Here is a 56,020-nt window from a genome sequence, read left to right as displayed (position 1 = left end):
GGTTGATGAGCCTTCGAGCCGTTCTACCCTCCTGGATGGGGGCGATGATTGGGAAGGTGACTCTTATTGCCTGATTATTTCTTCTCGCTGTCCTCAGCTGACCAGAGGGAAGTCATTCTCCAGGCAGCCTCCGACCTTGGCCGCCCTGCGTACCTGTTGGAAAAAGACCTGTGGGTGGTGTGGACCTTGGGAAAAATCTTCTCAGATCCCGTGGGCGATCATCTGACGTTCAAGGGTGGCACCTCACTTTCCAAGGTGTACCGCCTGATTGATCGGTTTTCGGAAGACATTGATCTGACCTACGACATTCGCCAGCTTTTGCCCGAGGCGCAAAGCGAGATTCCCCCCAGTGGTAGTCAAGCCAGAAAGTGGAGCAGCAAGGCCCGCGATCTTCTCCCAGGCTGGATAGAACAGTCGGTTTTTCCGACTCTGGCCGATGCGCTGGCGGCGGAGGCGCCGGGGGCAGAACTTGTTCAGGATGGGGACAAACTGTACTTGCACTACCCTGCGAAAACACCGGTCCATGATTACGTGACGCCCAGGGTCATGCTGGAGTTCGGCGCCCGATCGACAGGGGAGCCGCACCGCCGCAATCATGTTGTGTGCGACATGGTTCACGCACATCTGGAAGGCATCATCTTTCCTGAGGCAAACCCCATTGTGATGGATGTAGCGCGTACGTTCTGGGAGAAAGCGACAGCGGCGCATGTGTACTGCGTCCAGGAGCGCCTGAAGAGCGAGCGATTTGCCAGGCATTGGCATGACCTGAACGCCATCGTGCAAAACCACGAGTTCAAGCAAGTTATTTCACGGCGAGACATTGCCGCACGCGTCGCAGAGCATAAGTCCTGCTTCTTTGTAGAGAAGGCTGCAGATGGCACCACCATCGACTACCGGCATGCAGTGGGCGGCAATCTTCGCCTGGTGCCAGTTGGAAAAGCTCGCGATAACCTGGCGAAGGACTACGACAAGATGCTCGAAGGTGGAATGTTCGACAGTCCGCCTCCGGCGTTCGATAACCTGATGACTGCATGTGAAGAACTCGAGACTCTCCTGAACGCAGCGGCTACCTGACACACCTGCGTAATTTTCCTCCACCCGAACCACTCAGACCACGTTCCAAACGTCGGTATGACGGGGGATGCAAGTCAAGAATCCGGCCCTAATGGCCGGTTTTTTTGTACCCGGGATTTGCCTCAAACACTTCTGTTTAAGCACGCCCTCCAGACACCTCGTGAAAGCTACAACACCTTGCGTCGTTGCCTACGGTTACGTGAGAATCCGCCGGCTTGTGCGTTTTTGGGGTGGGATTTATCGTTTTTCCGTCACTGACAAAACCAGTGATCGGGGTTTGGTAGACCCTCCGCATCGACGCATAGCGTCACCTGTTTCGGCCCTCCTCTGGGTCGTATTTTATGGTGGCCATGCGAAGGGCTCTTTCGGGGGCGCCGGCTCCGATGCCCGGTCTACCAACCTTCGTATGGCCACCACCCTCCGTTTGGTAGCGAGATGGTGATGGTCCCTTTCGAATAGCATCGGAGTTCCATCTATGCCCAAGCCAACACCCAATTCCAAAGAAATCAATTCCACCGCGCCCTCCCAAATCGCAGCTCAATCCTTGAGCAGCTTTTCGAACGGAGGTGACGTATGAGCGACGACCCCAGACTAACGACCATCGGCCTCACCCCCTTCCACTACTGCAACAACGAACCACTGTTCCGAGTGAACCGCGGCGTGCCCATCGTCGATGCCCTGGAGCAAGTATCGGATCTGCTCCACCTGGCCAGGCTGCTGACCGTCGACGCCGCGTACTCGCGGGACAGCGACCGCCACGCTTGGGCCGCGCATCATTTAACGTCGATGAGCAAGGCGGTTGTCGATGATGTGCAGAAAGTGCTGAGCCGATGGCCGCCAATGAAGACCGACGGTCAGCAGTGAAACGGCGACACCCAAGGTCTTTTGGGTAGCCAAAGAAAAAGGGCAGCTTTGAAGCTGCCCTTTTGAATTTGAATCCTGATATTTGCATCCTCAGGAAATGGGATGAAGAGGTCTCACCTTACACCGATGTTGCAGCATCGCTGAGGTACCTACGTCTGCTATCGCCCTGCAAGGCAACAGATTTCGCGCTCTTGCGGTGATCTTTGAACAGGGGTGTCGCCGATGTCAAATCCATAGTCGCTTCAAAAAGCTGCGTGTCCCCCCCCGTATAACTTGCGTATAGATCCCCACACCCCCGTAAAGACTCCGTAACCCCACATCAATCCCGCCCAAATCTCCCCTACCCTGCCCGCTCACCCTCCACACCGAGATCAGCATGGATAACTCAGAGTTGGGGCTCATGATCGTTTCGATGATCGGGCTGTTCGGCTTTGCTTCATTTCTTTTCGAGTACCTGAGCGCCCGCCGGAAGGATCGATGAGCTTTCAGCGGGTCGCGACGATGAACAAGCGCGGGAACGGCAGCAGCACCGAGCCATCGTCCAGGGTTGGATAGACCTGCTCGATGGCGGCGAGGTAGCGCTCCAGGTACTGCGCTCGCTCGGCCTCGCTCAACGGTTGCAGGTACGGGCGCAAGCCACTGCCCTTGAACCACTCGACGATACCTGACGCGCCGCCCGCCAGCGGGTGGTGATAGGTGGTGTGCCAGACGTCGACGCGGCTGCAATGCGGTTTGAGCATGGCGTAGTAGTCACTTGCCGCCGCCACTTGGGTGCGTTGTGCGCTGGCGTCGCTCAGTTTGCTGGCCCATGGGCCGTCAGCGGCGATTTCGCGCATCAGGCGGTGGGATGGCTGGTTGAGGGTGTCGGGCATCTGGATGGCCAGGCTGCCGCCTGGGGTCAGGCGTGCGGCCAGTGACGGCAGCAAGGTTGCGTGGTCGGGCAACCATTGCAGCACGGCGTTGGCGAAGATGACGTCGAAAGCGGTGCTGTCGTTCCAGTTGGCGATGTCGACGGTGTCGAACGGGATGTGCGGCAGCCGTTTGCGGGCGGCCTCGATCATGTCGGGTGAGCTGTCGACGCCGCGCACCGTGGCACCGGCGAAGCGCTCGACCAGAAGCTCGGTGGAATTGCCCGGGCCGCAACCGATGTCGATGGCGCTGCGCACCTCCCGGGGCGGGATGGCCGCGAGCAGGTCGCGAGCCGGGCGGGTGCGTTCATCTTCGAAAGCGACGTACTGTTTGGCGGACCAGGTCATGGCGTTCTCCTGTCGATGCGAAAAAGCGGTCCGCTACCATACCGCGTCGAATGCGAACTGCCCTACTCAACCCGACTCAAGTGTAAGCAGAATTTTCATAGCCCCCGCGCTGTCACACCTTCAGGCGCATCCCAATAAGGAACACGGCAATGAAATTCGCAAAGATCTCGCAGAAGCTCGCCTTGTGGGCCGGTAGCCCCAGGACGTTCATGGGGGCTTTGATTCTGATTGGGTTGTGGGGGTTGAGTGGGCCGATTTTCGATTACAACGACACCTGGCAGCTGATCATCAATACCTCGACGACGATCATCACGTTTCTGATGGTGTTTTTGATCCAGAACACGCAGAACCGCGATACGGACATCCTGCATCTGAAGATCGATGAACTGCTGCGGGTGAACAAGGAAGCGCAGAACGCCATGCTGGGGCTGGAGTTGCTCGACCTCGAGCAGTTGGAGGCGCTGCGCAAGCACTATCGCAGCATGGGTGAGGGCGAGGTGCAGGCGTTGGTGAGTTTGGCGGTGAGCAGCAAGAAGAAGATTGATTTGAATGATTGTTGACCGCGTCGCCTTCATCGCGACGGTGCGACGATTCGACAAGCCCGCTACCACAGGGGCCTGAGGCGTTCAAAACATCTGTGGGAGCGAGCCTGCTCGCGAGGGTGGTTCAGGCGACGCGGACTTTCAGGTAGCCTGCGTCATCGTTGACCACCATCGCGAGCAGGCTCGCTCCCACAGGGTTGGTGAAGTCCTTAACGGCTCGCCTGCAGTGCCCTGGCCATCTGCAGGTGGTTTTGCAGTTTGGGCAGGGTTTCTTCGGCGTAGGCCTTGATCTCGGGGATGTCGGTGGTCTGCGCCTGCTGTTGCAGCTGCTCGATGGCTTGCTCGGTGGTCTGCACCTGGCTCGCGGCGTAGGCCTGGTCGAAGGTATCGCCTTCTTTCACTTCTGGCATCAGCGCCTTGGCCTTGTCGACCACTTCTTCGCGCGGTGCCACGGGCAGGTCCAGTTGCTTGGCAATTTTCGCCAGGTGCTGGTTGGCGGTGGTGCGGTCGTTGATGACGACGATGGTGTAGTCCTTGACCTCCCGCGACTCCGACTTCTGGTGCGCCATGCGGCTGGTTTCGATGTCGGCCATGCCCTGGGCCGAGGCGTCGTTGATGAATTCGGTGGGGGTCTGGGCAAAGGCACTGTTGGCACACAGGCCCAGCAATGTGGCAAAACCGGCGTTGCGTACTCGGGTGGCCATCCGGCTCATGGTCGCGCCCTCCTCTCTTGAACATTCAAACGGGAGCTTTCGCTCCCGCCTCTCAATCAAAACGACTGTCACCACTATTTGGATTTCTGGCCGCCTTTGCGGTCTGTCTCCGTTTTCGACGGTTCTTTATCGACGGTCGTGGTGGTCGTTTTCCCACCTTTGCGACCCGCTTCAGTCGCCTTCGTTCGATCGTTGGCGAAATTTCCCGAGTTCGAGTTTCTTGAGTTAGGCATGATTCTCTACCTCTTGGTGATGATCGCGGCGAGCAGGAGCCCGCCTAATGTGAGAATTTTCATCACGGCAAAGGTTTAGAAAAAATCGGCGATGATGCGACGAACGGCTTAGATCTTGTGGCTGAGGTGATGCTGCCGCTTGGCGCTGTACATGGCTTCGTCGGCATGTCGGAACAGTTGTTTTTCTTCCGTGCCGTGGTCGGGGAAACTGGCGACGCCAATGCTGGGCTGGATGTTCAGGCTGTGCCCATCCAGGCGTAACGGTTGCGCCAGCACCAAGCGGATTTTGCCGGCCACGTTGTCGGCGTCTTCTGCCGTGCGAATGCTGTGCAGCAACACCACGAACTCATCGCCGCCGATACGCGCCACGGTGTCGGTTTCACGCACGCAGCCCTTGAGCCGGTTGGCTACCGCTTGCAGCAGCATGTCGCCGACCGCATGCCCGTGGGTGTCGTTGACTTCCTTGAAGCGGTCCAGATCGACGTACAGCAACGCCATGCGCCCGCCGTCCAGTTTGGCCAGGGTCAGCGAGGCCTTGAGGCGGTCGCGCAGCAAGGCGCGATTGGGCAGTTGCGTCAGTTGATCGTACTGGGCCATGCGTTGCAGCCGCGCATGCAGTTGCTTGCGTTCGATCGCGGTGGCGACCTGGGCGCAGACGAATTGCAGCAACTCCTTGTCCTGTTCGGTGTAGCGCTCACCGCCGGCCACGCTTTTGACGATCAGCGCACCGATGGTGCCGTTCTGCGAGTTCAGTGGCACACCGAGCCAGCACGGTGACTGCTGGGCCGCGACCAGTTCTTCGAACCCTTGCGGCGCGTCCTCCTGCCCCGGCGTCAGCAGGATCGGCAGGCCCGTGCGGATCACTTCGGCACACAGCCGGCCGGTGACGGTGCCGGGTTGCTCGGGCTGATGTTCGTGGTCGTCGACGTGATAGGGAAAGTTGATCTGCGCGCAGTGTTCGTCATACAGCGCCACGGAAAAATTCAGCGCCGGCAGCCACTCGCCGATGATCAGGTGGATGCGCTTGAACAGCGCCAGCAGGTCTTCCGCGGCATGGGCCGCCTCGGAAATCGCATACAACGCTGCCTGGCGCGACTCGGCCTGCTTGCGCTCGGTGATGTCGCGGGCCACGGCGATGCGCAGTTGATCGACCTCCGACCAGCGCGCCGACCAGAGGATATGCACCACCCGGCCATCCTTGCGCACGTAGCGGTTTTCGAAGTTGAGCTTGGGGTCGCCGCCCATGATTTCCCGCGCCGCCTCCAGAGTGCGCAGGCGATCGGCGGGGTGCACCAGTTCGATCATCGGCTGGCCGACCAACTCGTCTGCGGTGTAACCGAAAATACGCTCGCAGGCCGCGCTGACAAAAACGAAGCGGCCTTGCTTGTCGACGGCGCAAACGGCGTCCAGCAGCAGATCGAAATAGCTCGCCTGCGGCGCAGGGTTTCTGCCTGGCATGCCTCAGGCCTTGTTCGGCATCAGCCCCGGCAACGCATGTGCCAGGGCGTTGATGGCAAAACCGATGAACATCACCCCGCACAACCGGGTGATCAACAGTTCATGCCGTTGATAGAGGCTGCGCACCCGCCGCGCACCGACGATGCCGACGAGAATGGCGTAGGCCAACAGGCCACCGACGAAGCTCAGTACGATCAGCCACGGCAGCATCGCCCAATTGAGCAACTCGGCGCGGCTGGACAGCAACGCGGTAAAAGTTGCCACCGCCACCGGGTAGGCCTTGGGGTTGGTCAGGCCGAACAGCACGCCGTGCCAGAACGGCTGGCGCGCCGGGCCCTGAGGCGCATCGGCGCTGCTGCGTTTGGCCCGCACGGCGCGCAGGCCGAGCCAGAACAGGTACAAGCCGCTGAGCACACCCAGCACGTCAAACGCGCTGCTGCCGATTTCCCGGGCGCCGACAATTGCAATCAGCGCCGTGCTGCACCAGACCACGTCGCCCAAAAGATGCCCGCACAGAAAACCCGCCCCGGCCCGCCGCCCGCGTGCGGCGCCAATGCCAAACACCGCGAGCACGCCTGGGCCGGGGGTGATGCCATAGATGAAACCCGAGGCGAGAACGGCCATCAACAGCGAGGGGGTCATCGAACAGATCCTTTTGAACTGATTGGTGAATGGCGGCAAGTCTATATCAGGTCTCGGGAATTCGATTCACTGCTCGTCGAAGAACTTCATCCCCGCATACGGTTCCTGCCGGCAGGCCGCCAGCCGGGAAGCCAGGTCACCCACATGGACCTCGAGCTTGTGGCCATCCGGGTCGAGGAAATAGTACGAGGCGCCCTCACTGTGGTTGTCGCGCCACTGATCGACGTTGCCGGCCTGCAGACGGGCCACGAATGACGGGAAATCCGGCTCACTGCAAGTAAAGGCGTAATGGGTGTAGTCGGCGGCGGGTTCGGCGCTGCGCAGGGGATCGTGGGAAAGGCATAACCACAGGCCGGGCAACGACAGGTAGGCACCCTTGTCCCAGGTGGCGTGGAGTTGCAGTTGCAACAGGTCGCGATAGAACGCCACGCTGCGATTGAGGTCGGTGACGGCGAGGGTCAGGTGGTTGAGGCTGGTGAGCACGCGTATGACCTCGAAGGGTTGGGGGTGGCCGCTTTTGATCTTGTGGGAGCGGGCTTGCTCGCGAAAGCGGTGGATCAGCCAATGTGTGTTTTGACTGACTTTCCGCCATCGCGAGCAAGCTCGCTCCTACAGGGGATGTGTGCGTGCCTAGATCTTATCGAGGGTACGCAACTTCTGCGGCAGGCCCCACATCAGCAGGGCGACGGCGATCAGGGCGCACAGGCCGATGACGTACAGCGCCGGGGTGGTGCTGCCGGTCAGGTCCTTGATCCGCCCGACCATGACCGGGCTGACGATGCCGCCGAACTGGCCCAGGGTGTTGATCACCGCGATGCCGCCCGCCGCGCCGGCACCTGCCCCGGCCAGCAGTTTCGGCGGCAGGGTCCAGAAGCTCGGGATGGAGGCGATGATCCCGGCGCCGAGCAGGCCCAGTGCGATGATCAGGAAGGTGGTGTGGCTGGCGAAGATCCCGGCGCTGAAGAAGCCCAGGGCGCCCACCGCGACCAGGCCGGCGACGAATTTGCGCCGTTCGCCGGTGGCGTCGGACAGTCGGCCAATCACCACCATGCTGATCGCCCCGCAGATGTACGGAATCGCCGTCAGCAGGCCGATCATCACCGGGCTCTCGGTGCCGGCGCTGCGGATCAGTTGCGGCGCCCAGAAGTTCAGGCCATAGGACGCCACCTGGATCAGGAAGTAGATCAGGCCCAGGGTCAGGAAGCCGGGGATGCGCAGCGCCGCGAGCAACGAGCCGCCGCTCTTGTGTGGCTCATGGTGGGCAATGCGGCTGGCCAGCAGGGTTTTCTCCGCCGGCGTCAGCCAGTGGGCGTCTTCGATGCGGTCCTTGAGCAGGGTCAGCACCAGCACCCCCAGGCCGATGCACGGCACGCCGCCGAGCAGGAACAGCCAGTGCCATCCGCGCATCTGCATCACGCCATCCAGATGCTGCAACACCAGGCCGGAGAACGGCGCGCCGACCAGACCGGCAAACGCGGAGGCAAGGAACAGCATGGACGTGATGCGCCCGCGATAATGCTGCGGGAACCACAGCGTCAGGTAATACAGGACGCCTGGGGCGAAACCGGCCTCCATCGCGCCGATCAGGAAGCGCAACGCGTAGAACTGCCATTCGCTGGTGACGAACACCATCAGCGCGGTGGCCAGCCCCCACGACATCATGATGCGCGCGATCCAGCGCCGCGCACCGACCTTGTACAGCATCATGTTGCTTGGCACTTCGAAGATCACGTAGCCGACCACGAACAGCCCGGCGCCCAGGCCATAGGCGGTGTCGCTGAGGCTCAGGTCAGCCTGCAACTGGAACTTGGCGAAACTGATGTTGATGCGATCGAAGAACGCGAACAGGTAGCAGACCATGATCAGCGGCATCAGGCGCCAGGCGACCTTGCTGACCAGGGCTTTTTCTTCGTCGTGATTGACGGACGGGTTCGCACCCGCCTCCATGACATTGAGGCTCATAGTGTTTCTCCAGGCGGACTTCCCGTGGGTGTCCGATTGTTTTTGTTGTCTGGTTGTGTGGCTTTCGGCGCCGTCGATCAGGACGGTATCGGGTGCAGGTCGCAGTTGCGTCCGGCCTTGGCCAGTTGCCCCGGGACCTCGTGGCCCAGCAGTGCGGGCAGGCCGCGGGACAACTTGAGCAGCAGCGGCAGGTCGATACCGGTGGGGATGCCGACTTCGTCGCACAGGTTCACCAGGTCTTCACTGCAAATGTTGCCCGAGGCACCCGGCGCAAACGGGCAGCCACCCAGGCCACCGAGGGCGGCGTCGAAGCGCCTGGCACCGGCCTCGTAGGCGGCCAGCACGTTGCACAGGCCCAGGCCGCGGGTGTTGTGGAAATGCAGGGTCAGGTCCGCGACGGCCACCCGTTGCAGCACCCGCCGCACCAAGTGATCGACCTGACGCGGGTTGGCCATGCCGGTGGTGTCGGCCAGGGTGATGCCGGTGATGCCCAGCTCCTGATAGGCGTCGACGATTTGCAGCACACGGTCTTCATCAATCCGGCCTTCGAAGGGGCAGCCGAACGTGGTGGCGATGCTGCCGTTGAGGCGCACCGGGGTGTTACCTGCGAACTGGACGATTTCGCCGAACGCCGCCAACGAGTCTTCGCAGCGCATGCGCATGTTCGCCAGGTTGTGCGTCTGGCTCGCCGACATCACCAGGTTCAGCTCGTCAGCGCCTGCCGCCAGGGCCCGTTGCGCGCCCTTGAGGTTGGGGATCAGGGCGACGTAGATCACCCCCGTTTGCCGGGCGATGCCGGTGAACACCGCTTCGCCATCACGCAGGGCCGGGATGGCCTTGGGCGAGACGAACGAACCGGCTTCGATGCGGCTGAAACCGGCCAACGACAGTTGATCAATCAGCGCGATTTTGTCGGTGGTTTCCACCCAGGTCGGTTCGATCTGCAGGCCGTCGCGGGGCGAAACCTCCTGGACGATCAGGGTTTGCGAAAAGTCTGTAATCATTGCACCACCCCATGGGTTTTCAGGCGTTCGATGTCCGCATCCGTCAGGCCCAGGCCCGCGAGAATGCCGTGGGTGTGCTGACCCAGGCTCGGCCCGGACCAGTTCACGCCACCAGGTGTTTCGGAGAGTTTGGGCACGATGCCCGGCATCTTCACCTGCACGCCTCCGGGCAGGTCGGCGTTGAGCAGCATGTCCCGCGCCTGATAGTGCGGGTCGGCGACGATGTCGGCCACCGAGTAGATGCGTCCGGCCGGCACTTCGGCCGCTTCCAGGGCCGCCAGCACTTCGTCGATCGGCAGGCTGCTGGTCCAGTGGGTGATGGCGGCGTCGAGCATGTTGCTGCGTGCGGCGCGCCCGTCGTTATGGGCGAATTCCGGCGCGTCGGCAAGGTCGCGGCGGCCGATGGTTTCCATCAGGCGCTTGTAGATCGGGTCACTGTTGCCGGCGATCACCACGTAGGCGCCGTCGGCGGTCAGGTAGGTATTGGACGGCGCGATGCCCGGCAAGGCCCCGCCGCTGCGCTCGCGCACATGGCCGAGCATGTCGTATTCCGGCACCAGGCTTTCCATGACGTTGAACACGCTTTCGGCCAGCGACACATCGACCACCTGCCCGCCGCCCTGCCCGGTCTTGACCCGCAGCAACGACATCAGCGCACCGATCACCGCGTGCAGCGACGCCAGCGAATCGCCGAGGCTGACACCCACCCGCGCCGGTGGCGAACCCGGCGTGCCGGTGGTGTAGCGAATGCCACCCATGGCCTCGCCGATGGCGCCGAATCCCGGACGGTCACGGTACGGGCCGGTCTGGCCATAACCGGAGATGCGCACCAGGGTCAGGTTGGGGTTGATGGCATGCAGGACGTCCCAGCCCAGGCCGAGTTTTTCCAGGGCGCCGGGGCGCAGGTTTTCGATCAGCACGTCGGCGCTGCTCGCCAGTTGCTTGACCAGTTCGATGCCTTCGCTGGACTTGAGGTTCAGCGCCAGGGACTTCTTGTTGCGCGATTGCAGGTACCACCACAACGAGGTGCCCTCGTGCAGCTTGCGCCATTTGCGCAGCGGGTCGCCCTGGCCCATGGCTTCGATCTTGATCACCTCGGCGCCGAACTCGGCGAGCATGCGCGCGGCGAACGGCGCGGCAATCAGGGTGCCGATTTCGATCACTTTGATTGCACTTAAGGGGGCAGTCATCGCGGGGTACCTCTTGTTCTTGGAATTGGCTCCAAGGCTAGAGGACGGCGGCGGCTGGAATCCAACCTTCAGTTGGCAAGGGGCGTTCGTGAAATGCGAACGCTCTGGGTGTGGCGGTGGGCTCAGGGCCGCTATCGCGAGCAGGCTCGCTCCCACAGGGTTCGAGGTGTCCCGGTTTTTGCGTCCGGCGCGGACCACTGTGGGAGCGGGCTTGCTCGCGATGGCGGTATGTCAGGCGCAGCAATGTTGGATGGGCGGGCCTCATCGCGAGCAAGCTCGCTCCCACAGGTTTCGGGGTGTCCCGGATTTTGTGTCCGGCGCCGGCCACTGTGGGAGCGGGCTTGCCCGCGATGGCGGTGTGTCAGGCGCCAGCGATGTTGGATTAGCGGGCCTCATCGCGAGCAAGCTCGCTCCTACAGGGTTCGGGGTGTCCCGGGATTTGTGTTCGGCGCGGGCCATTGTGGGAGCGGGCTTGCCCGCGATGGCGGTGTGTCAGGCGCCAGCGATGTTGGATTAGCGGGCCTCATCGCGAGCAAGCTCGCTCCTACAGGGTTCGGGGTGTCCCGGGATTTGTGTTCGGCGCGGGCCATTGTGGGAGCGAGCCTGCTCGCGATGGCGGTGTGTCAGGCGCAGTGATGTTGGATGGGCGGGCCCCTTCGCGGGCAAGTCGAATCGTCGCACCGCCGCTCCCACAGTTTGATTTGTGTTCGACGCATAACCCTGTGGGAGCGGCGGTGCGACGATTCGACTTGCTCGCGAAGAGGCCGGGACATCCAACCCGACAATCAGGCCTGTCCCCGCAAATGCTCAAACAACAACCGACTCACCGGCGACAACGCCGCTTCATCGCGCACCACCAGGATCAACGCCCGGTCCGACCAGTCGTCGGTCAGCGGTACCGCGTGCAGGCCCAGCGCCCGGCCGAACAGTTCGTAGGCCTTCTGCGGCAGGATGCCGATGCCCATGTTGGCCTGGACCATCCGGCACATCGCATCGAACCCCGGCACGTGAATGCGCAGGCGCAACACCTTGCCGGCCTTGCGCGCGGCGGCGTGGGTGCGCATGTTGATGGAGCTGGCCGAATGCAGGCCGACGTAGTCGCTGTCCAGGGTATCGGCGAAGGCCAGGCTGGCGCGGCCGGCCAGTGGATGGTCCGGCAGCATCAGCACCACCAGTTGGTCCTGGCGATACACCACGCTGTGCAGGCCTTTGACGTCGCTGTCGCTGGAGCAGATGCCCAGGTCCGCCACGCCGTCGAGCACGCCCTGGATCACCCCGCTGCTAGGGCGCTCCTCCAGGTCGGTCTTGACCTGCGAATGACGCTCGGAAAAGTCGCGCAGGTCTTCGGGCAGGAACTGGATGATCGCCGACAGGTTGGCGAGCATGCGCACATAACCGCGGATGCCGTGGCTGTGCTCGCCCAGTTCCAGGCCCATTTTTTCCACGTTGAACAACATCTGCCGGGCATGGTGCAAGAGCGTCTCGCCCGCCGGGGTCAGGGTCATGCCTTTGGCCTGGCGCACGAACAGGCTGATGCCCAGCGCCTCTTCCAGCTCCATCAGCCGCTTGCTCGCCGCCGACACCGCAATGGCCTCGCGCGCCGCCGCACGGGTCAGCGTGCCTTCTTCGTGGACGGCGACGAACAACTGCAGGGTGATCAGGTCGAGGCGGCGGATCAGGCTTTTTTGCAGCATCGGGGACTCGGCGGTTTCGGCTCGGGCGAGGACGCAGCATAACGCCCTTTGCGCCCGAACCGCGCGCGGGTCAAAACGCGCTGAGGAAAATCTCCTCGATCTGCCGCTGGTCCGCCGCCCGTGGGTTGGTCAGGCCGCAGGCGTCCTTGAGGGCGTTGCTGGCCAGGGTCGGGATGTCGTTGAGCCGTGCGCCAAGGGCCCGCAGGCCGGCGGGAATCTCGACGTCCTTGGCCAGGCTGCGGATCGCCGCGAGGGCAGCCTGGGCGCCTTCTTCCGGGCTGACGCCACGGATGTCGGCGCTCATGGCGTGGGCGACGTCGGTCAGGCGGTCGGCGCAGACCATCGCGTTGAAGCTCTGCACATGGGGCAGCAACACGGCGTTGCACACGCCATGGGGCAGATCATAGAAACCGCCCAACTGGTGGGCCATGGCATGCACGTAGCCCAGCGAGGCGTTGTTGAACGCCATGCCGGCGAGGAACTGCGCATAGGCCATGTTTTCCCGCGCGCCGATGTCGCTGCCGTCGCGTACGGCCAGGCGCAGGTTGTTGCTGATCAGGGTAATGGCTTTGAGCGCGCAGGCATCGGTGATAGGCGTCGCCGCCGTGGACACGTAGGCTTCGATGGCGTGGGTCAGTGCGTCCATGCCGGTGGCGGCGGTGAGGCTCTTGGGCATGGCCACCATCAAGGCCGGGTCGTTGACCGACAACAGCGGCGTGACGTTGCGGTCGACGATGGCCATTTTCACGTGACGGGTTTCGTCGGTGATGATGCAGAAACGGGTCATCTCGCTGGCGGTGCCGGCGGTGGTGTTGATGGCGATCAGCGGCAGTTGCGGCTTGCTCGACTGATCGACGCCTTCGTAATCGCGGATCTGCCCGCCGTTGGTGGCGCACAGGGCGATGCCCTTGGCGCAGTCGTGGGGCGAACCGCCGCCCAGCGACACGACGAAATCGCAACGGCTTTCCTTGAGCAGGCCCAGGCCGCTTTCGACGTTGGCGATGCTCGGGTTGGGCTTGGCCCCGTCGAAAATCACCGAGTCGACGTCACGCAGCGCCAGCTTCTCGGCGATCATTGCCGCCACCCCGGCCTTGGCCAGCCCGGCGTCGGTGACGATCAGCGCCTTGCGGTAGCCGTAATTGCGAATGGCGTCCATGGCTTCGTCCAGGCAACCGTTGCCCATGATGTTCACGGCGGGGATGAAAAAGGTGCTGCTCATGAGCGCGTCTCCAGGTCGGGGGCCGTCTGTGCGGCGGTAACCGGAAGAATCGACCCATTGGCCAATGATTGACTTGATCTGGCTCAAGGACGTGTCGTGATAAAGTCGCCACCTATCCGACCTTTGGCTTTTTGAGACAACAACCGCAATGACCGATTTCCAGGATGTCGATGCCCAACTTGAAGACTGGAACGCCTTGCGCGCCAGCGCCTCGATCAGCGGCCTGCTGCTGGGCAACGGCGCCAGCCGCGCGGTGTGGGACGATTTTGGCTACGACTCGCTGTTCGAAAACGCACGCACGGTCGAGGACAAGCCCCTGAGCCCGTCCGAGCTGAGCGTGTTCGATGCCCTGCAGACCCGCAGTTTCGAACAGGTGCTGGGCGCGCTGAAAACCACCAGCCGGGTGAACAAGGCCCTGGCCGTCAGCTCCGCGGCGCCGCGCAATCGCTACTACGCGATCAAGGAAGCGCTGATCAACGCCGTGCACGCCGTGCACATTCCCTGGCGACTGGTGGCGCCCGCGACGCTCGACACCCTCAACCAGGAGCTGTCGCGTTACCGCACGGTGTTCACCACCAATTACGACCTGCTCAACCACTGGGCGATCCAGCATCGACCGGACACCCTCGACGACCTGTTCCACGGCACCGAGCCAGGCTTCGACCTCGGCGCCACGGCCACCGACAAGACCCGCGTGCTGTACCTGCACGGCGGCCTGCACCTGGTGCGCAACCAGGACGGCACGGCGCGCCGGATGACCTCGACCGAGGGTACGTTGCTGGGCAATTTCGCGATCAACAACACCATCAAGACGCTGGACGACGTGCCGCTGTTCGTCAACGAAGGGACCAGTGCCGACAAGCTGCGGACCATTCGCAGCTCGGATTACCTGTCGTTCTGCTTCGATCAGTTGATGGGCCACCACGAGGGCCTGTGCCTGTTCGGCCACGGGCTGAACGAGCAGGACAACCATGTGATCCAGGCCCTGCGCCAGGCAAAACCTGCGTTGCTGGCGATTTCGATCTACCCGCGCAGCAAGGCGTTCATCCAGCACCAGAAGCGCCATTACGCGAAGTTGTTCGAGGGCACGGGATCGCAGCTGCGCTTCTTCGACTCCAAGAGCCATGCACTGGGCAATCCGAAGCTGGCGGTGCCGGTGGAGGTCTGAGAACACCGCACCAACATGCAAACACCCACCCCTGTAGGAGCGAGCTTGCTCGCGATTGCGGTATGTCAGCGAAATGATTTTCATCTGACACGGCGCTATCGCGAGCAGGCTCGCTCCCACAGTGGTTTTTCTCCCGGCATGATTCGGCACACGGCCTGATGGCCAAATAACGTCATTTGCCCGCAGACAAATAGTAATCATTCTCGATATCATTCACGACTTTGCACACTACGCCTCGTCAAGAAGGGTATCCATGCCTCGCCTCACGCCCGACCCACAGTCGGCCGATTTCTTCGGTCGGTTCTATGGGGACATCCTGCATTACCTGCGCAAACGCACGGATAACCCCAGCGACGCCGCCGACATGACCCAGGATGTCTTTACCCAATGGCTGGACTACGACGACCGCGCCAAGGTCGAGCAGCCGCGGGCATTCCTGTTCCAAATGGCGCGCAACCTGCTGCGCGATCACTGGCGCCGGCAGAAGGTGCGCAACATTGTGCACACGGCCGATGACGCCGAGCCGGAACCCGCCACCGACGAGCACCACGACCCACTGGCCGGAGCGCAACGCATGCAACGTCTGGAACACCTCAGGAGTGTGCTCGCCGAACTCTCGCCACGGCGCCGCGAAGCCCTTATGCTGCACCGCTTCGAAGGGTTGAGCCAGGCGCAGATCGCCGAGCGCATGGGCATTTCCCTGAGCATGGTGGAAAAGCACATCGCCTTTGCCCTGCTGCATTGCAAGCAACGCCTGGATCAAGACAACGGCATGGAGCGGCCAGCATGACCCACCCTCACGACATTGACAGCGACCCGGCGGACGACAGCATCGAGGCCCAGGCCGCGGTGTGGTTCGTGCGCAACCGGGAAGATCGCAGCAGCGCCCAGAGCCAGGCCTTCCAGCAGTGGCTAAGCGAGCCCGAGCACGCCAAGGCCTATCACGCCTTTCAGCATTTGTGGACGGACCTGGCCGAGCTGCAGCAGTTGAACAAGCCCGTGCCCCTCACGCCACGGCGCAAGACGCCAGCCTGGCGCCCGGCGCTGGCCGTCGCGGCGGCGCTGGTGTGCGCGGTTTTGGCCTTCAATCTGGGCACGTCCCACGAGGTTTATCAGCAACAGATCACCGCCCAGGCGACAGGCGCGCGCACCTTCGACCTGCCGGACGGCAGCACCCTGTCAGTGAATGCCAACACCCGCGTGCGCGTCGATTTCAGCGGCCAGCAGCGCCAGCTGTTTCTGGAAGCCGGCCAGTTGTACATCGAAGTCGCCCCCGACAAGGAGCGCCCGTTGTGGGTACGCGCCGGCGAGGCCTCGGTGCGGGTGGTCGGCACCGGTTTCGATGTGCGGCGTGGGGAAAAGCAACTGGTGGTGAGTGTCGCCCACGGCCAGGTCGCGTTTGCCCCGGACAGCCGCGACCCGGTGATGCTCGGCGCGCAGCAGCAGGCGGTCTACGACCTGGCCAGCGGCACCCTGCAACAGCAGACCCTGGCAGACGGGCAAGTCGCCGACTGGCGCAGCGGGCACCTGGCGTTTCGCGCCCGCGAGCTGGCCAGCCTGGTCGACGAGTTGAACCTCTACCGTTCCCAGCCGGTGCTGCTGGCCGACCCGCAAGTGGGGCGTTTCAAGGTCTCGGGCAACCTCGACGTCAACGACCCCGATGCCCTGCTGCACGCCCTGCCCGCATTGATCCCGGTGAAGACCGTCGCCCTGGCGGACGGCCGTTTACGCATCGAAGCACGGTGAAAAATCCTCACATGCGAATATTTTTCATTTGCATGTGAGGTTTTTTTTACCTGCCACGTCTTCCTCCGGGTCTGCGTTTTGTACGCATGCCTTTTCTGGCCTTTAAGCCAACCCGGGGGATTCAATGTTTCGCGTGCCTTCACCTAGTTCGCTCACCTGTCTTCGTCCGACCCTGCTCGCCGCCTGCCTGGTTTTTGGCCAGGCCCACGCCGAGTCCATCAGCCTGCACCTGCCGGCGCAGCCCCTGGCCACGTCGCTGAGCCAGATTGCCCAGCAGGCGAAAATCCAGTTGCTGTTCGACGAAGAGCAGATCCGCAACCTCAAGGCGCCCGCCCTCGATGGCGAGTACAGCGCAGAAACAGCGATCCGCCGGTTGCTCGACAACAGCGCCTTCGACCTGATCAAGGTCAACCAGACCTACGTGGTGCGGCCCACGGAACCGGTGACCAGCAGCGCCGACGGCATTCAACTGGACGCCCTGAGCGTGATCGGCAGCGGCACCGAGGTCGACTCCAGCACCGTCGGCCGCTCGACCCTGACCCAGGCCGATATCGACCGGCGCCAGCCCAGCAACATCCCCAGCCTGCTGGCGACCCTGCCCGGCGTGAGCATGGGCGGCTCGCCCAAACCCGGCGGCCAGACCATCAACATCTGGGGCCTGGGCGATGCCGAGGACGTGCCGTTGACCGTCAACGGTGCCACCAAGAGCGGCTTCGAGCGTTACCAGCAAGGCACGGTGTTCATCGAGCCGGAGCTGATCAAGAGCATCGAAGTGGAGAAAGGCCCTCACTCGCTGTTCACCGGCAACGGCGGCTTCGGCGGGACCGTGCACATGGAAACCAAGACCGCCCCGGACCTGCTGCAGGAAGGCCGCAACAGCGGCGCCATGGTCAAGTACGGTTATGGCAGCAACGACCATCAGCAAACCTACAGCTCGGCCCTGTTCGGCCGTACCGACGACGGTCGCCTCGATGCGCTGGTCTATATCACCAAGCGCGATGGCGACGACATGAAGCTGGCGGGCACCCCACCCGACACGCGCAACGAATACCCGATCAATCCCAAGCGCCTGCCCAACAGCGCCCTGGACCTGGACGGCCAGCTGTTCAACCTCAACCTGCACCTCAACGACGAACACAGCGTGGGCGTGACCTACTCCCACTCCGAGAGCGAGCGCTGGACGCCGTTTTCCTCGACGGCCTATCCAACTCCGCCGACGGCGGCGAACATCAAGCAATACGGCTATAAGAATGCCCTCAAGCGCTTCCTGGCCAATCGCGAAACCGAAGACACCACCTGGTCGACCAAGTACCAGTACCAGCCGCTGGACAATCGCCTGGTCAACCTCGAACTGACCTACTCGCAATCCAAGACCGAGCAGACCGACGAGCGTGATGAGACGGCGTTTTTCCAACTGGCCACCGGTGGGCGCAAGATGGACACCTCCTACGAGGATCGCGTGATCGAGTTGCGTAACATCAGCCTGTTCGAGACCGGCCCACTGGCCCACGCAGTGACCAGTGGCGTGCAGATGCGCAAGCACGACCGCGAAACCGAAATGTGGATGCCGGGCAATACCTACAACGTGCCGAGGTACAACTTCGGCCACTTCCAGCCCTCGTTCATGCCCCACGGCAAGGTCGATACCAACAGCGCCTACCTGCAGGACGCGATCACCCTGGGCGACTTCACCCTGACGCCGTCGGTGCGCTACGACCACGTACGCAACCGGGGCGAAGCCAACGACGCGCCAATCTACGCCAACCCGGACCCGGCGTTCGGCCACGACTACAGCGACCGCACCTACACCGGTTGGTCGCCACGGCTGTCGTTGTTCTGGAGGGCCACGCCCAACACCGGGTTCTTCGTCGACTACAGCAAGACCTGGCGTGCGCCGGTGATCGACGAGCAATACGAAGTGCAGAACTCCAGCACCCGCCCGGCCACCAGCGTCGACCTCGACCCCGAGCGCATCACCGGTTGGCGCGCCGGTAACATCAGCAGCTTCTCCAACGTGTTCGCCGAGCACGACAACGTGCAGATCCGTACCACGCTGGTGCGCAACAAGATCGACGACGAGATCTTCAAGGCCACCGGTATCGGCTGCGAGAACCAGTGGAACACTGGGGGCACCATCTCCAGCGATTGCAAGGGCCAGTTGCCGATGAGCAACTACCGCAACATCGGCGGCCTGACCATCAAGGGCTTCGAGGTGGAAAGCTTCTACGATTCGACGTACCTGTTCGGGGCGTTGTCCTACTCATGGTTTACCGGCAAGCACGAAGGTGCCTACACCAACCCGTGGGGCCCGGACGTCTGGGTGCGTGACATTCCACCGGCGAAATGGGTGGCGACCCTGGGCGTGAAGATCCCGAGCTGGGATGCCCAGGTGGGCTGGCAAGGCGAATTCGTGCGCCAGACCGACCGCCTGCCGAGCGACAAGTACGGCAGCAGCAAAAACACCGTGGGTGACACGTTCTACGACCAGTACGACAATGACCGCTACAACGTGCAGAGCCTGTTCGCCAACTGGAAACCGCAGCAGTCTTACCTCAAGGGCACCGAGGTCAACCTGACGATCGACAACCTGTTCAACGAAAACTACCGCCCGGCGTTGAGCGGCGAGCGGGCGTGGAGCCAGGGGCGCAATGCCAAGGTGAGTGTGACTCGGTTCTTCTGATCCCGCTTCTTGGGTTGCCTGATAGGGCCCCATCGCGAGCAGGCTCGCTCCCACAGGTTTGTCGTCAGTTCCTGTGGGAGCGAGCCTGCTCGCGATGGGGTCGACTCGGTCCTGGCTACTTCACTCCAGACCGCACCACCGCCAACCCCGGCACCTGCACCCGCCGCTGGCTCAGGTAACGCGTACAACTGACCCGCAGGAACGAAGCGAAATTGACCACTTCGCCACGATAGTCCATCACCTCTTCATACAGCTTGGCGATCAGCTGGTTGGTGGTCATGCCATCGACCTCGGCGATTTCGGCGAGGATGTCCCAGAACTGATTCTCCAGGCGCAGTGTGGTTACCACGCCGCAGATGCGCAGTGAGCGGGAGCGCGATTCGTAGAGAATCGGATCGGCCTTGACGTACAGCTCGCACATGGCAAGTCCCTCGTTACAGCGTGATTTTCGTCCCCAGCAACCCGAGGAAACCGGCCAGCCAGTTCGGGTGCGCCGGCCAGGCAGGTGCCGTGGCCAGATTGCCCTGGACGTGGCCGTCCGTCACCGGAATGTCGACGAACTTGCCACCCGCCAGCCGCACTTCCGGCGCGCACGCCGGGTAGGCGCTGCACTCGCGACCTTCGAGAATCCCCGCCGCCGCGAGCAACTGGGCGCCATGGCACACCGCCGCGATCGGCTTGCCAGCCTTGTCGAAGGCACGCACCAGCTCCAGGACCTTTTCATTCAAGCGCAGGTATTCCGGCGCACGACCGCCGGGGATCAACAGGGCATCGTAGTCCGCCTCGGCGACCTTGGCGAAATCGAAGTTCAAGGCGAACAGGTGGCCTGGTTTTTCGCTGTAGGTCTGGTCGCCCTCGAAGTCGTGGATCGCCGTGCGTACGGTCTGGCCAGCGGTCTTGTCCGGGCAGACGGCGTGCACCGTGTGACCGACCATCAGCAAGGCCTGAAACGGCACCATCACTTCATAGTCTTCGACATAATCGCCGACCAGCATCAGAATTTTCTTGGCAGCCATGGGCAGGACTCCTCTGGGATGTGCTTGGGAGTATTGAAGGTAGTCTTTATCCGCAGGGGTGGGTAATAGCCTGTTATTACCTTGGGACCGAGTCATCGTTCATCGTCGGAACGCCGCCCGGACCAAGCTCGCTCCTACAGGGAGGGGTCTTCAACTGTACGGATAACTCTGTGCCCATCTGTAACAGGGTAAACCCGAAGGTTTATGGCTAGATGAAGGCCTTACCTGCCACCCCTGAATCTGGTTAGCCATCATGTCCTCGCGCGAAAACACCGGCATGGCCCTCGGCCTGCTCGGCGTTGTGATTTTCAGCCTCACCCTGCCCTTCACCCGCATCGTCGTGCAGGAACTGCATCCGTTGTTGAACGGCCTCGGCCGTGCCTTGTTCGCCGCCGTGCCGGCCGCACTTTTGCTTCTCTGGCGCCGGGAAAAGTGGCCGACCTGGCAGCAGGTCAAGGGCCTGAGCCTGGTGATCGCCGGGGTGATCCTCGGTTTCCCGGTGCTGTCGGCCTGGGCCATGCAAACCTTGCCAGCGTCCCATGGCGCGCTGGTCAACGGCCTGCAACCCTTGTGCGTGGCGCTGTACGCCGCGTGGTTGTCCCACGAACGGCCGTCGAAAGCCTTCTGGGCCTGCGCCGCGCTGGGCAGCGCACTGGTGCTGGGTTATGCGCTGATCAGCGGCGCCGGCAGCATCCAGGCTGGTGACTTGCTGATGGTCGGGGCGATTGCCGTGGGCGGGTTGGGTTATGCCGAAGGCGGTCGCCTGGCCCGGGAGATGGGCGGCTGGCAGGTGATCTGCTGGGCGCTGGTGCTGTCGACACCGCTGCTGATCGGCCCGGTGCTGTACCTGGCGCTGCAACACCAGGGCGAAGTCTCGGCGAAAACCTGGTGGGCGTTCGGTTACGTGTCGCTGTTCTCGCAGTTCATCGGCTTCTTCGCCTGGTACGCCGGCCTGGCGATGGGCGGCATCGCCCGCGTCAGTCAGATCCAGCTGCTGCAGATCTTCTTCACCATCGCGTTTTCCGCGTTGTTCTTCGGTGAACACGTCGAACCGATCACCTGGGTGTTCGCGGTGGGGGTGATCATCACGGTGATGCTGGGGCGCAAGACGGCGGTGAAGCCCACGCCAGTGGCCACCACCTGACACGATCCCCACCTGTAGGAGCGAGCATGCTCGCGATGGTGGCGCAGACACCGCTGGGTGTCAGACAGCCAACGTCATCGTTGACGACCATCGCGACGGTTCGACGCCTCGACATGCTCGCTCCTACAGATAGCCATCCGCCCGCAACAACGTCTCCAGGCAATGCTCGGTGATGCGGTAGAAATCCTTCAGTTCCTGGATCTTCACCAGCAACTGCGCCGGGTCCACCGGCTCGGCGCGTTTGACCGCCAGGATCATCTTGTTCTTGTTGGTGTGTTCCAGCGAGATGAACTCGAACACCTTGGTTTCGTAGCCGCAGGCTTCGAGGAACAGCGCGCGCAGGCTATCGGTGACCATTTCCGCCTGCTGGCCCAGGTGCAGGCCGTATTGCAGCATCGACTTGAGCAGCACCGGGCTCTGGATCTGCAGGCGGATCTGCTTGTGGCAGCACGGCGAGCACATGATGATCGACGCACCCGAGCGAATGCCGGTGTGGATCGCATAATCGGTAGCGATGTCGCAGGCATGCAGGGCGATCATCACTTCCAGCTCGCTCGGCGCCACGCTGCGCACGTCACCGCATTTGAACACCAGGCCTGGGTGCTCCAGCTTCGCCGCGGCGGCATTGCACAGGGTGACCATGTCTTCGCGCAGCTCGACGCCCGTCACTTCGCCTTCAGCGTTGAGGGTGTTGCGCAGGTAGTCGTGGATCGCGAACGTCAGGTAGCCCTTGCCCGAACCGAAATCGGCGACCCGCACCGGCTGGTCCAGCGCCAGCGGCGAGGACGTCAGCGCATGACTGAAGACTTCGATGAACTTGTTGATCTGCTTCCATTTGCGCGACATCGCCGGGATCAGCTCGTGCTTGGCGTTGGTCACGCCCAGGTCAGCGAGAAACGGCCGGCTGAGGTCCAGAAAGCGGTTTTTCTCGCGGTTGTGCCCGGTGGATGGCACTTCACGCAATTGCTGGGGTTTGCTCTTGAACAGTGAAGACTTGCCCTTTTTGCTGTATTCCAGCTGGGCTTCGTCGGTCAGCGACAACAAATGCGCATTTTTGAACGAGGCCGGCAACAGCTCGGCAATGCTCGCCACGCCTTCGGCCAGCGGCAGGTTCTTGGTGATGTCGCGGGTCTTGTAGCGATAGACGAAGGACAGGCAGGGCTGATCCTTGACCGTCAGTTGCTTGATGATCACCCGCTGCAGGTCGGCTTCGCTGCCGACGTACTTGGCCAGCACCAGTTTGATGAAGGCATTGGCCTCGAGGCTGCCTTGCAGCAGGTCGATGAACTGGGCGTGATGGTCCGGCGCGGGGCTGGCGGGTGTGGCGGTGACAGACATGGAAAAAACGGCCTCGGGCGCGGCGAATCGGGAATGGGGGGCATTTTAGGGGGGATGGCGGCGCAGGACACGCAGTTATTTACGAATGGTGATCTGAATCCGGGGCAGCCCCCCTGTAGGAGCGGGCTTGCCCGCGATAGCGATTGACCAGCCAGCACTGATTTGACTGACACACCGCCATCGCGGGCAAGCCCGCTCCTACAGGGTTTAGGTTGTTAATAAAATCGGGTTCAACCCAACACCACCAACCGATTCGGCAACTCATTGCGCACATGGGTCACCGGCACGTGCACCTTGAGCAACTCGCCGCAGGCCTCGACGCAGGTGACGAAGCCCTGCAAGGTCTGGCCCTGCTTCACCTGTTGGGTGAACGCCGCGACGATGGCGTCCCAGTGCTGGTTGTCCAGCCGGCTAGAAATCCCTTCGTCCACCAGGATCTCCACGTAACGCTCGGCTTCGCAGACGAAGATCAGCATGCCGGTGCTGCCCACGGTGTGGTGCAGGTTCTGCGCCAGGAACTGCCGGCGCGCCAGGTTCGAGGCGCGCCAGTGGCGCACCGAACGCGGCACCAGATGGGTGGTGATTTTCGGCAGGCGAAACAGCACGCACAACACGATGAAGGTGACCCACTGCACCAGCAGCAGGCTGTTCATGGTCAGCCAGCCGGTCAGGTAATGCACGACACCCGGCACCACCAGCGCCAGCACGCTGGCCCACAGCAACGGAATGTACGCGTAGTCATCGGCGCGGGCGGCCAATACCGTGACCAGCTCGGCGTCGGTGTCGCGCTCGACCCGGGCAATCGCCTCGGCGACCTTGCGTTGTTCGTGTTCAGTCAGTAATGCCATGTCTAGAAGTGCCCATCGAATATTGTTATCACCAGCCGCCCGACGAACCGCCGCCCCCGAAACTGCCCCCGCCGCCGCTGAAGCCCCCGCCTCCACCGCCGCCACCAAAACCACCGCCGCCAAAACCGCCACCGGAGCCGCCCGAACCGCCGCGACCGGCCGGCAGGATGCCGAGCATCTGCAAGACGAAGATGGTCAGGATGAACAGCACCACCAAAAACACGAACACCCCAGGGTGACGGGAGGCGAAGTCGTCCTGCCCGCCGTTCGACTCATAGGCCGTCGATGGCTCGTCCAGCGGGCTGCCGCCCAGCACCACCAGCATCGCCGCGACCCCGTCGCTGATGCCCTTGCTGAAGTTGCCGGCCTTGAACGCCGGGGTGATCACCTGGTTGATGATCACCGAACTCTGCGCATCGGTCAGGCGATCTTCCAGGCCATAACCGACTTCGATCCGCAACTTGCGCTCGGCGCGGGCCACGATCAGCAGCGCGCCGTTGTTCTTGTCCTTCTGGCCGATGCCCCAGTGGCGCCCCAACTGATAGCCGAAGTCGGCAATCTCGGCGCCTTGCAAGTCCGGCAGGGTGACCACCACCAACTGCTCGCCGGTGGCATTCTCATGGGCCGCCAGCTGCTGCGTCAGTTGCTCGCGCACCGACGGCTCGATCATCTGGGCGTTGTCCACTACCCGCCCGGTCAACTGCGGGAAATTCAACTCGGCCCGGGCCGTCAGGGCAAACACCCACAACAACAGCACCAGGCCCACTTTCAACACGCGCATTGGCAACCTCATCCGTGGGAATGCGTCAGGCCGGCTTCAGCTCAGAACTTCACTTCCGGCGCTTTTTCGGCACCCGGGGTGGTGGCTTCGAAGGTTTCACGAATCGGCAGGTCGCTGTACATCACGGTGTGCCACAGGCGCCCCGGGAACGTACGGATTTCGGTGTTGTACTTCTGCACCGCCAGGATGAAATCGCGACGGGCCACGGCGATGCGATTCTCGGTGCCTTCAAGTTGCGATTGCAACGCCAGGAAGTTCTGGTTGGCCTTGAGGTCCGGATACCGCTCGGACACCACCATCAGACGGCTCAGGGCACCGGTCAGCTGGTCCTGGGCCTGCTGGAACTGCTTGAGGCGTTCGGGGTTGTCCAGGGTGCTGGCATCCACCTGGATGGAGGTCGCCTTGGCCCGGGCCTCGATCACCGCGGTCAGGGTTTCTTCCTCATGCTTGGCGTAGCCCTTGACGGTTTCCACCAGGTTGGGAATCAGGTCGGCGCGGCGCTGATACTGGTTCTGCACCTGGCCCCAGGCGGCCTTGGCCTGTTCGTCGAGGGTCGGAATGTTATTGATGCCGCAACCGGCCAGCCAGCTGGCCAGCCAGATCAGGGCGGCGACACGCAGGCTCGCTCGAGTGGTTTGTTGAACATTCATTTGATTTGACGCTCCCTTGTACCGTCGATTGAAAAATCAACCAGCGACCTTCTGACCGACTCTTCGGGCATAATCTGCCGCCGCGCTGGATTGCATCGAGCCAATGGGCTAAAAGATGCACCAGCACAAAAAACACTGCAGAAGTTTGCTGCATTTACTTGAACAACAATAGTCGCTCCCTAAATTTTGGCTGATCGGCGCGTATTCACTGCCGTTTAGGCCCCTGGAAAACAATTCATGAAGAAGCTGTGTTTGCTGGGACTGCTCGTCAGCCTGGCCAGTCATAACGTATTGGCCGCCACGACGCCCCCGCCTCTGGAGAACAAGGACGCCTTCATCAGCAACCTGATGAAGCAAATGACCCTCGATGAAAAAATCGGCCAGTTGCGCCTGATCAGCATCGGCCCGGAAATGCCCCGGGAGCTGATCCGCAAGGAAATCGCCGCGGGCAACATCGGTGGCACGTTCAACTCGATCACCCGTCCGGAAAACCGTCCGATGCAGGACGCGGCCATGCGCAGCCGGCTGAAGATCCCGATGTTCTTCGCCTATGACGTGATCCACGGCCACCGCACCATTTTCCCGATCCCGCTGGCGCTCGCGTCGAGCTGGGACATGGACGCCATCGGCCATTCCGGGCGCATCGCCGCCGAAGAAGCCGCGGCCGACAGCCTCGACATCACCTTCGCGCCGATGGTCGACATCTCCCGCGACCCGCGCTGGGGCCGCACCTCCGAAGGCTTCGGCGAGGACACCTATCTGGTGTCGCGCATTGCCGGGGTGATGGTCAAGGCGTTCCAGGGCACCGGCGCCAACGCCGCGAACAGCATCATGGCCAGCGTCAAGCACTTCGCCCTGTATGGCGCGGTCGAAGGCGGTCGCGACTACAACGTGGTCGACATGAGCCCGGTCAAGATGTACCAGGACTACCTGCCACCGTACCGCGCGGCCATCGACGCCGGCGCGGGCGGTGTGATGGTCGCGCTGAACTCGATCAACGGCGTGCCGGCCACCGCCAACACCTGGCTGATGAACGACCTGTTGCGCAAGGAATGGGGCTTCAAGGGCCTGGCGGTCAGCGACCACGGCGCGATCTTCGAGCTGATCAAGCACGGCGTCGCCCGCGACGGTCGCGAAGCGGCGAAGCTGGCGATCAAGGCCGGCATCCACATGAGCATGAACGACACCCTGTACGGCAAGGAACTCCCGGGGCTGCTCAAGTCCGGCGAGATCCAGCAGAGCGACATCGACAACGCCGTGCGTGCGGTGCTCGACGCCAAGTACGACATGGGCCTGTTCAAGGACCCATACCTGCGCATCGGCAAGGCCGAGGATGACCCGGCCGACACCTACGCCGACAGCCGCCTGCACCGCGCCGATGCCCGTGATGTGGCCCTTCGCAGCCAGGTGCTGCTGAAAAACGCCAACGAAACCCTGCCGCTGAACAAATCCGCGAAAATCGCCCTGGTCGGCCCGCTGGCCAAGGCGCCGATCGACATGATGGGCAGTTGGGCGGCGGCCGGTCGCCCGGCACAATCGGTGACCCTGTTCGATGGCATGAGCAATGTGATCGGTGACAAGGCCAACCTGATCTACGCCCGTGGTGCCAACATCACCAGCGACAAGAAGATCCTCGACTACCTGAACTTCCTCAACTTCGATGCCCCGGAAGTGGTGGATGATCCGCGTCCGGCAAACGTGCTGATCGACGAAGCGGTGAAGGCCGCCAAGGATGCCGACGTGGTGGTCGCCGCCGTGGGCGAGTCCCGTGGCATGTCCCACGAGTCGTCGAGCCGCACCGACCTGAACATCCCGGAAAACCAGCGCGAGCTGATCCGCGCCCTGAAAGCCACCGGCAAGCCGCTGGTGCTGGTGTTGATGAACGGCCGTCCGCTGTCGTTGCTCGAAGAGAACCAGCAGGCTGACGCGATCCTGGAAACCTGGTTCAGCGGCACCGAGGGCGGCAACGCCATCGCCGACGTGCTGTTCGGCGACTACAACCCGTCGGGCAAGCTGCCGATCACCTTCCCACGCTCGGTAGGGCAGATTCCGACCTACTACAACCACCTGAGCATCGGCCGCCCGTTCACGCCGGGCAAACCGGGCAACTACACCTCGCAGTACTTCGATGACACCACCGGCCCGCTGTTCCCGTTCGGCTATGGCCTGAGCTACACCAGCTTCAGCCTGAGCGACATGGCTCTGTCGGCGACCACGCTGAACAAATCCGGCAAGCTCGACGCCAGCGTCACGGTGAAGAACACCGGCAAGCGTGACGGCGAAACCGTGGTGCAGTTGTACATCCAGGACGTCACCGGCTCGATGATCCGCCCGGTCAAGGAACTGAAGAACTTCCAGAAAATCCTGCTCAAGGCCGGCGAACAGAAAGTCGTGCACTTCAGCATCAGCGAGGACGACCTGAAGTTCTACAACAGCCAGCTCAAGTACGCCGCCGAGCCTGGCAAGTTCAACGTGCAGATCGGCCTGGATTCGCAGGATGTGACGCAGCAGAGTTTTGAGTTGCTGTAAGCCTCAAACACTGCACTAAAAACCTGTGGGAGCGAGCCTGCTCGCGATGAGGCCTGTACATTCAACACCTTTGTTGACTGTCAGGGCGCCATCGCGAGCAGGCTCGCTCCCACAGTGTTTTGAGTGATCTGAAAATCTGCGGCTACCCCCGCCGATCCAACAGATTCACCACCACCCGATCCACCCATCCCCAAATCCGCTGCTTGACCCGCCGCCACAACGGCCGGCGTTTCCAGTCTTGCAGGCTGACTTCCTGACTCTGCGCAAAATCGCGCTCGAAACTGGCCACCACCGCCCGGGTCAGGCTTGGGTCCAGCGCTTCGAGGTTGGCTTCCAGGTTGAAGCGCAGGTTCCAGTGATCGAAGTTGCACGAGCCGATGCTCACCCAGTCATCCACCAGCACCATTTTCAGGTGCAGGAAACACGGCTGGTATTCGAAGATCTTCACCCCGGCCCGGAGCAGGCGCGGGTAGTAGCGATGCCCGGCGTAGCGCACCGAGGGATGGTCGGTGCGCGGGCCGGTCAGCAGCAGGCGCACATCGACGCCGCGACCGGCGGCGCGGCGCAAAGAACGGCGCACTTTCCAGGTTGGCAGGAAGTACGGGGTGGCCAGCCAGATGCGCCGCTGGCCGCTGTTCAAGGCGCGCACCAGCGATTGCAGGATGTCGCGGTGCTGGCGGGCGTCGGCGTAGGCCACCCGGCCCATGCCCTCGCCCATGGACGGCACGCGGGGCAAACGCGGCAAGCCGAAATGCGCGGACGGGCGCCAGGCCCGGCGATGGCGGTTGGCGATCCACTGGCGGTCGAACAGCAGTTGCCAGTCGATCACCAGCGGGCCGGTGATTTCCACCATCACTTCGTGCCATTCGCTGGAGTTCTCACTCGGTGACCAGAACTCATCGGTGACCCCGGTGCCGCCCACCACCGCCAGGCTCTGATCCACCAGCAGCAACTTGCGGTGATCGCGGTAGAAGTTGCCAACCCAACGTCGCCAGCTCAGCCGGTTGTAGAACCGCAGCTCGACGCCCGCGCCCATCAGCCGTTGGCGCAACGCCAGGGTAAAGGCGAGGCTGCCGTAGTCATCGAACAGGCAGCGTACCCGCACACCGCGCTCGGCGGCCTGGACCAACGCCTGGACCATGGCCTCGGCGCACTCGCCCGCCTCCACCAGGTACAACTCCAGCTCGACCTGTTCTTCGGCACGGGCAATCGCCACCAGCATGCGCGGGAAGAACTGCGGACCGTCGACCAGCAGCTCGAAGTGATTGCCCTCGCGCCAGGGGAAAATCGCCCCGTCCATGTCAACGCGCCGTGAAGATCAGCACCGCACCCACCGGCACCGACAGACTGATGGCCGACAGGCCGGCAACCTTGCGCAGGCTTTCCAGCCCCGGCGCCAGGTCGAAATCCGCCGCGTTGAGCACCAGCGGCTCCAGTGTCACCACCTGGAAACGGCGGTCATCCAGGCGGGTGGCCAGCAGCTCGGCGTTGTACTGATGCTGTTTGCCATGCAGGTTGACGGTCACCGGCAAGCGCAATTCCAGTTGCGCGCCATTGGCCAGGTCGTTGATCGGGCCGAGGTCGATCTGGGCGCTGATCAAGGCTTCAGGGAAACGCTCGATCTCAAACAGGTCCTTGCGCATGCGCTCGTCGCGCAAAGGGATGCCGCTGTAGATCGAGTCCAGCTCGACCTCGACCTCGGCCAAGCCCTTGGGGCTGACCTTGCCGTGCAGCACCAGGAAGCGCTGCACCTCGGCAATGTTGGCGTTCTTGGTGCTGACGAACGACAGCCGCGACGACTCGCCGTCCAGGTACCAATTGGCCTGGGCCGAGCAGGTGGCGCCGGCCAGCAGTAAGGCGGCGAAGGTTTTGAACAGGGACCGCTTGAACATAAAGACTCGTGGGGCAGAGAAACCTGCACGAACCATAACCGCCCGCGAGCCCGTTGCAAACTGCTGGCATGGCGGCCAGCAGCCTTGGCTCACGGATTCAAGCGACACCCCTGGCGCTCGCCGAGCCATTGCGCGCTGTTGCTGCGCCCAAGGCCACTGACCTGAACACGCCTGGCAGCGGGGTCATCGGTAAACGCGCTGAAGGGCAGCCACTGTTTGACGTAGCCCTGGCAATAGCCGGCGTCGTTATTCATGACGTAGCGGCACGAGCAATATTCCTTGGCGGTGTAGGCACTGATGATGTCGGGGAAAGCCCACAGGGCCACGCGCTCCTGCCAGATCCAGCCGAACAGAATTACCAGCACAAGCAGGCCCAGCGTGGCGAAGGGGCGGCGGCGAACAAACGGGCGGCGGGTCATGGCTGCACCGTCCCGGCAAACGCCTGGCGCGCCAGCTTGAGCAATTCGTTGTGCCGGTAGCTGCCGTCGCGATCATCGCCGTAGCGCACGATCACCAAGCGCTCGCTGGGGATCACGTACATCGCCTGGCCCCAGTGGCCGAGCGCGGCGAAGGTGTCCGGCGGTGCATCCGGCCAGGGCTGCGCCGCACCGTCGGCAGCGCGGTTGAGCCACCAGTGGCCGCCCGGCACCGCTTCGTCCTGGTGCGCCTGGTAATGCGCGAATGGCTGGCGATTGAAGGCCACCCAGTCGGCGGGCAGCAATTGCCGGTCGCCCCAGCGACCGTCGCGGGCCATCAGCAGGCCGATGCGCGCCAGGTCGCGGGCGGTGAGGTAGGCGTAGGACGATGCGACAAAGGTGCCGGTGGTGTCGGTTTCCCACACGGCATGGCGAATGCCCAGCGGTTCGAACAGCGCGGTCCAGGGATAGTCGGCATAACGGGCCGGGCCGACGATGGTTTTCAACGCCGCCGCCAGCAGGTTGCTGTCGCCACTGGAGTAACGGAAGGCCTGGCCCGGTGGCGCGTACGCGTCATGCCCGGCGGTGAACCGGGCCATGTCCTGATGACCACGGGTGTAGAGCATCGCCACCACCGAGGATTTCAGCGGTGCGTACTCGTAGTCCTCCTGCCAGTCCAGGCCCGAGGCCCAGTGCAGCAGGTCGGCGAGGGTCAGCTTCGGGTGCCTGGCCAGCGGTGAATAGAACTTCGCTGCCGGGTCCTCGAGCTTGAACCGGCCCTCGCCGTAGGCCACACCGAGCACCGTGGCCATCAGGCTCTTGCTGATCGACCAGGTCAGGTGCGGGGTGTCGGCCTTGGTCGGGCCGGCGTAGCGTTCGTAGATCAACTGACCGTCGCGGATCACCAGCAAGGCATCGGTGCGGATGCCCTGTCGGCTGGCGTCGTCGCGCGGTGGGAAGGCGTAGGTTTCGAGGGCCTGGAGGGCCGGGCCGGGGGCGGCCGGTGTGGTGGGCCATTGCTCGCCGGGCCAGGTTTCGGCCTGGGCGGTGAGGCCGAGCAGCAACAGGAACAGCAGGGACACGCCTTTGAACATGGCGGGGGCTCTGGGGAATGGGCCTGGTGAGGCTAGCTGAGGTTGATGACAGTTTTGGAATATTTGTCGGTCTTCAGGCCGCCATCGCGAGCAAGCTCGCTCCTACAGGTTCAGAGGTGTTCATAAGTTTTGTGAACAACCCAAAACCCTGTAGGAGCGGGCTTGCCCGCGATGGGGCCGGTCAATCCAGCGAAGATCCAGCCAAAGCCTTGGCCAACCGCTTCCCCCGCGCCCCCGCCGCCAATTCCATCACCGCCTGATCGCGCTGCCACATCGCCGCCCACTGCGGCGGCCCATCGGCCAGGGCCTGGTTCACCTCGGCCTTGAGCCCGTCGAACTGCACGAACAAGCCGCCCAGCAACACATGCCCGGCCGGGTTGTTCGGCGCCTGGCGGCTGACTTCAGCGCAACCGGCCAGCAACGCCAGCAAGCGCAGTTGCAGGGCCTGCGGCCAGTCGCTGTCCTGACCGACGCCGTACAACCAGGCGGTCATGGCACTGAGCACATAAATGTCTTCAAGGGTGCGAAACGGTTTGACGTAGGCGTCCCAGCCATCCCCCGCGAGCAATTCGCACAGGGCGTTGTCCAGCAGCAGGCGGCCATGGCTGATGTCCGGCATCAGCGCGATCGGCGGCAGTTTTTCCACCTGCACGCCGGATTCGCCTGGGTAGACCACCGCCAGGCTCAGGCGCGGATCGGCACCGGGTTCTTCGCTGCGCGCGGCAATCAGCAGCCAGTCGGCAGCGTCGCCGGCGGTGACGAAATCCTTGCGCCCGCTCAAGCGCAGGTCCCGGAGGCGGGTCTGCATGTCGGCCGGGCGCAGGCTGCGCTGCTCGGTGGCGCACAAGGCGCCCAGGCTCAACGGAGCGCTGGGCCAGAGCATGCGCAAGGCCGCCTGATAGCCGACGAGAAAGGCCAGCCCCGGGGTCGCCATCAGGCGCCCGCCATTGACCGCCAGTTCGAACGGCGTCACCGGCCCCAGCGTCTGCAAAAGGCTGGCGAAGCCCTCTGCCAGGTCGGCGTTGGCGGGCAAGCGATCACGACGTTGCAACAGGGTTTGCCAGGGCATAAGAGGCTCCTTGGGGGCTGTCATATAAGCATCACCAAAGCTTAACGGCGATGACACCGGGGCTACATAGCCTGACTTTGCACAACAAGGCTGGATAAAGAAAGTCGATCCGCTGTAACCCAAAGACGGGTGAGCAGCCCGCACGGAGAATCGCCATGACTCAGATCGCCCGCATCAGTGACACCGGCAATGAACGCCGCCTGCAAGCCGAACGCCTGGTAGGCGCCCAAGCCCTGCAGGAAGCCCAGGCCTTGCGCTTCACCGTGTTCAGCGGCGAATTCGACGCCAAACTCAAGGGCGCGGAGCTGGGTCTGGACATGGATGACTATGACGTTCACTGCGCCCACATTGGCGTGCGCGACCTGAACACCGGCCGCCTGGTGGCGACCACCCGCCTGCTCGACCACACGGCCGCCAGCAGCCTGGGCAAGTTCTACAGCGAAGAAGAATTCAGCCTGCATGGCCTGGTGCACCTCAAGGGCCCGATCCTGGAAATCGGCCGCACCTGCGTCGACCCGGCCTACCGCAACGGCGGCACCATCGCCGTACTCTGGGGCGAACTGGCCGAAGTGCTGAACCAGGGCGGCTACAGCTACCTGATGGGTTGCGCGAGCATCCCGATGCAGGACGGCGGCGTGCAGGCCCACGCGATCATGCAGCGCCTGCGTGAACGCTACCTGTGCACCGAACACCTGCGTGCCGAACCGAAGAATCCACTGCCGGCGCTGGACATCCCGTCCAACGTCATCGCCGAAATGCCGCCACTGCTCAAGGCCTACATGCGCCTGGGCGCGAAGATCTGCGGCGAGCCGTGCTGGGACGAAGACTTCCAGGTGGCCGACGTGTTCATCCTGCTCAAGCGCGACGAACTCTGCCCGCGCTACGCCAAGCACTTCAAGGCGGCCGTGTAATGAGCCGCCTGCGGGTGTACGCGCGGATCGCGCGAGTATTGGCGGTGGTGACACTGGGGCTGGGCATGGCCAGCGTCTTCGGGGTGTTCGAACGTTTGGGCATGTCCCATTCAATGGTGCGCCGGCAGCGCTGGTCGCGCTTTTTCATGGCGCGCCTGACCAACGCCCTGCCCTTTCGCGTGACCGTACACGGTGAAGTGCCGAAAGAGTCGATGCTCTGGGTCAGCAACCACGTGTCCTGGACCGACATCCCGCTGCTGGGCATGCTCACGCCGCTGTCGTTCCTGTCCAAGGCCGAAGTACGCACCTGGCCGGTGGCCGGCTGGCTCGCTGCCAAGGCCGGCAGCCTGTTCATCCGTCGCGGCTCGGGCGACAGCCAGTTGATCCGCAAACAGATGACCCGCCACCTCGAACAGGCCCATCCGCTGCTGATGTTCCCGGAAGGCACCACCACCGACGGGCGTTCGCTGCGCACCTTCCACGGCCGCCTGCTGTCGGCGGCCATCGACTCCCAGGTGAAACTGCAACCGGTGGCGATTCGTTACCTGCGTGACGGCGACGTATGTTCGCTGGCGCCGTTCATCGGTGACGACGACCTGCTCTCGCACCTGATGCGCCTGTTCGCCAACGACCGGGGCGACGTGGAAATTCATTTGCTCAAGCCAATCGCCTGCGAAGGCCGCGAACGTGCGGTGCTGGCATTCGAAGCGCAGCAGGCGGTGCAGAAGGCGTTGTTCGGGACGATCCCGGAAGCAGCGCGGGCGCCGATGCGGCCGGCCATCGCGGCTTGATCCCATCCCCCTGAAAAATACACCCCCCCCTGCGGGAGCGAGCCTGCTCGCGATGGCGACCTTTCAGTCAACAAAGATGTTGAATGTGATGGCCCCATCGCGAGCAGGCTCGCTCCCACAGGAAGGGGTTCAGGGTGTCTGCGAGTTCTGTGAAAAATCCTGCAACTGCGGATAAAACAGGCGGAAATCCTCGCTCAACGGCTCATACAACGCGCGCAGTTCCTGCATCGCACCCGCCAGTTCCTCCGGCCGTGTCAGCCTTCGGGCGATGCCGCGCAGCACCTGCTCCAGCACTTCGAACTCGCGGTACGAGCCCAGCCAGTCATCGGCCACCATGTAAGGCGCAATCCGCGCCAGGCGCTCCGGCAGTTGCCGCTCGCTGGACAGCACCCGGTACACATCCGAGGTGAACAGCTCCAGCGGCCGGTCGGCGTACAAATCCCAGTCGCGGGCCAGGCAATGGTCGAAGAACACGTCAAGCACGATCCCGGCGTAACGTCGGCGGGTCAGGGAGAAACGCGCCAGCGCCGCGTCGACCAGCGGATGGCGATCGGTGAACACGTCGATGCGTCGATGCAGCTGGATGGCCGCCTCGATGTCCGGCGCAAACTGCCCCTGCAACCGTCCCTTGACGAAATCGCCATACAGGCTGCCGAGCAGTTGACCGGGGCGTTGGCCACCGAGGTGAAGATGGGCGAGATAGTTCATGGGCGCAGCTTAGCACCGCCCGGTGTCGCCCTGACACCTTATATCGTTATAACCCGATATAGCGAAATACGCGGACACCAGAACAAAATCATATTTGTATATCGCGATTCGACGATATAAATTTCGCTTCATCGCGATATAACGTTTTACCCACGACAGGCCCACTGCCATGAACCTCGACCTCGACGAAATAATAAAAGCCCTGGCGCACCCGGTACGGCGAGAAATCCTGCACTGGCTCAAAGACCCCGCCGTCGAATTCCCCGACCAGTCCCACAGCAACGAGCACGGCGTCTGTGCCGGGCAGATCGATCAACGTTGCGGCCTGTCGCAGTCCACGGTGTCGGCACACCTGGCGACCCTGCAACGCGCCGGCCTGATCAGCAGCCGCAAAGTCGGCCAGTGGCACTTCTTCAAACGCAACGAGGAAACCATCCAGGCCTTCCTCAGCACTTTCAGCAAAGAGCTCTGAGCCTTCAGGGACACAAGGAACCGACAATGCCCCTCTCGCTACTCATTCTGGCCTTGAGCGCCTTCGCCATCGGCACCACCGAGTTCGTCATCATGGGCCTGCTGCCCGACGTGGCGGCCGACCTCGGCGTGTCGATCCCCGGCGCCGGCTGGCTGGTGACCGGTTACGCCCTGGGCGTGGCCATCGGTGCGCCGTTCATGGCACTGGCCACCGCCAAGTTGCCGCGCAAGGCTGCACTGGTGGCGTTGATGGGCATTTTCATCATCGGCAACCTGCTGTGCGCCCTGGCCACCGACTACAACGTATTGATGTTCGCCCGGGTGATCACCGCCCTGTGCCACGGCGCCTTCTTCGGCATCGGTTCGGTGGTGGCGGCCAACCTGGTGCCGGCCAACAAGCGTGCCTCGGCCGTGGCCCTGATGTTCACCGGCCTGACCCTGGCCAACGTCCTCGGCGTGCCGCTGGGTACCGCGCTCGGCCAACAGGCCGGCTGGCGCTCGACCTTCTGGGCGGTGACCGTGATTGGCGTGATCGCGCTGATCGGCCTGATCCGCTTCCTGCCGGCCAAGCGCGATGAGGAAAAACTCGACATGCGCGCCGAACTGCGCGCCCTCAAGGGCGCCGGCATCTGGCTGTCGCTGAGCATGACCGCGCTTTTCGCCGCTTCGGTGTTCACCCTGTTCACCTACGTCGCGCCGCTGCTGGGCGAAGTCACCGGCGTCTCGCCCCGCGGCGTGACCTGGACGCTGATGCTGATCGGCCTGGGCCTGACGGTCGGCAACATCATCGGCGGCAAGCTGGCGGACAAGGGCCTGGCCGCCACGCTGATCGGCGTGTTCATCGCCATGGCGGTGGTGTCCACGGTGCTGACCTGGACCAGCGTTGCGCTGATCCCCACCGAGATCACTCTGTTCCTCTGGGCCACCGCGTGTTTTGCCGCAGTGCCGGCCCTGCAGGTCAACGTGGTGACCTACGGCAAGGCTGCGCCCAACCTGGTCTCGACCCTGAACATCGGCGCCTTCAACGTCGGCAACGCCCTGGGCGCCTGGGTCGGCGGCAGCGTTATCGCCCACGGCTACGGCCTGACCAGTGTGCCACTGGCCGCCGCTGCCCTGGCCGTGCTCGCCTTGGTGGCGACCCTGATCACTTTCCGCCAGAACGGTAATCCCGAGCTGGCACCTGCTACCAACTGATACCTCACGAGGGTTTTGCAATGACGACTATTTTTGATCCGATCAAACTGGGCGACGTCGAGCTGGCCAACCGCATCATCATGGCCCCGCTGACCCGCTGCCGCGCCGACGAAGGCCGCGTACCCAACGCGCTGATGGCCGAGTACTACGTGCAACGCGCCTCTGCGGGCCTGATCCTCAGCGAAGCGACCTCGGTCACTCCGATGGGCGTCGGCTACCCGGACACCCCGGGCATCTGGTCCAACGACCAGGTGCGTGGCTGGACCAACGTGACCAAGGCGATCCACGGCGCAGGCGGCAAGATCTTCCTGCAACTGTGGCACGTCGGCCGTGTGTCCCATCCGTCGTACCTGAACGGTGAAGCACCGGTCGCACCAAGCGCCATCCAGCCAAAAGGCCACGTCAGCCTGGTGCGTCCGATGGCCGACTACCCGACCCCGCGCGCCCTGGAAACCGATGAAATCGCCGAGATCATCGAGGCCTATCGCACCGGTGCCGAGAACGCCAAGGCCGCAGGTTTTGACGGCGTGGAAATCCATGGCGCCAACGGCTACCTGCTCGACCAGTTCCTGCAAAGCAGCACCAACCAGCGCACCGACCAGTACGGCGGCTCCCTGGAAAACCGTGCACGCCTGCTGCTGGAAGTGACCGACGCGGCCATCGAAGTCTGGGGCGCCGGCCGTGTCGGCGTGCACCTGGCACCGCGCGCCGACTCCCACGACATGGGCGACGACAACCTGGCGGAAACCTTCACCTACGTGGCCCGCGAGCTGGGCAAGCGTGGCATCGCGTTCATCTGTTCCCGTGAGCAGGAAGGTGCCGACAGCCTCGGCCCGGCCCTCAAGGAAGCGTTCGGCGGCCCTTACATCGCCAACGAGCGCTTCACCAAGGACAGCGCCAACGCCTGGCTGGCCAGCGGCAAGGCCGATGCGGTGGCCTTCGGCATCCCGTTCATCGCCAACCCGGACCTGCCGGCACGCCTCCAAGCCGACGCGCCGCTGAACGAGCCGCGCCCGGAACTGTTCTACGGCAAGGGCCCGGTGGGTTACATCGACTACCCGACGCTGTAAGCCAACACCCGTGAACGCAAAAGCCCCGACTCGAAAGAGCCGGGGCTTTTTGTTGTCCGCGGGTTCTACCCCTTCCCTGTAGGAGCAGCCGGTCGACGCTCGATTGCTCGCGATAGCGGTGTGTCAGAAATTCCGCCATCGCGAGCAAGCTCGCTCCTACAGGAGGTGCGGGGTGCGGCAAAGCGACACAAAATTCCTACAAAATACGCCGCTCACCGGCTGTCATCATGGCCATCAGCCGTATATAAAAGCACCCCTGCGCTTTCACGAACTTTGTTTCATTTGCGCAGGCTGGGGCTCAGGCGCAGCATGTCCAGCCCGGTATCGACCCAACGCTCGGCCTCGGTGTGCAGTTGAAAACTGTCCGGCGCCAATAGCCATTGATACAAAATGCCATCAATGAAGGCATGCAGGCTGATCGCGGCGCGGACAGTGTCGAGGTCTTCGGGCAATTGCCCGCGGTTCACGGCGTTACGCAAGGCCAGGCCAATGCGCACATTGCAGTCCAGGCTCGCCTCCAGGCGCTGCTGGCGCAGGTCGCACATTTCATCGGTGAATTCGCACTTATGAAACAAAATCTCATTGATGCGCCGGGTCTTCGGGTCCAGCGCAACTTGATGAAACAAATGAATCAGCAGCTTGCGCATGCAGCCCAGGGGGTCCGGCTCATCCTCGCTTTCGCTGGCTTTGGCCATTTCATCGAGCGGCTCATGCAGGGTATCGAGCATGGCCTGCACCAGGTCCGCCTTGTTACTGAAATGCCAGTAAATGGCACCGCGCGTCACACCGGCCAGGGTCGCGATATCGGCCAGGGTGGTGCGCGCAACACCCCGTTCGTAAAAGGCTTTCTCGGCCGCTTCGAGTATCTGGCTACGGGTTTCCTGGGCTTCCTCTTTGGTTCGACGGACCATGGCAGTACAACCTCAATCAGGGGGGCTTCAGCGATGTCTGAACAGGCGCTGAACAACAGTGGGGCGAACGCTCTCGGGTGTCGTCCCCGGCCTACAATTCGGACCTTTGAAAAGGCTTTTGTAACGGTGAGGATACGCAGCCAAGGTATTTACAAACAACCATGAACGTAAGTATATTCCTTAGCAAGCTACTTATCCACTCAGCGCCCAATTTTTTACCTTTCACATTTCCTGTGCGCTCTTTGCGCGCCTGACCCGAGGATTTTCATGCAATTCAAGCCAGCTGTTACCGCTCTGGTCGCCGCCGTCGCCCTTGCATCGCTGCTCAGCGGATGTAAAAAGGAAGAGGCGGCACCCGCCGCTCCACCGCCTCAGGTCGGCGTCGTCACCCTGCAACCACAAGCCTTCACCCTGACCTCGGAACTGCCGGGGCGCACCAGCGCCTACCGCATTGCCGAAGTGCGCCCACAGGTCAACGGCATCATTCTCAAGCGTCTGTTCAAGGAAGGCGGCGACGTCAAGGCCGGCCAGCAGCTGTATCAGATCGACCCGGCCGTGTATGAAGCCACGCTCAAAAGCGCCGAAGCCAACCTGCAACAGACCAAGTCGATCTCCGATCGCTACAAGCAACTGGTCAACGAGCAGGCCGTGAGCCGCCAGGAATACGACACCGCGCTGGCCAACCGCCTGCAATCGGAAGCGTCCCTGCAAAGTGCGCAGATCAACGTGCGCTACACCAAGGTCTACGCGCCGATCACCGGTCGCATTGGCCGTTCCAGCGTGACCGAAGGCGCCCTGGTCACCAGCGGCCAGACCGATGCCATGGCGGTGATCCAGCAACTGGACCCGATCTACGTCGACGTCACCCAGTCCTCGGTGGAACTGCTGAAACTGCGCAGCGACCTGGAAAGCGGCCGTCTGCAGAAATCCGGCGACAACGCCGCTGCGGTCAAGCTGACCCTCGAAGACGGCAGCCCGTACAAACTGGACGGCAAGCTGGAGTTCTCCGAAGTCTCGGTTGACCCGACCACAGGCTCCGTGACCCTGCGCGCCGTGTTCCCGAACCCGGACCACACCTTGCTGCCGGGCATGTTCGTGCATGCCAAGTTGCAGGCCGGGGTGAACAGCGCAGCGATCCTGGCCCCACAGCAAGGCGTGACCCGCGACCTCAAGGGCACCCCGACCGCACTGGTCGTCGGCGCCGACAACAAGGTCGAGCTGCGTCAGCTCAAGGCCAACCGCACCGTCGGCAGCCAGTGGCTGATCGAAGACGGCCTCAAGGCCGGCGACCGCCTGATCACCGAAGGCCTGCAATTCGTCAAGCCTGGCATTGAAGTCAAGGCCACCGAGGCGACCAACGTCAACGCGAAGAACCCGGCCCCCGCACAGGCAGCTGACAAGGCTTCCAGCGGCAAAGGGGAGTAAACCATGTCGAAATTCTTTATCGACCGTCCGATTTTCGCCTGGGTAATTGCCCTGGTGATCATGCTGGTCGGGGCTCTCTCGATTCTCAAGTTGCCGATCAACCAGTACCCGAGCATCGCCCCGCCGGCGATCGCCATTTCGGTTACCTACCCGGGCGCTTCGGCGCAGACCGTGCAGGACACCGTGGTGCAGGTCATCGAGCAGCAGCTCAACGGTATCGACAACCTGCGTTATGTGTCTTCGGAAAGTAACTCCGACGGCACCATGACCATCACCGCGACCTTCGAGCAAGGCACCAACTCCGACACCGCGCAGGTCCAGGTGCAGAACAAGCTGAACCTGGCCACCCCGCTGTTGCCGCAGGAAGTGCAGCAACAGGGTATCCGCGTGACCAAGGCAGTGAAGAACTTCCTGCTGGTGATCGGCGTGGTCTCGCGCGACGGCAGCATGACCAAGGACGACCTGTCCAACTACATCGTGTCGAACATGCAGGACCCGATCTCGCGGACCGCCGGTGTCGGTGACTTCCAGGTGTTCGGTTCGCAGTACGCCATGCGGATCTGGCTCGATCCGGCCAAGTTGAACAAATTCAACCTGACCCCGATCGACGTCAAGACCGCCATCGCCGCGCAGAACGTGCAGGTGTCTTCCGGTCAACTGGGCGGCTTGCCTGCCCTGCCCGGCACCCAGCTGAACGCGACGATCATCGGCAAGACCCGTCTGCAGACCGCCGAGCAGTTCGACAAGATCCTGCTCAAGGTCAACAGCGACGGCTCGCAGGTACGCCTCAAGGATGTCGCGCAGGTCGGCCTGGGTGGCGAGAACTACAGCATCAACGCCCAGTTCAACGGCGCGCCGGCTTCCGGCCTTGCGGTCAAACTGGCCAACGGTGCCAACGCCCTCGACACCGCCAAGGCTCTGCGCACCACCATCGACAACCTCAAGCCGTTCTTCCCGCAAGGCATGGAAGTGGTGTTCCCGTACGACACCACGCCCGTGGTCACCGCCTCGATCGAGAGCGTGGTCCATACGCTGATCGAAGCGGTCGTGCTGGTGTTCCTGGTGATGTTCCTGTTCCTGCAGAACTTCCGCGCCACCGTCATCACCACGATGACCGTGCCGGTGGTATTGCTGGGTACCTTCGGCATCCTCGCGGCAGCCGGTTTCAGCATCAACACCCTGACCATGTTCGGCATGGTGCTGGCCATCGGCTTGCTGGTGGACGACGCCATCGTCGTGGTGGAAAACGTCGAACGGGTGATGAGCGAAGAAGGCCTGTCACCCAAGGAAGCGACGAAAAAGTCCATGGGCCAGATCCAGGGCGCCCTGGTGGGTATCGCCCTGGTGCTGTCGGCGGTACTGCTGCCAATGGCGTTCTTCGGCGGTTCCACCGGTGTGATCTACAAGCAGTTCTCGATCACCATCGTCTCGGCCATGGCCCTGTCGGTGCTGGTGGCCCTGATCTTCACCCCGGCCCTGTGCGCCACCATGCTCAAGCCCGTTGCCAAGGGTGACCATGGCACGTCCAAGCGTGGGTTCTTCGGCTGGTTCAACCGCAACTTCGACCGCAGCGTACAAAGCTACGAGCGTGGCGTGGGCAACATCCTGCGTCACAAGGCACCGTACCTGCTGGCCTACGTGCTCATCGTGATCGGCATGATCTGGCTGTTCATGCGCATCCCGTCCTCGTTCCTTCCGGAAGAAGACCAGGGCGTCCTGTTCGCCCAGGTGCAGACCCCGGCGGGTTCCACCGCCCAGCGTACGCAAGTGGTCGTGGACGAGATGCGCGAATACCTGCTCAGGTCTGGCAAGGACGGTGGTGAAGGCGATGCGGTGAACTCGGTGTTTACCGTGACCGGCTTCAACTTCGCCGGCCGTGGCCAGAGCTCGGGTATGGCATTCATCATGCTCAAGCCATGGGGCGAACGTAACGCCGACAACAGCGTGTTCAAGGTGGCAGCCCGTGCCCAACAGCACTTCTTCACCTTCCGCGATGCCATGGTGTTCGCCTTCGCGCCACCGGCGGTACTGGAATTGGGTAACGCCACCGGTTTCGACGTGTTCCTGCAAGACCGTGCCGGTCTGGGTCACCAGAAGCTGATGGAAGCGCGCAACCAGTTCCTCGGCATGGCCGCGCAAAGCAAAGTGCTGGCGCAAGTGCGTCCGAACGGCCTGAACGACGAACCGCAATACCAACTGGAAATCGACGACGAGAAGGCCAGTGCCCTGGGCATTACCATCGCCGACATCAACAACACCCTGTCGATTGCCCTGGGCAGTAGCTACGTCAACGACTTCATCGACCGTGGTCGGGTGAAGAAAGTGTACGTGCAAGGCCAGCCGGACTCGCGCATGAGCCCCGAAGACCTGCAGAAGTGGTACGTGCGCAACAGCGCAGGGACCATGGTGCCGTTCTCGGCGTTCGCCAAGGGTGAGTGGATCTACGGTTCGCCCAAGCTGTCGCGCTACAACGGCGTGGAAGCGGTCGAAATCCTCGGCGCCCCGGCTCCGGGTTATTCCACCGGTGAAGCCATGGCCGAAGTCGAGGCGATTGCCAAGAAGCTGCCAGCCGGCGTAGGTATTTCCTGGACCGGTCTGTCCTATGAAGAACGTCTGGCAGGTTCTCAGGCTCCGGCGCTGTTCGCCCTGTCGCTGCTGATGGTGTTCCTGTGCCTGGCAGCGCTGTACGAAAGCTGGTCGATTCCGATTGCGGTCGTGCTCGTGGTGCCACTGGGGATCATCGGCGCCCTGCTGGCCACCAGCCTGCGCGGTCTGTCCAACGACGTGTACTTCCTGGTGGGCCTGTTGACGACCATTGGTCTGGCAGCGAAAAACGCCATTCTGATCGTCGAGTTCGCCAAGGAACTGCACGAACAGGGCAAGAGCCTGTTCGATGCCGCGGTCGAAGCCTGCCGCATGCGTCTGCGCCCGATCATCATGACCTCGCTGGCGTTTATCCTCGGCGTAGTACCGCTGGCGATTTCCACCGGCGCAGGTTCGGGTAGCCAACATGCAATCGGTACCGTGGTAATTGGCGGTATGATCACCGCCACCGTACTGGCGATCTTCTGGGTCCCATTGTTCTTCGTCGCCGTATCGTCCATGGGTCAGCGCAAGATTGCCGACCAGGACGCTGCATCCGAACCATCCAAAGAGGCTGGCCAATGAGCAAGTCGCTACTCTCCATCGCAGTCGCCGCCTTCGTGCTGAGCGGTTGCTCGCTGATCCCTGACTACCAGCAGCCACAAGCGCCGGTAGCAGCCCAGTACCCGCAGGGCCCGGCGTACTCGCCAGCCGAGGCGCCTGCGCAGGCGGCCGCGGAGCAAGGCTGGAAGCAGTTTTTCCATGACCCGGCCCTGCAGCAGATGATCCAGGTCGCCCTGGAAAACAACCGCGACCTGCGTGTCGCGGCGCTGAACATCGACGCGTTCGCCGCGCAGTACCGCATCCAGCGCGCTGACCTGTACCCGGCCGTTTCGGCCACCGGTACCGGCAGCCGCCAGCGGGTGCCGGCCGATGCCTCGCAGACCGGCCAGGCCGGGATCAATAGCTCCTACTCCGCCACGGTCGGCATCAGCGCCTATGAACTGGACCTGTTCGGTCGGGTTCGCAGCCTGAGCGAAGAAGCCCTGCAAAAATACTTCGCCACTGAAGAAGGTCGGCGCAGCACGCAAATCAGCCTGGTGGCCAGCGTGGCGAATGCCTACCTGACCTGGCAGGCCGACAAGGAACTGCGCAAGCTGACCCAGGACACCCTGGGTGCGTTCGAGGAGAGCTACAAGCTCACCGCGCGCAGCAACGAAGTCGGCGTCGCCTCGGCGCTGGACCTGGCGCAGTCGCGTACCTCGGTGGAAAACGCCCGTGCGCAACTGGCCCGATACACCCGCCAGGTCGCCCAGGACGAAAACAGCCTGGTGCTGCTGCTCGGTACGGCTATCCCGGCCAACCTGCAAGCGGCCAAGCCACTGTCTGACGACCTGCTGAGCGACGTACCGGCCGGCTTGCCGTCGGACCTGCTGCAACGTCGTCCGGACATCCTGCAGGCCGAGTACAACCTCAAAGCGGCCAACGCCAACATCGGCGCGGCCCGCGCAGCGTTCTTCCCGAGCATCAGCCTGACCGCCAATGCCGGGACCCTGAGCCCCGACCTGTCGGGCCTGTTCAAGGGTGGTTCGGGTACCTGGCTGTTCCAGCCGCAGATCAACCTGCCGATCTTCAACGCCGGCAGCCTGCGCGCCAGCCTGGATTACTCGAAAATCCAGAAGGACATCGGCGTGGCGAACTACGAGAAGTCCATTCAAACGGCCTTCCAGGAAGTCGCCGACGGCCTGGCCGCACGCCAGACCTACACCGAGCAGTTGCAGGCACAACGTGATTTCGTCACAGCCAACCAGGATTACTACCGCCTGGCCGAGCGTCGTTATCGCATTGGCGTGGACAGCAACCTGACCTTCCTCGATGCCCAGCGTCAGCTGTTCAGCGCCGAACAGGCCCTGATCACCGATCGCCTGGCCCAGCTGACCAGCGCCGTGAACCTGTACAAGGCCCTCGGCGGTGGCTGGAACGAGCAGACGGCCAAGGTCGAACCGGTGAAGGAAGAAGCACCGAAGATGCGGTTGTTCTGATAGGCCGCTGAAATGCATGAAGCCCACCGATTGGTGGGCTTTTTGTTGTCTGCAGGAAAATATCTGTTGGTCGTGCCGGCACAGATCCCCTGTAGGAGCGAGCTTGCTCGCGATGAGGCCCGAAAACACACCACAAAACCCCAATCAATATCGGTTCGATAACCGCCCAAAACCCACCCAGGCAGATTGAACCACCTAGTACATTCACATCACCATCGAGCCCACAAAACCAATAACAACAGGCTCACACCCATGACACCCGCAATCCGTCCGCACTACCTGATAGCCCTCGCCGTCGCCAGCACCGCCCTCCCCGCCTCCGCCGAAGAGTCGGGTTTCGTCGACGGCGCCAAGGTCAACCTCAACCTGCGCAACTTCTACATCAACCGCAACTTCACCAACCCCAGCAAAACCCAGGGCAAGGCTGAAGAGTGGACGCAAAGCTTCATCCTCGACGCCAAATCCGGCTTCACCCAGGGCACCGTCGGTTTCGGCATGGACGTGCTCGGCCTGTACTCGGTGAAACTCGATGGCGGCAAGGGCACCGGCGGTACGCAACTGCTGCCGCTGGATCACGACGGTCGCCCGGCGGACAACTTCGGCCGCACCAACGTGGCATTCAAGGCCAGGCTGTCGCAGACCGAAGTGAAGGTCGGTGAATGGATGCCGGTGCTGCCGATCCTGCGCTCGGACGATGGCCGCTCGCTGCCGCAGACCTTTCGCGGTGGCCAGGTCACCTCCCGGGAAATCGCCGGCCTGACGCTCTACGGCGGGCAGTTCCGCCAGAACAGCCCGCGTGACGACAGCAGCATGGGCGACCTGTCGATGACCGGCAAAGCCGCCTTCACCTCGGACCGCTTCAACTTCCAGGGCGGTGAGTACCTGTTCAACGAAAAACGCACGCAGATCGCCCTGTGGAACGCCCAGCTCAAGGACATCTACCGCCAGCAATACCTCAACCTGACCCACAGCCAGCCCGTCGGCGACTGGACCCTGGGCGCCAACCTCGGCTACTTCATCGGTAAGGAAGACGGCAGCGCCCTGGCGGGTGACCTGGACAACAAGACCTGGTCGGCACTGCTGTCGGCCAAATACGGCGGCCACACCTTCTACGTCGGCCTGCAAAAACTCAGCGGTGACAGCGCCTGGATGCGCGTCAACGGCACCAGCGGCGGCACCCTGGCCAACGACAGCTACAACTCGAGCTACGACAACGCCCGGGAAAAATCCTGGCAACTGCGCCACGACTACAACTTCGTCGCCCTGGGCATTCCCGGTTTGACCCTGATGAATCGCTACATCAGCGGCGACAACGTGCACACCGGGGCGATCACCGATGGCAAGGAATGGGGACGGGAGTCGGAACTGGGCTACACCGTGCAGAGCGGCGCGCTCAAAGACCTGAACCTGAAATGGCGCAACTCGACCATACGCCGGGACTACAGCAACAATGAGTTCGATGAGAACCGGTTGATCGTCAGCTATCCGATCAGCCTGTTGTAAACCTTGGCGCCGCCATCGTCGGAACGCCGCCCGGAGCCGGCTCGCTCCCACAGGGGATCTTCAGTGCAAATAGATCCATTGTGGGAGCGAGCCTGCTCGCGATGAGGCCGGCAAAAACACTACCAATCGACAGCCCTACTCCCGCGACTCAACCCCCAACTCATCCCACACCGACTCCGCCAGGTGAAACGTCGCATTCGCCGCCGGGATCCCGCAGTAGATCGCGCTCTGCATGATCACCTCCTTGATCTCCCCACGGCTCACACCATTGTTGGCGGCGGCGCGCAGGTGCAGCTTGAGTTCGCCTTCGCGGTTCATGCCGATCAGCATGGCGATGGTGATCAGGCTGCGGGTGTGGCGCGGCAGGCCCGGGCGGGTCCAGATGTCACCCCAGGCGTGGCGGGTGATCATTTCCTGGAACTCGCTGTTGAACTCGGTCAGCGCGTTCAGGCTGCGATCGACATGGGCGTCGCCGAGCACGGCACGGCGCACATTCATGCCTTCGTCGTAACGTTGCTTCTCGTCCACGACAACCTCCTCAGTCGGCCAACAAAAACGCCAGCACCCGCGCGCTGAAATCAGCGCCGGCCTGCACGTTGGACAGGTGCGCGGCGTAGAACTCGGCGTACTCGGCGCCCGCTACACGCTCCTCGATGAAGTGCCCGCCGGACGGCGGCGTCACCGCGTCCTCGCTGCCGGCGATGACCAGCAACGGCGCCTTGATCGAACCCAGTTGCTCACGGAAGTCGGCATCGCGCACCGCCGCGCAGTTGGCCGCGTAACCTTGTGGCGAGGTAGCCGCGAGCATGTCGGTGATCTGCTTGGCCGCCGCCGGGTTGGCCTCGGCGAAGTCGGGGGTGAACCAGCGGGCAATCGACGCATCGCGCAGCGCCACCATCGCCGCCGCGCCATCGCGCAGCACGGTCTCGATGCGCGGGTTCCAGATCGACGGATCGCCGATCTTCGCTGCGGTGTTGCACACCACCAGCTTGTTCAGGCGCTCGCCTGCGTTGATCCCCAGCCACTGGCCGATCAGGCCGCCCATCGACAAACCGCAGAAATGCGTGCGCTCGATGTGCAGCGCGTCCAGCAGCGCCAGCACGTCAGCGCCCAGTTGCGCGATGCTGTACGGGCCCGGCGTGACCAGCGACTGGCCGTGGCCACGGGTGTCGAAGCGCAGCAGGCGAAAATGTTCGCTGAACGCCGCGACCTGGGCGTCCCACATGTGCAGGTCGGTGCCCAGCGAGTTGGACAGCACCAGCACCGGTGCATCCGCCGGCCCATCGAGTTGGTAATGCAGTTCGCCATCGGCGAGTTGTACGAAAGCCACAGCAATCTCCTTCAGGCAGCAGAATGTTCAGCCACCGCGCGCTCGACCCAGGCGTGGGCCTGGCCGAGGTAATGCGCGGGGTCCAGCAGGTCGTCGAGTTCAGCCGCCGACAGTTCGGCGGTCACTTGCGGCTCGTCGCCGAGCACCGCACGCAGGTGCCGTTGTTCGGCCACGGCGCGCTTGCAGCATTGCTCCAGCAGGTGGTGGGCGGTATCGCGCCCGACTCGCTGGGCGAGCACGATGCTGACCGCTTCGGCCAGCACCAGGCCCTGGGTCAGGTCGAGGTTGCGCGCCATGCGTTCGGCGTCCACCTCCAGGCCGCTTGCCAGCAACAGCGCCTGCTTGAGGCTGCCGGACACCAGGCAGCAGATCTCCGGCAGGGTTTCCCACTCGGCATGCCACAGGCCCAGGCTGCGCTCGTGCTCTTGCGGCATGGCGCTGAACAGGGTCGAGAGCAGGCCTGGCACGCGGGTCGCCGCACCGATCAGCACCGCCGCCCCCACCGGGTTGCGCTTGTGCGGCATGGTCGAGGAACCGCCCTTGCCCGGCGCCGACGGCTCGAACACTTCGGCAGCCTCGGTCTGCATCAACAGGCTGATGTCGCGCCCCAGTTTGCCCAGGCTGCCGGCGATCAAGCCGAGCACCGCGCCGAACTCCACCAGACGGTCGCGCTGGGTGTGCCAGGGCTGCTCCGGCAGGTTCAGTTGCAGTTCTTCGGCCAGCGCCTGGGCAATCGGCAGGGCGTTGTCACCCAGGGCCGCCAAGGTGCCGGAAGCACCGCCGAATTGCAGGACCAGCAGGCGCGGCTTGAGCGCTTGCAGACGCTGCCGGCTGCGGGTGACGGCGCCCAGCCAGCCGGCGATCTTCATCCCCAGGGTGACGGGCGTCGCATGCTGCAACCAGGTGCGCCCGGCCAGTGGCGTGGCGGCAAAGCGCAGCGCCTGCCCGGCCAGGGCGTCGCCCAGTTGCGCAAGGTCAGCCTCGATCAGCGCCAGCGCCTGGCGCAATTGCAGCACCAGGCCGCTGTCCATCACGTCCTGGCTGGTCGCGCCCAGGTGCACATAACGCTCGGCCTCGGCATCACGGGCGGCAATCTGCCTGCCCAGCGCCTTGACCAACGGAATCGCCGAATTACCCGCCGTGGCAATCGCCTCGCCGAGGGCGGCGAAGTCGAAATGCCCGGCCTGGCAGACCGCTTCGATGGAAGCCACCGCAGCCTGAGGAATCACGCCGACACGAGCCTCGGCCCGAGCCAGCGCCGCTTCGAAATCGAGCATGGCCTGGACCCGGCCCTGGTCGCAGAACACCTCACGCATATCGCGGGCAGTGAAATAGGCATCGAACAATTGATTGCCCGGTCGCAGGTTCATAAAAAGTCCTTGAAAGCGTGGGCCGCCAGGGCCCACGCAGATGGATCAAAGGTCGTGGTGCAGGTATTTCGCCTGTTTCGGCAGGCGCAGGCTGAACAGGAACGCCACCGCCATCATCACCGTGACGTACCAGTAGAACGAGTTTTCCATGCCACCGGCCTTGAGGCTCAGCGCCACGTACTCGGCCGAACCGCCGAAGATCGCATTGGCCACCGCGTAGGCCAGGCCCACGCCCAGGGCGCGCACCTCCGGCGGGAACATCTCGGCTTTCACCAGGCCGCTGATCGAGGTGTAGAAACTGACGATGGCCAGCGCCAGGGTGATCAGCACGAAGGCCAGGAACGGGCTGCTGACGCTTTTCAGGGTCAACAGGATCGGCACCGTGCACAGCGTACCCAGGGCACCGAACCAGAGCATCGAGTTACGCCGGCCAATCTTGTCGGCGAGCATGCCGAACAGCGGTTGCATGCACATGTAGAGGAACAGTGCGCCGGTCATGATGTAGCTCGCGGTCTTGGCGTGCATGCCGGCGGTGTTCACCAGGTACTTCTGCATGTAGGTGGTGAAGGTGTAGAAAATCAGCGAGCCACCGGCGGTGTAACCCAGCACGGTGATGAACGCGGCCTTGTGATCACGGAACAGCGCCATGATGCTGCCGGCATCCTTGTTTTCGCGCATTTCCTTGCTGGTGGTTTCCTTGAGCGTACGACGCAGGAACAGCGAAATCAGCGCGGCCACCGCGCCCACCACGAACGGGATGCGCCAGCCATAGGCGCGCAACTCTTCTTCGCTGAGGAACTGTTGCAGGATCACCACCACCAGCACCGCCAGCAGTTGCCCGCCGATCAGCGTGACGTACTGGAACGAAGCAAAAAACCCGCGCTGGCCCTTGAGGGCGACTTCGCTCATATAAGTGGCGGTGGTGCCGTACTCACCGCCCACCGACAGGCCCTGGAGCAGACGGGCGAACAGCAGGAGCACCGGCGCCCACACGCCGATGCTGTTATAGGTCGGCAGGCAGGCGATCAGCAGCGAGCCGAAACACATCATCAGGATCGAAATCAGCATCGAGTTCTTGCGCCCGTGCTTGTCGGCGACGCGGCCAAAGATCCAGCCGCCGATCGGTCGCATCAGAAACCCGGCAGCGAACACGCCTGCGGTGTTCACCAGTTGCACGGTCGGGTTGTCCGAGGGGAAAAACGCCGGGGCGAAATAGATCGCGCAGAAGGCGTAGACGTAGAAGTCGAACCATTCGACGAGGTTGCCCGACGAAGCACCGACAATCGCAAAGATGCGTTTGCTGCGCTCTTCACCGGTGTAGTGCGCTGTAGTCGCGGAGGGGATGGTCATTGTTTGTTCACTCTATGGGGACAGTGAAAGTCTAGACACACTTTGCAACAGTCCCGTTCCTCAATTGGTTCGGTAACACTGATGATCTTCCCTTCCCTTGTGGGAGCGAGCCTGCTCGCGATAGCGGTGTGTCAGTCAACATCTTTGCTGCTGATTAATCACCATCGCGAGCAGGCTCGCTCCCACAGGTAGAGGGGCAAAGCAAGGTTCGATCAGTAATCGAAAAACACCGTCTCAGCCTCGGTGCCCTGCAACACCACATTCCATTGGTAGACGCCACTGGCATCCGCCTTCGCCAGCAGCGTGCCGCGACGTTCCGCCGGGACGCATTCGAGCAGCGGGTCGTTGACGTTGGCCGGCTCGCCGTCGAAGTAGATGCGAGTCAGCAAGTGCTTGACCAGGCCACGGGCAAACACCAGCACCACCAGGTGCGGCGCCTGGATCGAGCCCTTCAGGCCTTCGACGGTGCCCGGCTTGATGGTGGTGAAACGGAAGCGCCCTTCAGCGTCCACCGGGATACGGCCAAAGCCTTCGAAGTGCGGGTCCAGGGGTTTGTCCTGGTCGTCTTCGGGGTGGTCGTATTTACCGGCGGCGTTGGCCTGCCAGACTTCCAGCATGGCGTCGTTGACGATGTCGCCATTGCCATCGACGACTTGTCCGGTGATCGCCACGCGTTCGCCCAGGGTCTGTTCGACGGTGAGGTTTTCGCGGTTCAGCCAGGTCAGGCCGATGTGGTAATACGGCCCGACGGTGTGGGACGTGGTCGCAGTCAGCGTCATCTTATTTCTCCATCGGCGTGGCGTCGCGGCCGCGCAGGACGATGTCCCAGCGATAACCGAGGGCGTAGTGAGGGACGGTTTTTTCCAGGTCGAACGTTGCGATCAGGCGTTCCTTCGCACGGGTGTCAGGTACGCAGTTGTAGATCGGGTCGTACGCCAGCAGCGGGTCCCCCGGGAAATACATCTGCGTCACCAGGCGCGTGAGAATGCTCGGCCCGAACAACGAAAAGTGAATGTGCGCCGGGCGCCAGGCGTTGTGGTGGTTGCCCCACGGGTAGGCGCCGGGCTTGATGGTCTGGAACTGGTACCAGCCATCGGCGTCGGTAACGGTGCGGCCGGTGCCGGTGAAGTTCGGGTCCAGCGGCGCGTCGTGCAGGTCGCGGGCATGGGCGTAGCGACCGGCGGCGTTGGCCTGCCAGATCTCTACCAGGATGCCCGGTACCGGCAAGCCGTTTTCATCCAGCACACGGCCGTGAATGATGATGCGTTCGCCCTGCGGCTGCCCTTCGTGCTGGGCCGTCAGGTCGTTGTCCTTCTCGTTGATGCGTTCGGCACCGACGGTCGGGCCGGTGATTTCCGACAACGAATGGGGCAGGAACACCAACGGCTTGGACGGCGAGCGCAGGTTGGTGGATTGATAGGTCGGGTGCAGGTATTCCGGCTGGGTGCCTTCCTGCGGACGGCGATAACCAGGCTTGTCAGACATTTCGCTTTCCTCTGTTCTTGTTAGTCTGCCGAGCGTCAGACGCGCTCGATGGCTAATGCCAGACCTTGGCCAACACCGACGCACATGGTCGCCAGACCTTTCTTGCCGCCGTTTTTTTCCAGTTGATGCAGCGCCGTCAGCACCAGGCGCGCCCCGCTCATGCCAAGCGGATGGCCCAAAGCAATCGCGCCGCCATTGGGGTTGACCTGGGGGGCGTCGTCGGCGATCCCCAGTTCACGCAGCACCGCCAGGCCCTGGCTGGCGAACGCTTCGTTGAGCTCGATGACGTCGAAATCGCTGACCGCCACACCGAGGCGCTCGGTCAGTTTGCGCACCGCCGGCACCGGGCCGATGCCCATCACCCGTGGCGCCACACCGGCGCTGGCCATGCCCAGCACTTTCGCGCGGGCGGTCAGGCCGTGTTTCTTCACCGCTTCGGCCGAAGCGAGGATCAGCGCTGCAGCGCCATCATTCACGCCCGAGGCGTTGCCGGCAGTGACGGTCTTGTCGGCGCCGTTGACCGGTTTCAGTTTGTTCAGCGCCTCCAGGGTGGTGTCGGCACGCGGGTGCTCGTCCTGGCTGACCACGGTCTCGCCCTTCTTGTGGGCAATGCGCACTTCGACGATTTCCTCGGCGAAATAGCCGGCCGCCTGGGCCACGGCGGTACGCTGCTGGCTGCGCAGGGCGAAGGCGTCCTGGTCGGCGCGGGACACCTGGTAATCGTCCGCCACGTTGTCAGCGGTCTGGGGCATGGCATCCACGCCGTACTGGGCTTTCATCAGCGGGTTGATGAAACGCCAGCCGATGGTGGTGTCTTCCAGCTTCATGTTGCGCGAGAACGCCGCATCGGCCTTGCCCATCACGAACGGCGCGCGGGACATCGACTCGACGCCGCCGGCAATCGCCAGCTCCATTTCGCCACTGGCGATGGCGCGAAAGGCCGTGCCGATCGCGTCCATGCCCGAAGCGCACAGACGGTTGAGGGTCACGCCCGGAATGGACTCAGGCAGGCCGGCCAGCAGCAGCGCCATGCGCGCCACGTTGCGGTTGTCTTCGCCGGCCTGGTTGGCGCAGCCGAGGAACACCTCGTCCACCGCCGTCCAGTCCACCGACGGGTTGCGCGCCATCAGCGCCTTGATCGGCACGGCAGCCAGGTCATCGGCGCGAACGGCCGACAAACCGCCACCAAAACGGCCGATGGGGGTGCGAATCGCATCGCAGATATAAACGTCGCGCATCACGCTTCTCCAGGGGCTTGGCCGTGGGCGGCAGCGGTACGGGCTTCAAGGTCACGCAGCGCTTGCAGTTCCACCGCGCTCGGTTCGACGTTGACCTCGACCGTCTCGGCGAAACGGATCGGCCAACCGGTGGCGGCGCTGACTTGCTCGCGGGTCACGCCCGGGTGCAGCGCGGTGACCACGAACTCGTTGGTGCCGGCTTCCGGCTCCATGATGCACAGGTCGGTGATAATGCCCACCGGTCCTGCGCCTGGCAGGCCCAGGCGTTTGCGCGAATCACCGCCCTCGCCATGGCCGACCGAGGTGATGAAGTCCAGCTTGTCGACGAAGGAGCGCGCCGACTGCTTGAGGATGATCAGCACGCTCTTGGCGGAGCCGGCGATTTCCGGCGCGCCACCGGCACCGGGCAAACGGACTTTCGGTTGATGATAGTCGCCGACCACGGTGGTGTTGATGTTGCCGAAGCGGTCGACCTGCGCGGCGCCGAGGAAACCGACGTCGATGCGCCCGCCCTGCAGCCAGTAGCGAAAAATCTCACCGGTCGGGACTACGGTGTCGGCGGTTTCCGCCAGCTCGCCGTCACCAATCGACAGTGGCAACACGCTGGGCTTGGCGCCAATCGGACCGGATTCGTAGATCAGCACCACGTCCGGCGAGGACGTCAGGCGGGCCAGGTTGGCCGCCTTGGAAGGCAGGCCGATGCCGACAAAGCACACCGAGCCGTTCTTCAGGCGACGGGCAGCGGCGACGGTCATCATTTCATTGGTGGTGTAAGTCATTACTTCGCCTCCGAAGCAGCGGCCAGCTTGGCCTGGAACTCGCTGAAGTCAGCGCAGCCATGGATGTACTCGTTGATCCACGCGGTGAAGGTGTCACGGTCGCGGGCAATCGGGTCCCAGGCCTGGTAGAAGCGGTTGTCACGCTCGTTGTAGCCGTGGGCGTAAGACGGGTGCGCACCGCCGGGGACATGGCAGACCGCACTCAGGGCCCAGGTCGGCAGCACGCAGGCATTCATCGGCGCCTTGAGGTCGTCGACAATTTCTTCGACGGTGACGATGCAGCGCTTGGCGGCCAGGGCGGCTTCCTTCTGCACGCCGAGGATGCCCCACAGCAGCACGTTGCCCTTGCGGTCGGCTTTCTGCGCGTGGATCACAGTGACATCCGGGCGTACCGAAGGCACGGCCGCCAGCACTTCACCGGTGAACGGGCAAGTGACCGACTTGATCAGCGGGTTGACCTTGGGCAGGTCGGAGCCGGCGTAGGCACGCAGCACCGCGAACGGCAGGCCCGAGGCACCGGCGACGTAGGCGTTGGCCAGGTCGGCGTGGCTGTGTTCCTCGATTTCCAGGGCATGCGGCCATTGCTTTTCCACGGCATCGCGCAGACGGTGCAGGGAGCCGACACCGGGGTTGCCGCCCCAGGAGAAAACCAGCTTGCGAGCACAACCGGCGCCGATCAACTGATCGTAGATCAGGTCAGGGGTCATCCGAACCAGTGTCAGGTCTTTCTTGCCCTGACGAATGATTTCATGACCCGCCGCCGTAGGGATCAGGTGAGTGAAGCCTTCGAGCGCGACGGTATCGCCGTCGTTGACGAATTGCTTCACCGCGTCGTGCAGCGAAAGGATTTCAGCCATGGGGCAGGCTCCCGTTTTGTTTGAACCGACAGTGAATGAACAAGGCACGATGCACGCGCCGGATGACTGAAGGGTAAGCCTGGGAAAAACGCCGAACAATCCGATAATCGACTAAGTGTTCGTTTATCGAACGGATTGTTGTCTTGCTACTGATCCTTTAAAAGCATCGCGAGCAAGCTCGCTCCTACAGGGGAAAATGCACTGCTCCCTGTAGGAGCGAGCTTGCTCGCGATGAGGTCGACTCGGTCCCCGTCAGGTCGCATCCGCATGACTGACCAACCCCTTGACCACCACCGCCGCCGTCGCCAGCGCCGCCGGGATCACCAGTGCCGTCAGCACCTGCTCGAAATTCCAGCCCAGCCCCAACAGGGTCGCGCCCATCCATGCCCCCAGAATCGCGCCGAAACGACCGATGCCGAGCATCCACGACACCCCGGTCGCCCGCCCCTGGGGTCGGGTAGAACCGCGCCGCCAACGAAGGCATCGCCGACTGCGCACCGTTGACACACATCCCCGCCACCAGCACCAGGGTGGCCAGCAAGGTGATGCTGCCCAGGCTTTGGCCCACCGCGTAGGCGAACACCCCGGCCAGCAGGTAGAACGTGCCGATGACCTTGTGCGGGTTGAAGCGGTCCATCGCCCAGCCCACCCCCACCGCGCTCAACACGCCGCCGAACTGGAACAGCGCACCGATGAACGCCGCCTGTTCCATGCTCGCGCCGCTGTCACGCATCAGCGTCGGCAGCCAGCTGGTCAGCAAATAGACAATCACCAGGCCCATGAAATAGGTGAGCCACAGCAGCAAAGTGCCGGCGCTGTAGGTGCCGGAGAAGATCACCGCGAAGACATTGCGCGCTTTCACCGTGCGCTGTTCCGGCACGCTGAAGCTGGCGGCCTGGGCCACCGTGCTCGGCTCGATGGGCGCCAGGGCCTTGCGCACCTTGTCGCTGCCACGGTTGCGCACCACCAGGTAACGCGCCGACTCCGGCAACCAGACCAGCAACACCAGCGCAAGGATCAACGGCAGCACGCCGCCGAGCAGCAACAGGCTGTGCCAGCCGAATGCCGGGATCAGCTTGGCGGAGATGAACCCGCCACCGGCCATGCCGAGGTTGAAGCCACAGAACATGCTGGTCACCAGCAGCGACTTCTTGCGCTCCGGGGTGTATTCGGCCAACAGCGTGGTGGCGTTCGGCATGCCGGCGCCCAGGCCCAGACCGGTCAGAAAGCGCAGCACCAGCAGTTGCTCGACGTTGCTGCTGTAGGCTGATGCCAGGCTGAAGGCGCCGAACACCAGCACCGCCCCCACCAGCACGACCTTGCGCCCGAAGCGGTCGGCCAGGGGGCCGGAGCCCAGTGCGCCGAAGACCATGCCGATCAACGCCGCACTCATCACCGGGCCGAGGCTGGCGCGATCAATGCCCCAGTCCTGGGACAGGGCCGGCGCGATGAACCCCATGGCCGCGGTGTCGAGGCCATCGAGGAAGACAATCAGGAAACACAGAATCACCACCCGCCATTGATAGCGCGAGATGGGTTGGGCATTGATGAAGGACTGCACATCGAGGCAGTTCCCTACAGCGGACTGAGGCTGGTTCATTATTTTTATTCCACGCAAGAACGCAGTCGGACAGGGGCCAGCGCAGGCTGGCGCTGCCGCGACATTAGTGATCCTTGTGGAACAGCGTCAATTCGCCAGACGCGAGTCTGTGCGGTGATCGAACAGCTTAGCGCGCGGCCCTAGGCAAACAGCTGGGCACTGAGGTTGCGGCTGGCCGCC

53 protein-coding genes and 1 pseudogene (2 of these 54 cut by a window edge) are annotated in these 56,020 nt (G+C 63.1%); 19 read left to right on the top strand and 35 right to left on the bottom strand.

Annotated elements, in window-relative coordinates:
• The 3 genes from ABVN20_RS20375 to ABVN20_RS20365 all read left to right on the top strand — a co-directional run.
• On the top strand, positions 1–74 hold the final stretch of the coding sequence (locus ABVN20_RS20375) for a DUF6088 family protein (RefSeq protein WP_368557488.1). Its footprint begins 517 nt before the window's first position; 74 of the gene's 591 nt are visible here — the last part of the coding sequence; its start codon lies beyond the left edge, outside the window; its stop codon occupies positions 72–74.
• A complete protein-coding gene (locus tag ABVN20_RS20370; RefSeq protein WP_368557487.1) occupies positions 67–1,074 on the top strand; it encodes a nucleotidyl transferase AbiEii/AbiGii toxin family protein in 1,008 nt (335 codons plus the stop codon). Before ABVN20_RS20375 ends, ABVN20_RS20370 begins: the two co-directional genes overlap by 8 nt.
• 573 nt (positions 1,075–1,647) lie before the next feature.
• The gene (locus ABVN20_RS20365; protein WP_368557486.1) at positions 1,648–1,938 is read left to right on the top strand and encodes a DUF3077 domain-containing protein; all 291 of its coding nucleotides are present in this window, start codon (positions 1,648–1,650) and stop codon (positions 1,936–1,938) included.
• A 485-nt stretch (positions 1,939–2,423) separates the two neighbouring features.
• On the opposite strand, the gene tam is transcribed toward ABVN20_RS20365, so the two are convergent.
• Positions 2,424–3,194 (bottom strand): trans-aconitate 2-methyltransferase, encoded by a 771-nt coding sequence (gene tam, locus ABVN20_RS20360; RefSeq protein WP_368557485.1) that lies wholly within the window; start codon positions 3,192–3,194, stop codon positions 2,424–2,426.
• Positions 3,195–3,343: 149 nt separating this feature from the next.
• Between tam and ABVN20_RS20355 the strand changes: the two genes are divergently transcribed.
• Positions 3,344–3,754, top strand: a complete 411-nt coding sequence (locus tag ABVN20_RS20355) for a low affinity iron permease family protein (RefSeq protein WP_368557484.1) — start codon at positions 3,344–3,346, stop codon at positions 3,752–3,754.
• Positions 3,755–3,945: 191 nt separating this feature from the next.
• Here ABVN20_RS20355 and ABVN20_RS20350 read toward each other — a convergent pair whose 3' ends face one another.
• The 10 genes from ABVN20_RS20350 to yiaY form a co-directional block, all read right to left on the bottom strand.
• Positions 3,946–4,449, bottom strand: a complete 504-nt coding sequence (locus ABVN20_RS20350) for a DUF4142 domain-containing protein (protein WP_368557483.1) — start codon at positions 4,447–4,449, stop codon at positions 3,946–3,948.
• A gap of 74 nt (positions 4,450–4,523) precedes the next feature.
• Complete coding sequence (locus ABVN20_RS20345; protein ID WP_368557482.1) at positions 4,524–4,682, bottom strand: KGG domain-containing protein; 159 nt, start codon at positions 4,680–4,682, stop codon at positions 4,524–4,526.
• A gap of 108 nt (positions 4,683–4,790) precedes the next feature.
• Positions 4,791–6,140, bottom strand: a complete 1,350-nt coding sequence (locus tag ABVN20_RS20340) for a diguanylate cyclase (protein ID WP_368557481.1) — start codon at positions 6,138–6,140, stop codon at positions 4,791–4,793.
• A gap of 3 nt (positions 6,141–6,143) precedes the next feature.
• A complete protein-coding gene (locus tag ABVN20_RS20335) occupies positions 6,144–6,782 on the bottom strand; it encodes a LysE family translocator (RefSeq protein WP_368557480.1) in 639 nt (212 codons plus the stop codon).
• Positions 6,783–6,848: 66 nt separating this feature from the next.
• A complete protein-coding gene (gene fos / locus ABVN20_RS20330; RefSeq protein ID WP_368557479.1) occupies positions 6,849–7,265 on the bottom strand; it encodes a fosfomycin resistance glutathione transferase in 417 nt (138 codons plus the stop codon).
• 147 nt (positions 7,266–7,412) lie between these two features.
• Positions 7,413–8,744, bottom strand: a complete 1,332-nt coding sequence (locus ABVN20_RS20325) for an MFS transporter (protein ID WP_368557478.1) — start codon at positions 8,742–8,744, stop codon at positions 7,413–7,415.
• 77 nt (positions 8,745–8,821) lie between these two features.
• Entirely contained in the window at positions 8,822–9,748 is a 927-nt protein-coding gene (locus ABVN20_RS20320; protein WP_368557477.1) for a hydroxymethylglutaryl-CoA lyase, read from the bottom strand.
• Positions 9,745–10,938 (bottom strand): CaiB/BaiF CoA transferase family protein, encoded by a 1,194-nt coding sequence (locus ABVN20_RS20315; RefSeq protein WP_368557476.1) that lies wholly within the window; start codon positions 10,936–10,938, stop codon positions 9,745–9,747. The genes ABVN20_RS20320 and ABVN20_RS20315 overlap by 4 nt, the downstream gene beginning before the upstream one ends.
• Positions 10,939–11,723: 785 nt before the next feature.
• Positions 11,724–12,632, bottom strand: coding sequence for a LysR family transcriptional regulator (locus tag ABVN20_RS20310; RefSeq protein WP_368557475.1), 909 nt, complete (start codon positions 12,630–12,632; stop codon positions 11,724–11,726).
• A gap of 70 nt (positions 12,633–12,702) precedes the next feature.
• On the bottom strand, positions 12,703–13,851 hold the full coding sequence (gene yiaY, locus ABVN20_RS20305; protein ID WP_368557474.1) for an L-threonine dehydrogenase: 1,149 nt from the start codon (positions 13,849–13,851) through the stop codon (positions 12,703–12,705).
• Between the two features lie 148 nt (positions 13,852–13,999).
• Here yiaY and ABVN20_RS20300 point away from each other — a divergent pair, with 148 nt between their 5' ends.
• The 4 genes from ABVN20_RS20300 (at position 14,000) to ABVN20_RS20285 (ending at position 19,445) form a co-directional block, all read left to right on the top strand.
• Positions 14,000–15,019 carry a DUF4917 family protein gene (locus ABVN20_RS20300; protein WP_368557473.1) on the top strand — a complete coding sequence of 340 codons (1,020 nt, stop codon included), beginning with the start codon at positions 14,000–14,002 and terminating at the stop codon, positions 15,017–15,019.
• 253 nt (positions 15,020–15,272) lie between these two features.
• On the top strand, positions 15,273–15,809 hold the full coding sequence (locus ABVN20_RS20295) for an RNA polymerase sigma factor (RefSeq protein ID WP_368557472.1): 537 nt from the start codon (positions 15,273–15,275) through the stop codon (positions 15,807–15,809).
• Complete coding sequence (locus ABVN20_RS20290; RefSeq protein ID WP_368557471.1) at positions 15,806–16,765, top strand: FecR domain-containing protein; 960 nt, start codon at positions 15,806–15,808, stop codon at positions 16,763–16,765. Before ABVN20_RS20295 ends, ABVN20_RS20290 begins: the two co-directional genes overlap by 4 nt.
• Positions 16,766–16,889: 124 nt before the next feature.
• Positions 16,890–19,445: a TonB-dependent hemoglobin/transferrin/lactoferrin family receptor gene (locus tag ABVN20_RS20285; protein ID WP_368557470.1), complete on the top strand. Its 2,556-nt coding sequence runs from the start codon at positions 16,890–16,892 to the stop codon at positions 19,443–19,445.
• Between the two features lie 115 nt (positions 19,446–19,560).
• Here the strand turns inward: ABVN20_RS20285 and ABVN20_RS20280 are convergent, their stop codons facing one another.
• Positions 19,561–19,866, bottom strand: a complete 306-nt coding sequence (locus ABVN20_RS20280; RefSeq protein ID WP_368557469.1) for a ribbon-helix-helix domain-containing protein — start codon at positions 19,864–19,866, stop codon at positions 19,561–19,563.
• 13 nt (positions 19,867–19,879) lie between these two features.
• Positions 19,880–20,461, bottom strand: coding sequence for a DJ-1/PfpI family protein (locus ABVN20_RS20275; RefSeq protein ID WP_368557468.1), 582 nt, complete (start codon positions 20,459–20,461; stop codon positions 19,880–19,882).
• Between the two features lie 253 nt (positions 20,462–20,714).
• Here ABVN20_RS20275 and ABVN20_RS20270 point away from each other — a divergent pair, with 253 nt between their 5' ends.
• Positions 20,715–21,605 carry a DMT family transporter gene (locus ABVN20_RS20270; RefSeq protein ID WP_368557467.1) on the top strand — a complete coding sequence of 297 codons (891 nt, stop codon included), beginning with the start codon at positions 20,715–20,717 and terminating at the stop codon, positions 21,603–21,605.
• 123 nt (positions 21,606–21,728) lie between these two features.
• Here ABVN20_RS20270 and ABVN20_RS20265 read toward each other — a convergent pair whose 3' ends face one another.
• From ABVN20_RS20265 to ABVN20_RS20250, 4 genes are all read right to left on the bottom strand, one after another.
• Positions 21,729–22,943 carry an SAM-dependent methyltransferase gene (locus tag ABVN20_RS20265; RefSeq protein WP_368557466.1) on the bottom strand — a complete coding sequence of 405 codons (1,215 nt, stop codon included), beginning with the start codon at positions 22,941–22,943 and terminating at the stop codon, positions 21,729–21,731.
• A 230-nt stretch (positions 22,944–23,173) separates the two neighbouring features.
• A complete protein-coding gene (locus ABVN20_RS20260; RefSeq protein WP_368557465.1) occupies positions 23,174–23,791 on the bottom strand; it encodes a TPM domain-containing protein in 618 nt (205 codons plus the stop codon).
• A 28-nt stretch (positions 23,792–23,819) separates the two neighbouring features.
• Positions 23,820–24,572: a YgcG family protein gene (locus ABVN20_RS20255; RefSeq protein ID WP_368557464.1), complete on the bottom strand. Its 753-nt coding sequence runs from the start codon at positions 24,570–24,572 to the stop codon at positions 23,820–23,822.
• A gap of 41 nt (positions 24,573–24,613) precedes the next feature.
• Positions 24,614–25,222: a LemA family protein gene (locus tag ABVN20_RS20250; RefSeq protein WP_368557463.1), complete on the bottom strand. Its 609-nt coding sequence runs from the start codon at positions 25,220–25,222 to the stop codon at positions 24,614–24,616.
• A 237-nt stretch (positions 25,223–25,459) separates the two neighbouring features.
• On the opposite strand from ABVN20_RS20250, the gene bglX reads away from it, so the two are divergent.
• A complete protein-coding gene (gene bglX, locus ABVN20_RS20245; RefSeq protein WP_368557462.1) occupies positions 25,460–27,751 on the top strand; it encodes a beta-glucosidase BglX in 2,292 nt (763 codons plus the stop codon).
• Positions 27,752–27,893: 142 nt separating this feature from the next.
• Here the strand turns inward: bglX and ABVN20_RS20240 are convergent, their stop codons facing one another.
• The 5 genes from ABVN20_RS20240 to ABVN20_RS20220 form a co-directional block, all read right to left on the bottom strand.
• The gene (locus tag ABVN20_RS20240; protein WP_368557461.1) at positions 27,894–29,051 is read right to left on the bottom strand and encodes a phosphatidylserine/phosphatidylglycerophosphate/cardiolipin synthase family protein; all 1,158 of its coding nucleotides are present in this window, start codon (positions 29,049–29,051) and stop codon (positions 27,894–27,896) included.
• A 1-nt stretch (position 29,052) separates the two neighbouring features.
• Positions 29,053–29,643: a YceI family protein gene (locus ABVN20_RS20235; protein ID WP_368557460.1), complete on the bottom strand. Its 591-nt coding sequence runs from the start codon at positions 29,641–29,643 to the stop codon at positions 29,053–29,055.
• Between the two features lie 89 nt (positions 29,644–29,732).
• Positions 29,733–30,062, bottom strand: a complete 330-nt coding sequence (locus ABVN20_RS20230; RefSeq protein WP_368557459.1) for an amidase — start codon at positions 30,060–30,062, stop codon at positions 29,733–29,735.
• Positions 30,059–31,153: a serine hydrolase domain-containing protein gene (locus ABVN20_RS20225; protein ID WP_368557458.1), complete on the bottom strand. Its 1,095-nt coding sequence runs from the start codon at positions 31,151–31,153 to the stop codon at positions 30,059–30,061. The genes ABVN20_RS20230 and ABVN20_RS20225 overlap by 4 nt, the downstream gene beginning before the upstream one ends.
• 181 nt (positions 31,154–31,334) lie before the next feature.
• Positions 31,335–32,222 (bottom strand): acyl-CoA dehydrogenase, encoded by an 888-nt coding sequence (locus ABVN20_RS20220; protein ID WP_368557457.1) that lies wholly within the window; start codon positions 32,220–32,222, stop codon positions 31,335–31,337.
• A 155-nt stretch (positions 32,223–32,377) separates the two neighbouring features.
• Here ABVN20_RS20220 and olsB point away from each other — a divergent pair, with 155 nt between their 5' ends.
• A complete protein-coding gene (olsB, locus tag ABVN20_RS20215) occupies positions 32,378–33,133 on the top strand; it encodes an L-ornithine N(alpha)-acyltransferase (RefSeq protein WP_368557456.1) in 756 nt (251 codons plus the stop codon).
• Complete coding sequence (locus ABVN20_RS20210) at positions 33,133–33,924, top strand: lysophospholipid acyltransferase family protein (protein ID WP_368557455.1); 792 nt, start codon at positions 33,133–33,135, stop codon at positions 33,922–33,924. Before olsB ends, ABVN20_RS20210 begins: the two co-directional genes overlap by 1 nt.
• A gap of 129 nt (positions 33,925–34,053) precedes the next feature.
• Here ABVN20_RS20210 and ABVN20_RS20205 read toward each other — a convergent pair whose 3' ends face one another.
• Positions 34,054–34,632: an ACP phosphodiesterase gene (locus ABVN20_RS20205; protein WP_368557454.1), complete on the bottom strand. Its 579-nt coding sequence runs from the start codon at positions 34,630–34,632 to the stop codon at positions 34,054–34,056.
• Positions 34,633–34,801: 169 nt separating this feature from the next.
• On the opposite strand from ABVN20_RS20205, the gene ABVN20_RS20200 reads away from it, so the two are divergent.
• From ABVN20_RS20200 to ABVN20_RS20190, 3 genes are read left to right on the top strand one after another with little or no spacing between them, the layout of a single operon-like run.
• Entirely contained in the window at positions 34,802–35,104 is a 303-nt protein-coding gene (locus ABVN20_RS20200; RefSeq protein WP_368557453.1) for an ArsR/SmtB family transcription factor, read from the top strand.
• A 26-nt stretch (positions 35,105–35,130) separates the two neighbouring features.
• Positions 35,131–36,297, top strand: a complete 1,167-nt coding sequence (locus ABVN20_RS20195) for an MFS transporter (RefSeq protein WP_368557452.1) — start codon at positions 35,131–35,133, stop codon at positions 36,295–36,297.
• A 20-nt stretch (positions 36,298–36,317) separates the two neighbouring features.
• Positions 36,318–37,367: an alkene reductase gene (locus ABVN20_RS20190; RefSeq protein ID WP_368557451.1), complete on the top strand. Its 1,050-nt coding sequence runs from the start codon at positions 36,318–36,320 to the stop codon at positions 37,365–37,367.
• Between the two features lie 278 nt (positions 37,368–37,645).
• On the opposite strand, the gene emhR is transcribed toward ABVN20_RS20190, so the two are convergent.
• On the bottom strand, positions 37,646–38,278 hold the full coding sequence (emhR, locus tag ABVN20_RS20185; protein ID WP_368557450.1) for an efflux system transcriptional repressor EmhR: 633 nt from the start codon (positions 38,276–38,278) through the stop codon (positions 37,646–37,648).
• A 267-nt stretch (positions 38,279–38,545) separates the two neighbouring features.
• On the opposite strand from emhR, the gene emhA reads away from it, so the two are divergent.
• The 4 genes from emhA (at position 38,546) to ABVN20_RS20165 (ending at position 45,831) form a co-directional block, all read left to right on the top strand.
• Positions 38,546–39,703 carry an efflux RND transporter periplasmic adaptor subunit EmhA gene (gene emhA / locus ABVN20_RS20180; protein WP_368557449.1) on the top strand — a complete coding sequence of 386 codons (1,158 nt, stop codon included), beginning with the start codon at positions 38,546–38,548 and terminating at the stop codon, positions 39,701–39,703.
• A gap of 3 nt (positions 39,704–39,706) precedes the next feature.
• A complete protein-coding gene (locus ABVN20_RS20175) occupies positions 39,707–42,871 on the top strand; it encodes an efflux RND transporter permease subunit (protein WP_368557448.1) in 3,165 nt (1,054 codons plus the stop codon).
• Complete coding sequence (gene emhC, locus ABVN20_RS20170; RefSeq protein ID WP_368557447.1) at positions 42,868–44,328, top strand: efflux RND transporter outer membrane subunit EmhC; 1,461 nt, start codon at positions 42,868–42,870, stop codon at positions 44,326–44,328. The genes ABVN20_RS20175 and emhC overlap by 4 nt, the downstream gene beginning before the upstream one ends.
• Positions 44,329–44,580: 252 nt before the next feature.
• On the top strand, positions 44,581–45,831 hold the full coding sequence (locus ABVN20_RS20165) for an OprD family porin (protein WP_368557446.1): 1,251 nt from the start codon (positions 44,581–44,583) through the stop codon (positions 45,829–45,831).
• A 135-nt stretch (positions 45,832–45,966) separates the two neighbouring features.
• On the opposite strand, the gene pcaC is transcribed toward ABVN20_RS20165, so the two are convergent.
• From pcaC to pcaR, 11 genes and pseudogenes are all read right to left on the bottom strand, one after another.
• On the bottom strand, positions 45,967–46,359 hold the full coding sequence (gene pcaC, locus ABVN20_RS20160) for a 4-carboxymuconolactone decarboxylase (protein WP_368557445.1): 393 nt from the start codon (positions 46,357–46,359) through the stop codon (positions 45,967–45,969).
• 10 nt (positions 46,360–46,369) lie between these two features.
• On the bottom strand, positions 46,370–47,161 hold the full coding sequence (pcaD, locus tag ABVN20_RS20155) for a 3-oxoadipate enol-lactonase (protein ID WP_368557444.1): 792 nt from the start codon (positions 47,159–47,161) through the stop codon (positions 46,370–46,372).
• An 11-nt stretch (positions 47,162–47,172) separates the two neighbouring features.
• Positions 47,173–48,531 carry a 3-carboxy-cis,cis-muconate cycloisomerase gene (locus ABVN20_RS20150; RefSeq protein WP_368557443.1) on the bottom strand — a complete coding sequence of 453 codons (1,359 nt, stop codon included), beginning with the start codon at positions 48,529–48,531 and terminating at the stop codon, positions 47,173–47,175.
• Between the two features lie 45 nt (positions 48,532–48,576).
• The gene (locus ABVN20_RS20145; protein ID WP_368557442.1) at positions 48,577–49,881 is read right to left on the bottom strand and encodes an MFS family transporter; all 1,305 of its coding nucleotides are present in this window, start codon (positions 49,879–49,881) and stop codon (positions 48,577–48,579) included.
• Between the two features lie 212 nt (positions 49,882–50,093).
• Positions 50,094–50,660: a protocatechuate 3,4-dioxygenase subunit alpha gene (gene pcaG / locus ABVN20_RS20140; protein ID WP_368557441.1), complete on the bottom strand. Its 567-nt coding sequence runs from the start codon at positions 50,658–50,660 to the stop codon at positions 50,094–50,096.
• A gap of 1 nt (position 50,661) precedes the next feature.
• Complete coding sequence (gene pcaH / locus ABVN20_RS20135; protein ID WP_368557440.1) at positions 50,662–51,366, bottom strand: protocatechuate 3,4-dioxygenase subunit beta; 705 nt, start codon at positions 51,364–51,366, stop codon at positions 50,662–50,664.
• Between the two features lie 35 nt (positions 51,367–51,401).
• Positions 51,402–52,607, bottom strand: a complete 1,206-nt coding sequence (gene pcaF, locus ABVN20_RS20130; protein ID WP_368557439.1) for a 3-oxoadipyl-CoA thiolase — start codon at positions 52,605–52,607, stop codon at positions 51,402–51,404.
• Positions 52,604–53,383: a CoA-transferase subunit beta gene (locus ABVN20_RS20125; protein WP_368557438.1), complete on the bottom strand. Its 780-nt coding sequence runs from the start codon at positions 53,381–53,383 to the stop codon at positions 52,604–52,606. The genes pcaF and ABVN20_RS20125 overlap by 4 nt, the downstream gene beginning before the upstream one ends.
• Entirely contained in the window at positions 53,383–54,240 is an 858-nt protein-coding gene (locus tag ABVN20_RS20120) for a CoA transferase subunit A (RefSeq protein ID WP_368557437.1), read from the bottom strand. Before ABVN20_RS20120 ends, ABVN20_RS20125 begins: the two co-directional genes overlap by 1 nt.
• 252 nt (positions 54,241–54,492) lie before the next feature.
• Positions 54,493–55,840, bottom strand: a pseudogene (locus ABVN20_RS20115) (MFS transporter).
• A 140-nt stretch (positions 55,841–55,980) separates the two neighbouring features.
• Positions 55,981–56,020, bottom strand: partial view of a pca regulon transcriptional regulator PcaR gene (gene pcaR / locus ABVN20_RS20110; RefSeq protein WP_368557436.1) — the 3' portion only. It continues 803 nt past the right edge of the window; only the last 40 of its 843 coding nucleotides appear in the window; its start codon lies beyond the right edge, outside the window; its stop codon occupies positions 55,981–55,983.

The sequence above is a fragment of the Pseudomonas sp. MYb118 genome, assembly GCF_040947875.1.
GTDB lineage: Bacteria > Pseudomonadota > Gammaproteobacteria > Pseudomonadales > Pseudomonadaceae > Aquipseudomonas.
Note: the sequence above shows the minus strand (reverse complement) of the source record. Positions and strands in the feature narration are given on the sequence as shown.

Excerpts from the sequence above, each read along its gene's own strand:
- ABVN20_RS20225 (WP_368557458.1), bottom strand. The coding sequence starts at position 31,153 with ATGTTCAAAGGCGTGTCCCTGCTGTTCCTGTTGCTGCTCGGCCTCACC.
- ABVN20_RS20315 (WP_368557476.1), bottom strand. The coding sequence starts at position 10,938 with ATGACTGCCCCCTTAAGTGCAATCAAAGTGATCGAAATCGGCACCCTG.
- ABVN20_RS20325 (WP_368557478.1), bottom strand. The coding sequence starts at position 8,744 with ATGAGCCTCAATGTCATGGAGGCGGGTGCGAACCCGTCCGTCAATCAC.
- ABVN20_RS20250 (WP_368557463.1), bottom strand. The coding sequence starts at position 25,222 with ATGAATGTTCAACAAACCACTCGAGCGAGCCTGCGTGTCGCCGCCCTG.
- ABVN20_RS20150 (WP_368557443.1), bottom strand. The coding sequence starts at position 48,531 with ATGAACCTGCGACCGGGCAATCAATTGTTCGATGCCTATTTCACTGCC.
- ABVN20_RS20260 (WP_368557465.1), bottom strand. The coding sequence starts at position 23,791 with ATGGCATTACTGACTGAACACGAACAACGCAAGGTCGCCGAGGCGATT.
- ABVN20_RS20270 (WP_368557467.1), top strand. The coding sequence starts at position 20,715 with ATGTCCTCGCGCGAAAACACCGGCATGGCCCTCGGCCTGCTCGGCGTT.
- tam (WP_368557485.1), bottom strand. The coding sequence starts at position 3,194 with ATGACCTGGTCCGCCAAACAGTACGTCGCTTTCGAAGATGAACGCACC.
- ABVN20_RS20235 (WP_368557460.1), bottom strand. The coding sequence starts at position 29,643 with ATGTTCAAGCGGTCCCTGTTCAAAACCTTCGCCGCCTTACTGCTGGCC.
- ABVN20_RS20195 (WP_368557452.1), top strand. The coding sequence starts at position 35,131 with ATGCCCCTCTCGCTACTCATTCTGGCCTTGAGCGCCTTCGCCATCGGC.
- emhC (WP_368557447.1), top strand. The coding sequence starts at position 42,868 with ATGAGCAAGTCGCTACTCTCCATCGCAGTCGCCGCCTTCGTGCTGAGC.
- ABVN20_RS20175 (WP_368557448.1), top strand. The coding sequence starts at position 39,707 with ATGTCGAAATTCTTTATCGACCGTCCGATTTTCGCCTGGGTAATTGCC.
- ABVN20_RS20240 (WP_368557461.1), bottom strand. The coding sequence starts at position 29,051 with ATGGACGGGGCGATTTTCCCCTGGCGCGAGGGCAATCACTTCGAGCTG.
- ABVN20_RS20285 (WP_368557470.1), top strand. The coding sequence starts at position 16,890 with ATGTTTCGCGTGCCTTCACCTAGTTCGCTCACCTGTCTTCGTCCGACC.
- ABVN20_RS20230 (WP_368557459.1), bottom strand. The coding sequence starts at position 30,062 with ATGACCCGCCGCCCGTTTGTTCGCCGCCGCCCCTTCGCCACGCTGGGC.
- ABVN20_RS20345 (WP_368557482.1), bottom strand. The coding sequence starts at position 4,682 with ATGCCTAACTCAAGAAACTCGAACTCGGGAAATTTCGCCAACGATCGA.
- ABVN20_RS20295 (WP_368557472.1), top strand. The coding sequence starts at position 15,273 with ATGCCTCGCCTCACGCCCGACCCACAGTCGGCCGATTTCTTCGGTCGG.
- ABVN20_RS20255 (WP_368557464.1), bottom strand. The coding sequence starts at position 24,572 with ATGCGCGTGTTGAAAGTGGGCCTGGTGCTGTTGTTGTGGGTGTTTGCC.
- bglX (WP_368557462.1), top strand. The coding sequence starts at position 25,460 with ATGAAGAAGCTGTGTTTGCTGGGACTGCTCGTCAGCCTGGCCAGTCAT.
- ABVN20_RS20335 (WP_368557480.1), bottom strand. The coding sequence starts at position 6,782 with ATGACCCCCTCGCTGTTGATGGCCGTTCTCGCCTCGGGTTTCATCTAT.
- ABVN20_RS20290 (WP_368557471.1), top strand. The coding sequence starts at position 15,806 with ATGACCCACCCTCACGACATTGACAGCGACCCGGCGGACGACAGCATC.
- ABVN20_RS20340 (WP_368557481.1), bottom strand. The coding sequence starts at position 6,140 with ATGCCAGGCAGAAACCCTGCGCCGCAGGCGAGCTATTTCGATCTGCTG.
- ABVN20_RS20165 (WP_368557446.1), top strand. The coding sequence starts at position 44,581 with ATGACACCCGCAATCCGTCCGCACTACCTGATAGCCCTCGCCGTCGCC.
- ABVN20_RS20275 (WP_368557468.1), bottom strand. The coding sequence starts at position 20,461 with ATGGCTGCCAAGAAAATTCTGATGCTGGTCGGCGATTATGTCGAAGAC.
- ABVN20_RS20200 (WP_368557453.1), top strand. The coding sequence starts at position 34,802 with ATGAACCTCGACCTCGACGAAATAATAAAAGCCCTGGCGCACCCGGTA.
- ABVN20_RS20310 (WP_368557475.1), bottom strand. The coding sequence starts at position 12,632 with ATGCTGCAAAAAAGCCTGATCCGCCGCCTCGACCTGATCACCCTGCAG.
- olsB (WP_368557456.1), top strand. The coding sequence starts at position 32,378 with ATGACTCAGATCGCCCGCATCAGTGACACCGGCAATGAACGCCGCCTG.
- ABVN20_RS20355 (WP_368557484.1), top strand. The coding sequence starts at position 3,344 with ATGAAATTCGCAAAGATCTCGCAGAAGCTCGCCTTGTGGGCCGGTAGC.
- ABVN20_RS20205 (WP_368557454.1), bottom strand. The coding sequence starts at position 34,632 with ATGAACTATCTCGCCCATCTTCACCTCGGTGGCCAACGCCCCGGTCAA.
- emhR (WP_368557450.1), bottom strand. The coding sequence starts at position 38,278 with ATGGTCCGTCGAACCAAAGAGGAAGCCCAGGAAACCCGTAGCCAGATA.
- ABVN20_RS20145 (WP_368557442.1), bottom strand. The coding sequence starts at position 49,881 with ATGACCATCCCCTCCGCGACTACAGCGCACTACACCGGTGAAGAGCGC.
- ABVN20_RS20300 (WP_368557473.1), top strand. The coding sequence starts at position 14,000 with ATGACCGATTTCCAGGATGTCGATGCCCAACTTGAAGACTGGAACGCC.
- ABVN20_RS20210 (WP_368557455.1), top strand. The coding sequence starts at position 33,133 with ATGAGCCGCCTGCGGGTGTACGCGCGGATCGCGCGAGTATTGGCGGTG.
- ABVN20_RS20125 (WP_368557438.1), bottom strand. The coding sequence starts at position 53,383 with ATGACTTACACCACCAATGAAATGATGACCGTCGCCGCTGCCCGTCGC.
- yiaY (WP_368557474.1), bottom strand. The coding sequence starts at position 13,851 with ATGAGCAGCACCTTTTTCATCCCCGCCGTGAACATCATGGGCAACGGT.
- ABVN20_RS20120 (WP_368557437.1), bottom strand. The coding sequence starts at position 54,240 with ATGGCTGAAATCCTTTCGCTGCACGACGCGGTGAAGCAATTCGTCAAC.
- emhA (WP_368557449.1), top strand. The coding sequence starts at position 38,546 with ATGCAATTCAAGCCAGCTGTTACCGCTCTGGTCGCCGCCGTCGCCCTT.
- pcaH (WP_368557440.1), bottom strand. The coding sequence starts at position 51,366 with ATGTCTGACAAGCCTGGTTATCGCCGTCCGCAGGAAGGCACCCAGCCG.
- ABVN20_RS20220 (WP_368557457.1), bottom strand. The coding sequence starts at position 32,222 with ATGCCCTGGCAAACCCTGTTGCAACGTCGTGATCGCTTGCCCGCCAAC.
- ABVN20_RS20365 (WP_368557486.1), top strand. The coding sequence starts at position 1,648 with ATGAGCGACGACCCCAGACTAACGACCATCGGCCTCACCCCCTTCCAC.
- ABVN20_RS20265 (WP_368557466.1), bottom strand. The coding sequence starts at position 22,943 with ATGTCTGTCACCGCCACACCCGCCAGCCCCGCGCCGGACCATCACGCC.
- ABVN20_RS20320 (WP_368557477.1), bottom strand. The coding sequence starts at position 9,748 with ATGATTACAGACTTTTCGCAAACCCTGATCGTCCAGGAGGTTTCGCCC.
- pcaG (WP_368557441.1), bottom strand. The coding sequence starts at position 50,660 with ATGACGCTGACTGCGACCACGTCCCACACCGTCGGGCCGTATTACCAC.
- ABVN20_RS20350 (WP_368557483.1), bottom strand. The coding sequence starts at position 4,449 with ATGAGCCGGATGGCCACCCGAGTACGCAACGCCGGTTTTGCCACATTG.
- ABVN20_RS20280 (WP_368557469.1), bottom strand. The coding sequence starts at position 19,866 with ATGTGCGAGCTGTACGTCAAGGCCGATCCGATTCTCTACGAATCGCGC.
- ABVN20_RS20190 (WP_368557451.1), top strand. The coding sequence starts at position 36,318 with ATGACGACTATTTTTGATCCGATCAAACTGGGCGACGTCGAGCTGGCC.